This is a genomic window from Bradyrhizobium sp. Bra78, assembly GCF_024519855.1.
Lineage (GTDB): Bacteria > Pseudomonadota > Alphaproteobacteria > Rhizobiales > Xanthobacteraceae > Bradyrhizobium > Bradyrhizobium japonicum_G.
In genome coordinates, this window is record NZ_JALJRE010000001.1 from 1 (window position 1) to 56,421 (window position 56,421).

Genomic DNA, 56,421 nt, shown 5'->3' on the forward strand with positions numbered 1-56,421 from the left:
GCATGATCCGGAAAAGTGCGAAGCGGTTTTCCGAAAAGATCATGCTCAAACAATAAAGCGCGATGACGATTCATCCCAATCTCATCGCGCTTTAGCATCGCTCCAAGACGTCAGCGCAGCGAAGCCGTCCGCATGACGAACGACGTCGTCTCGAGCTTTGCGGTCGCAGTGCCCGTGAAACTGTCGCAGGACATGCCCTGCATCGGATCGTCGACAAACCCCACGGCGATCACGGACTGCGGCTTGACGAAGTAGGCGCGCATTGCGGCGGTGTCGAGCTCGCCCATCAGCGTGACGGACATCGCGCGGCTGGCGCTCGGCGACAGCATCACGATCTTGAGCCAGATGCTCTCGCCCTTGGCCGCGGAGAGCCGGGTCGCGGTCGCGACCATGCCGTCGATGCGCTTGCCGACCACCGTGTTGATCTCGGTCGCGGGCGCAAGGTTGCGCGCCGCGGAGGCGGGGCGACCGGAGCGCGGGATCGGCGCGGAGGCAGCGACGACGTTGACGCGGTCGACCGGCGATGCGGACGCCGGCGCATAGGCCAGCGCCTGATAGGCCGCGTTGGAGACGCTCGCGGTTGCTTGCGGATCGGTGGCGGAAGCAAGCGCCTGACGTGCCTTCAGCGCGGCGATCTGCGCCGGCGTCGCCTGCTGCGGCGTGGCCGGGGTGTCCCAGAAACCGCGGGCATTGATGATGTCGGCGGGGGTCTCGGGCTTGCTGTCGGCAGGTCTGCCGGCTGCCGGCTTGTCAGCCACGGGCGCGGGCTTCGGCCTGGGCGGCGCGACGATCTGCGCATCGGCCGAAGCGAGCTGGATCGTGGCGGCCACTGACGGCTTGGCGCGCGGCGTCGGCACCGGATCGGCGGGCCTGGCTGCGGCGGCGACCACGGTCGGCGCGGCTGGCTTCGCGCTCGCGGCGGGCGCGCCCTCGTCATCCTCGTCGCTGCTCGTGGCGGCCGGAGCCGACTTGCCCCTGAATAATGCGGCAAAGAAATTCGGCTTGCTGCCGGAATCGTCGCCGCTACCGCGGCGCTCGATGTCGGCCTTGGCGAGCTCATAGCCCTTCAGCGGCGTGCCGTCGGCCGGGACATGCACCGTGCGGCCGTCCGGGAAGACGCGGGCGAGCTGGTCATGCGTCATGCGCGGCCAGTGCCGGATGCTGCCGGTGTCCAGATGCACGAAGGGCGAGCCGGAGGTCGGATAGAAGCCGACGCCGCCGCGCTGGAGGCGCAGTCCGGCGAAGCGGATCTGCTCCAGCGGCACGTTCGGAATGTAGAAGTCCATCGCATGCCCCAGCATGTGCTGGCTGAAGCGCGCCACACCGGAGGAGCGGCGGCGGAGCATGGCGTTGGTGGCAGGGGAGCGGTAGGAGGAGATGATCTGGATCGGCTGCTTGGCGTCGACGTCGCGATAGACTTCCCAGAGGATGTCGAAGAGGTGACGGTCCATGACCGTCTCGTCCTGGGTGCGCCAGTCGCGCAGGAAGTGGTTGAGCTGCTTCAGCGCCGTTTCGTCGTAGCGCCCTTCGCGCTTGAAGGTGACGGTGAGGTCTTCGCCGGAATGGGTGTGGTGGAACGAGAGCGTCTTGGTTTCGTTCAGCGCCGCCGCGTCATGAACCGAACCCGCGGCAGCAAACAGCAATACGGAAGCAAGGCCGATCCGGGATCCGGCCTTCACTCCCGCATGGGACAACGACAGCACAGCGAATTGGCGTGCGAGACCAGTCAGCACGTTAGAGCCCACCCAGTCGACCAGCGTTCAAAATGGACTCTCCCGCCAACCCCGTTAGCGCGCGAAAGAGGATGAACGCTTTGTTAAAGCGAGAAGGTTAATTTGAGGTTGACCTTCCCGCCCCCAAACCAAGTCAGAATACGAACCTAACCGGCTGAGTGTGGCAAAAAAACGCCCGCTGCCCGAGGTCGGATGGAGAATGGTTAACGTTAAGCGACCCCATCCAGAGGATGAGGTCGCTGATTTTATTGCAGAATTTCAAAAAACAGACGCCGGGCCGGCCCGGCTCAGCGGGTGAACACCCGCTGTTGCTGCGTACGGCGGCCGACCGGAGCCGGCGGCGGCGGGGTCGTCGGAGCCCCGAACAGCCGCTCGAAGAAGTTCGGGCCGGACGAGCCGAAGCCGCCGCCGTTGTTGGCCACCGCCACGCCGGGCGGCAGCGTCGTCGACGGACGCGAATAGCTGGGCTGGGAGTGCGCCACCACGTTCTCGAGATCCTTGCCGCGGCCGTTCTTCAGGATGTTGATCATGGTCGCGTCGCGGCCATAGACGTCCTTGCGGAATTGCAGCTTGCCGGCGTCATCCACGAACGCGGTCTGATAGGTGATGTTGACCGGGATCGGGGTCGGGAATTTCAGGTCGACCTCGCTCTTGCCGTACATGCTGCGCACGCGCTCCGGCGTGTACTTCTCGTTCGGCATGGTGATGTTGAGCAGGACGGAGGCGTACTGATCCGGATTCTGCACGCGCATGCAGCCATGGCTGAAGGCGCGCTCGTCCCTGGCGAACAGGTTCTTGTCCGGCGTGTCGTGCTGATAGACCAGGAACTTGTTGGGGAAGTTGAAGCGGATGCGGCCGAGCGCGTTGGCTTCGCCCGGCGGCTGCGAGATGTGCACCGAGCCGTCGCGGTTCTGCTCGAGCTTGAGGCCCATGCGCTGCAGCACGGTCGGGTCCTGCTGAAGCGCCGGCAGATATTCGTTGTAGACGATCGAGGGCGGCACGTTCCAGGTCGGATTGACCGTGATGTACTTCATCGTCTCGGTGAGCAGCGGGGTCGCGTGCGTGCCCGGCTTGCCGGTCACGACGCGGGTGGTCCAGACCTGCTGGCCGCGCTGCATGACCTTCAGCGTGTAGTCGGGAATGTTGAGGATGACATAGGCATCGCCCAGCGAGGGCACGCCGAGGTCGCGCGGCAGCCAGCGCCAGCGCTCCATGTTCACCTGCACCACGTCGATCTGCTTGTCGCGCTTCGGGGTGTTGATCGCCTTGACGGTTTTGTCGTCGAGGATGCCGGTCGCCTTCATCTCGGCGCTGGTCTGGAATTTCCGCACGGCTTCGGCGACCGTCGCGTCATACCGGGTGTCGCTCGCGTTCTCGGCGATGCCAAGTTTGGCACGGAGCTGCGGCACTCGCGGATCTTCGACGACGATTTCAGCCTGCTTCTTGCCGCGGGCCGGGGTGTATTTCAGCGCGGGACCATCGGCGATCTCGATCACCGGGCCGTTGCCCTGGCCGCGGAGCTCCGCGAGCTTGGCCTTCAGCTCCTTGTAGAGTTTCTGCGGCGGGTTGTAGCTGTCGAGCGCAGCGGAGGCGTCCGTCGCGGTCGTGATCTTGGCGAGCACCTCGTTCGGGTCGACCGGATGCTCGGGATAGAGGATGTCGCCGCTGACCTGCGACCAGTGCATGCGGCCGCTCTGGGCCTGGCGCGCATAGTCGAACATGCTGGCGGTGAGCTTGAGCTCGGCATCGGCGAGCGCGTCGGGGCTCGTCGCGGCAGCGAAATCCGGCACCGGATAGTCGGCCGGGTTGAGGCCGTCGGAGGCCGCGTCCTTCAGCCGCGCGATCACGCCCTTGGCCGCAGCGGTCAGGCTGCCGGCTTGCGTCCAGACCGGCGCGAAGTCGCGTGCGCCGTAGAACTTCTCGACGGCGGCGCGCTCGTTCTTGCGGTCGAAATGGCGCGAGGTCTTGGCGCCGATGATGTCCTTGAGCTTGTCGGCGACCGGCTGGTCGGCGGCGGGAACATTGCTCGCGGCCTTGACCGGCTCCGAGGCCGGAGCAGCTGCCGTGGCGGGCGCGGCCGGCGTTGTGGTCGCGGTGTCGGCCTTGGCAGGCTCAATCTTGGCAGGCTCGGTCTTCGCTGGTTCAGTCTTCGCCGTCTCGCTCTTCGGCGCCTCGGCAGGCGTTGTGGCGACGTCGGAAGGCTTGGTCTCGACCTTGTCCGGGGCCGGCGCGGCTTCCGCCTTGACGGGCTCCTTCGCAGCTTCCTTGGCCGGTTCCTGAACCGTGGCGGTGGCGTCGAGCTTGATGTCGGAGGGGGTCGGAGGCGGGACGTTTGCGGGCTCGGGGCGCGGGATCGCGGCTTCGATCGCAAGCTCGGCAGCGCTGCTGCGCGCCTGATCCTGGGCCAAGGCTGAGCTGGCCGATACCGTGAGGAAGGTCGCAGCGACCGTCATCAGGACACGGTCGAGGCCTGCACGGTGGTTCAAACAGTCACGCATTGTGTCGCACCCCTCGGGTGAACTGTCCCTCGTGGAACAGCTTCGTTATCGTCTATTGAGCTTCGGCTAAACTGCGCCGGCCTCTCGAAAGTTGCACGCCTGCACGCAACGATTCCTACGGAGACGAATCCTACGCAGACGATATACAGGCCCCGATTTCGCAGCCAGCGCTACCCGGGACAACTCACGACAAACTGACTTCAAGGAAGCCCGTTTGCAACGGATTGTGCGTCTCTGCCACGCGCTTTTCCCTGTGTCTGTCACTTCCAAGTCACGGTTCACGCCGCAGTCGAATTCTGTCGTCATGCGAACGGCTTACAGTCGCCGAGCACCGGCCGAACGAACCTCCGTTCGCATCAGGCTCAGTGCGTCTCCTCACCGCTTTTGCCGCCATGGCCGGGAACCCCGGCCTCGTCGAGTTTGCGGTAGAGGGTGGACCGGCCGATTTTGAGGCGGCGGGCGACCTCGGACATCTGGCCGCGGTAATGCGAGATCGCGAAACGGATGATCTCGTTCTCAATCTCCTCCAGCGGGCGGACGTCGCCGGTCGCGGTCAGCATGGGGAGGGTTCCCGTCAGGGGGAACGGCGCAATCGGTATTTCATTTCCTGACACCACGGAGGGCGCCGCGATCGGCTCGAGCATCAGCGGCGCGGTCGGAATCTCCGTCGCGTGATGCGGCTGCGACGTGAGAAGGGGGAAGTCGGCAAGGCCAAGCTGGTCACCGTCGCTCATGACCACGGCGCGGTAGACCGCGTTTTCGAGCTGGCGGATGTTGCCGGGCCAGTCGAGCTGGGCCAGGTGTGCGACGGCCTCGCCGCTGATGCCGGTGATGGGACGGTTCTCCTCGGCGGCAAAGCGCGCCAGGAAATGCCGGAGCAGATGCGGGATGTCCTCGCGCCGGGAGCGCAGCGAGGGGATCGTCAGCGGCAGCACGTGCAGGCGATAGAACAGGTCTTCCCGGAAATGTCCCTGTTTCACCCGCTCCAGCAGCCTGCGGTTGGTCGCCGAGATGATGCGGACGTCGACCTTGACCGGTTTGCGTCCGCCAACCGCCTCGACCGCGCCTTCCTGGAGCGCGCGGAGCAGCTTGACCTGCGCGGCCAGCGGCAGCTCGCTGACTTCGTCCAGAAACAGCGTGCCGCCATGAGCTTCGACGAACTTGCCGGTGTGGCGTTCGGTGGCGCCGGTGAAGGCACCCTTCTCGTGACCGAACAGGATGGACTCGACGAGGTTGTCGGGGATGGCGCCGCAATTGATCGCGACGAACGGCTTTGCCTTGCGCTCGCCGCTGCCATGGATGGCGCGCGCGAACATCTCCTTGCCGACGCCGGACTCGCCCTCGATCAGCACGGGGATCGACGAGCCTGCCGCCTTCTGCGCGGTCCGCATCACGCCCGCCATCGCCTCGGCGCGGGTGATGATATCGGAGAAGGTCAGCCGGCCCTCGCGGCTGTGACGGATGCGCTGCAATTCGCCCTTGAGCGCGGATGCGTTGAGCGCATTGCGCAGAGAAACCTGAAGCCGCTCCAGGCCGACCGGCTTGACGACGAAGTCGGCCGCGCCCGCGCGCATCGCCGAGATCACGTTGTCGATGCCGCCATGGGCGGTCTGCACGATGACGGGGATGCTGAGGCCCGCTTCGCGGATTTTCGCCAGCACGCCCATGCCGTCGAGCCCGGGCATCACGAGATCGAGGATGACGCCGTCGATGGCCGGTGCGTCAGGGGCGGTGAGGGCGGCGATCGCGGCGTCGCCGGAGTCCACGACGACCGTCTCATAGCCGCATTTCTGCACCATGTTCTCGACCAGCCGGCGGGCTACAGCGTCGTCGTCGGCGATCAAAATACTGGCAGCCATGGTGTTCCCCGCACGCTACTACTATCTGTCTCGAATCGGGGCACTCTGGCCGAAGCCGATTAACGCACTCTTAAACCTTGATGCCCCCGCCCGCCGTCGCGATTGTTGAACACAGGTTTCCCAAACAATGAATTCGCGCTCCAAGTCTGCCGTTAAAAAGCCTGCTCTCAAGAAGCCCGTTCCGAGCAAAGCCGCCGTCCGCAAGCCGAGCACCAAGAAATCCGCTGCCAAGGCAAAGCCCTCCAAACCTTCACGCGCCGAACCTTCACGCGCCAAATCTTCACGCGCCAAGCCTGCGATCAAGACCGGCAAGCTTCCGGAGTGGAACCTCGCCGATCTCTATTCCGGGATCGATGCGCCGGAAGTGGCGCGCGATCTCGAGAAGATGGATGCCGATTGCGTCGCGTTCGAGACCGACTACAAGGGCAAGCTCGCGACAGGCACAGCAAATGAAGATGGCGGAAAATGGCTCGCGGGCGCCGTGCGACGCTATGAGGCGATCGACGATCTGGCCGGCCGTCTCGGCTCCTATGCCGGTCTCGTCCATGCCGGCGACAGCGTGGACCCTGCGATTTCAAAGTTTTACGGTGATGTCTCTGAGCGGCTGACGACCGCGTCCACGCATCTGCTGTTCTTCGCGCTCGAGCTCAATCGTGTCGATGACGATATCTTGAACCGTGCGATGCAGGCCGCCGAGCTCGCGCACTACCGTCCCTGGATCGAGGATCTGCGCAAGGAGAAGCCGTATCAGCTCGACGACAAGCTCGAGCAGCTCTTCCTGGAGAAGTCGCAGACCGGCTATTCCGCCTTCAACCGGCTGTTCGACCAGACCATCTCGGGCTTGCGCTTCAAGGTCGGGGCCAGGGAGCTCGCGATCGAGCCGACGCTCAATTTGTTGCAGGACCGCGACGGCGCCAAGCGCAAGAGCGCTGCGGAAGCGCTGGCCAAAACCTTCAAGGCCAATGAGCGCACCTTTGCGCTGATCACCAACACGCTCGCCAAGGACAAGGACATCTCCGACAATTGGCGCGGCTTCAAGGACGTCGCGGATTCTCGCCATCTCAACAATCGCGTCGAGCGCGAAGTGGTGGATGCGCTGGTCGCTTCGGTGCGTGCGGCCTATCCAAAGCTGTCGCATCGCTATTACGGGCTGAAGGCGAAGTGGTTCGGCAAGAAACGGCTGGCCTATTGGGACCGCAACGCGCCACTGCCGTTTGCGGCGACCGACATCATCGGCTGGCCCGACGCGCGAAGCATGGTGCTCACGGCCTATCGCGGCTTCTCGCCGAAAATGGCCGATATCGCCGAGCGCTTCTTCACCGACCGCTGGATCGATGCGCCGGTGCGGCCCGGCAAGGCGCCGGGCGCCTTCTCGCATCCGACCACGCCGTCGGCCCACCCCTATGTGCTGATGAATTACCAGGGCAAGCCGCGCGACGTGATGACGCTTGCGCACGAACTCGGCCATGGCGTGCACCAGGTTCTGGCCGCCAGGAACGGCGCGCTGATGGCGCCGACGCCGCTGACGCTGGCCGAGACCGCAAGCGTGTTCGGGGAGATGCTGACTTTCCGCCGGTTGCTGGCGCAGACCAAGAGCGCAAAGCAGCGCCAGGCGCTGCTCGCCGGCAAGGTCGAGGACATGATCAACACCGTGGTGCGGCAGATCGCGTTCTATTCCTTCGAGCGCGCGGTCCACACCGAGCGCAAGAACGGCGAGCTCACGGCAACGCGGCTTGGCGAGATCTGGCTCTCGGTGCAGGGCGAGAGCCTCGGGCCGGCGATCGAGATCAAGGCGGGCTACGAGAACTACTGGATGTACATCCCGCACTTCATCCATTCGCCGTTCTACGTCTACGCCTATGCCTTCGGCGATTGTCTCGTGAACTCGCTGTACGCCGTCTACGAGAACGCGGCCGAGGGTTTTGCCGAACGCTATCTCGACATGCTCGCCGCCGGCGGCACCAAGCACTATTCCGAGCTGCTGCGGCCGTTCGGCCTCGATGCCAAGGATCCGAAATTCTGGGACGGGGGGCTGTCGGTCATCGCAGGTATGATCGATGAGCTGGAGGCGATGGGCTGAGGGCGGGGGGCTGGGCTCAGTCCTGGCGCCAGCGGAAGGCTAGTAAAACATTTGTTGAACTTCCGTCCGACCGATGTTATACAGATGTATAACGTGCGAGCGGGCGGGAAGTCATGAAGATCGAGATCAGGAAAATCGGCAATTCGGATGGTCTGTTGCTGCCGCGCGAGTTGATGCAGCGGCTCGATCTCAAGCGTGGACAGCAACTCCACATCGTGGAATTGTCCGGCGGTGGTTTCCAGTTGCTGCCGTATGATCCCGATTTCGAGCGGACGATGGAAATCGCCGACGAGATCATGGACAAATATCGCGACACTCTCGCGGCGCTCGCGAAGTAAGGGCTCGTTTAAATGAGCGAGCCCGAGGAGCCGCTCTGGATCACCTACGAGCAGGCTGTGGCAATTCATGGTCGACAACTCCGGCGCTTTGGCGGTGCGCCGGGATTGCGCGACGAAGGAATGTTGCGTTCAGCGTTGGAGCGGCCGATCAAATGGCGCTATGAGCAGGCCCCGCTGGAAGAGCTTGCTGCGGCATATGCATTCGGTCTTGCGAAAAACCACGCATTCGTCGACGGTAACAAGCGCATCGCCTTCATGGCGTTGATGGTCTTCCTCCACAAGAACGGTGTTGCCTTCAGTCCCGATCCTGCGGAGGCGACCACCATCATCCTCTCGCTCGCCGCTGGCGAAGTCAGCGAGCAGAGCCTCACTCGCTGGATCCGCGACAATCTGGATTCCAAATGACCTGATTTGCGTGAAACCGCGCCTGGCCGCCGTTGCCCTGCCCGGCGGTTTGCGCTATTGCCAGCCGGGAATTCGACTTTCGACGGGGGACAATCCATGGCTGACCATAGCGAAGTGGCCTACACCACGGCCGACGGCAACGACTACGTTGCCCATGAGCAGACCTATGAGGGCTTCATCAAGCTGGTGAAGTACGGCACGGTTTCCGTCGCGCTCATCGTGATCCTGATGGCGATCTTCCTGACCTGATCCATCGCCTACCGCACCGCCAGCGTCGTCGGTGCCCAGAAAATTTGCAATCAAGCCGGATTGAAAACCGGTATCCAACGTTGCGGGAGTGACGCTAAGTTGCGTGCGCGCTTTTCCGCGTCGCCGGAGGGCCTATGAAGATCGCCGTTGCCAAGGAAATCGATCCGTCGGAGCCGCGCGTCGCCGCTTCGCCTGATACGGTGAAGAAGTTCAAGGCGCTGGGCGCCGAGATCGCCGTCGAGCCGGGCGCCGGTCTCAAGTCGGGCCTGCCGGATTCCGAATTCACCGCGGTCGGCGCCACCGTCAGCGCCGACGCGCTGAAGGACGCCGACATCATCATCAAGGTGAAGCGCCCCGAAGCCTCCGAGCTTTCGCAGTACAAGCGCGGCGCGCTCGTCATCGCCATCATGGACCCCTATGGCAACGAGGCCGCGCTGAAGACGATCGCCGATGCCGGCGTCTCCGCCTTCGCGATGGAATTGATGCCGCGCATCACGCGCGCGCAGGTGATGGACGTGCTGTCCTCGCAGGCGAACCTTGCCGGCTACCGCGCCGTGATCGAGGGCGCCGAGGCCTTCGGCCGCGCCTTCCCGATGATGATGACCGCGGCCGGCACGGTGCCCGCGGCAAAAGTGTTCGTGATGGGCGTCGGCGTCGCCGGCCTGCAGGCGATCGCGACCGCGCGCCGTCTCGGCGCCATCGTCACCGCGACCGACGTGCGGCCCGCGACCAAGGAGCAGGTGGAATCGCTCGGTGCGAAATTCCTCGCCGTCGAGGACGAGGAATTCAAGAATGCGCAGACCGCCGGCGGCTACGCCAAGGAGATGTCGAAGGAATACCAGGCCAAGCAGGCCGCGCTCACCGCCGAGCACATCAAGAAGCAGGACATCGTGATCACGACGGCGCTGATCCCGGGCCGGCCCGCGCCGAAGCTCGTCAGCGCCGAGATGGTCAAGTCGATGAAGCCGGGTTCGGTGCTGGTCGATCTCGCCGTCGAGCGCGGCGGCAATGTCGAGGGCGCCAGGCCCGGCGAGGTCGTCGACCTCGATGGCATCAAGATCGTCGGCTACACCAACGTCGCCGGCCGCGTCGCTGCCTCGGCCTCCAGCCTCTACGCGCGCAATCTGTTCTCCTTCATCGAGACCATGGTCGACAAGAAGGAGCAGAAGCTCGCCGTGAACTGGGACGACGAACTGGTCAAGGCCACCGCGCTGACCAGGGACGGCGCCGTGATCCACCCGAACTTCCAGCCGAAAGCTTAAGGAGAGCCGCCATGGAGCACATTGCACAGGTCGTCGACCCCTTCGTCTTCCGGCTGTCGATTTTCGTTCTCGCCGTCTTCGTCGGCTATTTCGTGGTGTGGTCGGTCACGCCCGCGCTGCATACGCCGCTGATGAGCGTGACTAACGCGATCTCCTCGGTGATCGTGGTCGGTGCGCTGCTCGCCGGCGGGGTTGCGAATGTTTCGAGCGGCTCGGGCTGGGCCCGAGCCTTCGGCTTCGTGGCGCTGATCTTTGCCTGCATCAATATCTTCGGCGGCTTCCTTGTCACCCAGCGCATGCTGGGGATGTACAAGAAGAAGGCCAAGTAAGCGTCACCTCGGGGTGAACTGGCGAATGGGGACCTGAGATGAGCGCCAATCTGTCTGCAGTCTTGTATCTCGTGGCGGGTGTGCTGTTCATCCTGTCGCTGCGAGGTTTGTCGAGCCCGGCCACGTCGCGCCAGGGCAATTTGTTCGGCATGATCGGCATGGCGATCGCGGTCGCCACCACCCTTGCCAACCATCCGCCGGCGGATGGCCTTGCCTGGCTTCTCGTCATCGTCGGCATCGCGATCGGCGGTGGCATTGGTGCGGTCGTTGCGCGCCGCGTGCCGATGACCTCGATGCCGGAACTGGTCGCCGCCTTCCACTCGCTGGTCGGCATGGCCGCGGTGCTGGTCGCCGCCGGCGCGTTCTACGCGCCCGAGGCCTTCGATATCGGCAGCCCCGGCAACATCCATCCGCAGAGCCTGGTCGAGATGTCGCTCGGCGTCGCCATCGGCGCGCTGACCTTCACCGGCTCGGTGATCGCGTTCCTGAAGCTGTCCGCGCGCATGAGCGGGGCGCCGATCATCCTGCCGTTCCGCCATGTCATCAACATCGCGCTTGCCGTGGCCCTGGTGGTCTTCATCGTCGGCCTCGTGCTGACCGGCAGCGCAGTGGACTTCTGGCTGATCGTCATCATCGCGCTGGCGCTCGGCGTGCTCATGATCATCCCGATCGGCGGCGCCGACATGCCGGTCGTGATCTCGATGCTGAACTCCTACTCCGGCTGGGCCGCGGCCGGCATCGGCTTCACCCTCGGCAATTCCGCGCTGATCATCACCGGCGCGCTGGTGGGCTCGTCCGGTGCGATCCTGTCCTACATCATGTGCCACGCGATGAACCGGTCCTTCATCTCGGTCATCCTCGGCGGCTTCGGCGGCGAGACCGCCGCAGCGGGCGGGGCTACGGGCGAGCAGAAGCCCGCCAAGCTCGGCTCGGCGGACGACGCGGCCTTCATCATGAAGAACGCGCAGAAGGTCATCATCGTGCCCGGCTACGGCATGGCGGTGGCGCAAGCCCAGCATGCGCTGCGCGAAATGGGCGACATCCTGAAGAAGGAAGGCGTCGAGGTGAAGTACGCCATTCACCCGGTCGCCGGCCGCATGCCCGGCCATATGAACGTGCTGCTGGCCGAAGCCAATGTGCCCTACGACGAGGTGTTCGAGCTCGAGGACATCAACTCCGAATTCGCGCAGGCCGACATCGCCTTCGTGATCGGCGCCAACGACGTCACCAATCCGGCGGCCGAGGAGGACAAGACCTCGCCGATCTACGGCATGCCCGTGCTCCAGGTCTGGAAGGCCGGCACCGTGATGTTCATCAAGCGCTCGCTGGCCTCGGGTTACGCCGGCATCGACAATCCGCTGTTCTATCGCGACAACACCATGATGCTGCTCGGCGACGCCAAGAAGGTCACCGAGAACATCGTCAAGGCGATGTAGCGCCAGCGCGTCGCATGGCACGCCGCTCACGAGGCGGCGTGCGGCTGGGGTGACGTTCCAGCGAGACTCCAGCCCGATGTCATGTGGCCCGATGTCATGAAATGGCTGCGGAGCGGTGCCAAGTCCTGAACCGGGGACCGGGCCGCATCGTCATGACCATGGTCAAGTGGATCACCATCCTGCTCGTGACCGGCTATTGCGCCGGTCTTCTCGTGCTGTATGTCAGGCAGCGCGGGATGCTGTTTCCGATCCCGCCCGTCGCACCGCGCGCTACGCGGCGGAACGAATCGTCGCCTGGGGCTTTTCGCTCGGGACGGGCGTGGCAGTCGCGATCGCCTCGGAGCATCTCGCTGGAAAACTCATCCTGGAAGCTCCCTATACGTCGACGGTCGACGTTGCAGCTTTGACGTTCTGGTTCGTTCCGGTCCGCCTGCTGATGCGCGATCCATTCCACTCCGACGACCGCATCGCGCGCGTCACTGTGCCGCTATTGGTCATGCATGGCACCAATGACCTTGCCATTTCGATCGTGTTCGGAGAGCGTCGGTTCGCGCTCGCGCATGAACCGAAGCAGTTCGTTCGCTTTGCGGGCGGCGGACACGACAATCTCGATGCTTTCGGTGCGATCGAAAAGGCGAGGCGCTTCATTGCTTCCTAGACGGCCTGTTGTTTGGCGCGGGACCGGTTTGATCACCGCGATCCTTGTCGTGCTGCTGCCGCAGCACGCATGGGCGGCGACCGGGCTCGACGGCGCGGCGATGCGTTGGCCCTACGCGCTGCCGTTTGCCGGCCTGCTGCTGTCGATCGCGCTCGGGCCGCTTTTGTTTGCAAAATTCTGGCACCATCATTACGGCAAGATCGCCGCGGCCTGGTCGCTGCTGGCACTGGCCTTGCTCGTCATCCTTGCCGGGAGCATGGCGACGCTGGCCGCGCTCGTTCACGCCATGCTCGCCGAATATCTCGGCTTCATCGTGTTGTTGTTCTCGCTCTATGTCGTGGCAGGGGGCATCCTCGTCACGGGCGACATCAAGGCGACGCCGGCGGCGAATGCCGGCATCCTCGCGCTCGGCACGCTGATGGCGAGCATCGTCGGCACCACGGGGGCGGCCATGATCCTGATCCGCCCCTTGATCCGCGCCAACCGGCCACGGCGCCACAACGCCCACGTCGTCATCTTCTTCATCATCCTGGTCGCCAATGTCGGCGGCGCGCTGAGCCCGCTCGGCGATCCTCCGCTGTTCGTCGGCTTTCTGCACGGCATCGACTTCTTCTGGACCACGCGGACCATCTGGCTGCAGACGGCGATCGTCGCCGGACTGCTGCTGGCGATCTTCGTCGCCGTCGACGTCTGGCACTTCCGCAGCGAGCCGCCGCCGGGCGATACAGGTCCCACCAAGCCGGTCCGAATCCGCGGCCTCGTCAACCTGGTGCTGATCGCAGCCATCGTGGCGAGCCTCTTGGCCTCGGCGATGTGGAAGCCCGGCGTCGCCTTCGACGTTCTCGGAACCACGATGGAGCTGGAAGACATCGCCCGCAACGCGGCGCTGCTGGCCATTGCGGCCCTGTCGGTGTGGCTGACGCCGGAGGAGCACCGGCAGGCCAACGGCTTCACCTGGGAGCCGATCCGCGAAGTCGCGAAACTGTTCGCCGGCATCTTTGTCGCGATCATCCCGGTCATTGCGATGCTCGATGCCGGCCATCACGGCGCGTTTGCCTGGCTGTTGTCGGCCGTGACCGCGCCGGACGGCACGCCGCGCGAGGTTGCCTATTTCTGGTTCACCGGCCTGATGTCGGCGTTCCTCGACAATGCGCCGACCTATCTGTTGTTCTTCGAACTCGCCGGAGGCGACCCGCAAGTGCTGATGCATCAGCTTTCGGGCACGCTCGCCTCCATCTCCATGGGCGCGGTCTATATGGGCGCGCTCACCTATATCGGTAATGCGCCGAACTTCATGGTGAGCAGCATCGCCAGCGAGAACGGCATCGAGATGCCGAGCTTTTTCGGCTATCTCCTGCGCGCCGGTGCCGTGCTGATCCCGCTGTTCCTGCTGCTGACGCTGCTGCCGGTCGCGCCGATCCTGCACTGGCATTGAATCTGCCGCCCGATTTGCTACTGCTCGGCTGAGGTGTGATGAACTTTCATCGCACCTCAGCCTTTTTCGATCGAGCATGATCTTTTCGGAGAACCGCGGCACACGTTTCCGGGTCATGCTGGACATAATTGGAGCCGATGGATGAGCGCGCATGATCCGATGCCCCGGTCGGCCTGGGTCTTTCCGGCACTGGCCGTGCTGCTGTTCGCGGCCGTCAGCGCCACGGGCTACGTGTTCACGCTGTCGTTCGGCGGGCTCGTCTTCGCCCTCGTGCTCCTGGTCATCCTGTTCGGCACGGTTTTCGCCGCGGTTCATCATGCCGAAGTGATCGCCGAACGGGTCGGCGAGCCCTATGGCACCCTGGTGCTGACGCTCTCGGTGACCATCATCGAGGTGGCGCTGATCACCACGATCATGCTGGGCGACAAGCCTGCCCCGGCACTGGCGCGCGACACCGTGTTCGCCGTGGTCATGATCGTTTGCAATGGCCTCGTCGGGCTGTGCATCTTCATCGGCGGCCTGCGCTATCGCGAGCAGGGTTTTCAGCTCTCGGGGGCCAACGTCTATCTCAGCGTGCTGTTCGCGCTCGCGACCATCACCCTGATCATGCCGAACTACACGACCACCACGCCGGGCCCGGTCTATTCGGCGGTTCAGCTCGGCTTCGTCGACGTGGTCACGCTCGCGCTGTATGGGGTGTTTCTCTACACCCAGACCGTGCTGCACAAGGATTACTTCGTCCACGAACGGGCGGATGGTGGGAGCGGCGAGGCGCATCCGTCGGGCCGGACCCTGGTGCTCAGCGTCGTGCTGCTGCTGATTGCGCTGCTGGCGGTCGTGCTGCTGGCCAAGAAATTCTCCCTGGTGGTCGACGCCGTCGCGGCCAGGATCGGCGCGCCGCCTGCCTTTGCCGGACTTCTGGTCGCGCTCCTGATCCTGATGCCGGAAGGCGTCGCAGCGGTCTCGGCGGCCCGCAAGAACGACCTCCAGAAGAGCATCAATCTCGCGCTCGGCTCGTCGCTGGCGACGATCGGGCTGACCATCCCGGCCGTCGGCGTCGCCACCTACGCGCTCGACAAGGAGCTCGAGCTCGGCCTCAGCGACCAGGGCAGTGTGCTTTTGCTCCTGACTTTCTTCCTGAGCATGCTGACCTTCGGTACAGGCAGGACCAATGTCCTGTTCGGGCTGGTCCATATGGTGGTATTTGCCGTCTACGTGTTCATGGTTTTCGTGCCCTAAAGCGCGGTCGCGCTTTAGGCTATTGTCTGGGCATGATCTTTCCGGAAAACCTTCTTTCCGGATCCTGCCGTAAGGAGAGTTCCAATGCTTGCCGCCAAGTCAGAGGTTCAGGTCGACAACGAGCAGGTTCGGGTGACCGAGTGGCGGCTTGCTCCGAACAGCGCCACCGGGCATCACACCCACGGCATGGACTACGTCATTGTTCCCGTGGTGGCGGGGGAGATGACCATCGTGGCGCCCAATGGCGAGCGGTCCAGGGCTCAGCTCGCGGCTGGAAAATCCTACTTTCGCAAGGCCGGCGTCCAGCACGACGTGCTTAACGAAACCGCAACCGAGATCGTGTTCCTTGAGATCGAGCTGAAGCCGTAAGTCCGGCGTTACCCTTTGCCATCGATCCGTCGCAGTTGATCCCTTACAATGCCCCAAAGTTCCCGCATCAGATCGCGCGGGGAGTGGCCGGAATGCTGAAATACATCGCTAAAATCTCGATGGATATCTTCCCTTCGGTGCTCGCGACGATCATCGGGGCGTACATCGTCAATCATTACATCAACGCCAAGCCGGCGGCGGATGCGCCCGCGGCCGTGATGGCGCCCGCCGAGGCCGGCAAGAACGGCAAGCCCGCCGCTGTGGCCAACCTCCCGGCACCCGGCGTGAAGGCGAAAGGCATCTCCGAGAAGAGCGTGACGGACAAGCCGGCGGCCGAGAAGGCTGCCGACCAGTCGGGTGCTGAGCATAAGTCGGCTGACAAGACGACCGAGAAGGCTATTGCGGACGTGGCACCGACCGAGGCTGCCCCGCGCGGCAAGCCGTCCGCGCGCGAGAAGGCGCTCGCCAAGTCAACCCCGTCCGTCACTGCGCCTGCTCCCGCCGCCCCGGTGGTCGAGGCCAATTCGGCGGCTGCCGCTCCGGCCGCGACGCCCGACGCCAACGATCTCGTGCGTGCGGCGATCGAGCGCCTGCGCAAGTCGCCTGAGGGCAAAGCCGCCGAGGCCAAATCAACCGAGACGAAGTCGTCCGAGAAGGCCCCTGAGTTTGCGGTCCGGGACGCGGCCCGCACCCCGGAGGCGCCGCGTGTCGTGGCGACGGAGCCGTCCATGGTGCGCCCGTTGCCACCGCCGATCACGGTCTCGACCCCCGCACCTGAGGCCTATGGCAATAACGACTCGTCGCAGGCACCCCCCCCTTACACGGCCTCGGTAGGCGGCGAGAACCCGAATCGGCTGACGCCGCCGGCTGACATTCCCGTCCCGATGATCGCCCCGCCGCTGGATCTGCGCGCCGATGCCGGCGCGTCCATGCCGAGGCCGAAGACCAATGTCGCCGACGACATGCTGTCGGGCGTCAAGTCCATGTTCCATTCCGTTCTGCCGAAGAGCGTCACCCCGGATTAAGACGGCGCCGCTGCGCCAAGTCGTCAGCCGCCGACGCGGGCGAGGCCGCTGCGCGCGGTGTCGTCGCGCGGTCGGAGCGAGACTGCCTTGGTGTAGGACGCGGCCGCCTTGGTCCTGTCGCCCAGCCGTTCATAGGCCTGTCCGCGCGTGGTCCAGACCTGGGCATTGAGCGGATCGGCCTCGGAGGCCTCATCGAGATCGGCCGCGGCCTCCTTGACCTTGCCGAGGGCGAGGTAGCTGGTGGCGCGCCCGAGCAGCGGCTCCACCTTCTGCGGGTTGAGCCCGCTCGCCGCGCTGAAATCGGCGATCGCGAAGTCGTGCTGGTTGCTGCCCTGATAGATCAGGGCGCGACCATAGAGCGCCTGCGCATTGTAGGGATCGAGCCCGACCGCGCGATTGAACTCATCGAGCGCCGCCGCCGTCTCGCCGGACTTTGCCAGGGCCTGGGCCTTTGCCGTAAGGGCCTGGGCTTCGCTGACGTTGCCGGGGCTGACGGCGCTCTCGGCGGTGGCGGCCGCCTTGGGCGCCTCCTGTGGCTTGTCCTTCTCCGGCATCAGCGATCCCAGGTCGAAGGAGCAGCCGCACAGCACCATCCCCAACAAAGCCAGCACGAGCGGCGGCTGCCAGATCTGGCGTAACCGCGCCAAGCGGTGCTCGGGGAAAGGGGAGGCCATCTACGGTTCGCTCGCGCTCGTGCCGCATCGGTAGTGCCCTGTCCCAGAAAGGCACCCCTCACAAAACAATAACGCGGGCCTGGGGCCCGCGTCATCGAAAACTGAAGTCTTGCTAAACCCGGTAAATCAGCGCGGTCCGCGCGGACCTGCACCTGCACCCGGGCCGCTACGACCACCGCGATCACCGCCGGGACCGGCGCCGAACACCGGCTTCGGCTTCATCGGCAGCAGGCCTTCGCGCTGGAGCTTCTTGCGGGCCAGCTTGCGTGCGCGACGCACGGCTTCGGCCTTTTCACGGGCCTTCTTCTCGGAGGGCTTTTCGTAGTGACCGCGGAGCTTCATCTCGCGGAAAATACCCTCACGCTGCATCTTCTTCTTCAGCGCCTTGAGGGCTTGATCGACATTGTTATCGCGAACGAGAACCTGCACGCGGCATCCTCTTCAGTGGATCAGATTTGAATTCTGGTAAGTCAAAGGGGATGGCGAAACGCACAAGCCCTTAACCTTGAGGGCGCGGATGTATCAGACAAAACGTGGGATGTCCACCGGCCAAGCGGGCTTTCGGGCCAAGTTCAGCCATTAAATGAGGCAAAAATAGCTCCGCGCGGCCCCGATTTGGGAGATTCGACGCCAAGGGTGGGGCCGTTTCCGGAGCTTCGTTCCGGAATCTTTGAAAGCAGGGGACGACCATGGATATGAAAAAATACGCGGCCGAGGCTATCGGCACCTTCTGGCTCACATTCGCAGGTTGCGGGAGCGCGGTGATCGCAGCCGGCTTTCCGCAGGTCGGCATCGGTCTGGTCGGTGTCTCCCTCGCATTCGGGCTGAGCGTGGTCACCATGGCCTATGCGATCGGGCACATCTCCGGCTGCCATCTCAACCCGGCTGTCACCGTCGGTCTTGCGGCCGGCGGGCGTTTTCCGGCCGGACAGATCCTGCCTTATGTGATCGCGCAGGTGGCCGGCGCGATCGTGGCCGCGTGGCTCCTCTACATCATCGCAAGTGGAGCTCCCGGCTTCGACGTCACCAAGGGCTTTGCGTCCAACGGTTACGATGCCCATTCGCCCGGCCAGTACAGCATGATCGTGTGTTTCCTCACCGAGGTCGTGATGACCATGATGTTCCTGTTCATCATCATGGGCGCCACCCACGGCCGGGCGCCCGTGGGCTTCGCGCCGCTGGCGATCGGGCTCGCACTGGTGATGATCCATCTCGTCAGCATCCCCGTCACCAACACCTCGGTGAACCCGGCACGCAGTACCGGTCCCGCACTGTTCGTCGGCGGCTGGGCGACAGCGCAGCTCTGGCTGTTCTGGGTCGCGCCCCTGATCGGCGGCGCGCTGGGCGGGGCGATCTATCGCTGGCTCAGCGAGGAGCCCGCCGGCATCGTCGCGGGCGCAAAGACGGCGTGATTGCAAAGCGGGATCGCTGCATCTGCTGCGGTCCCGTTACTTGCCTTTCGTCGGCCTGACCTCGGTGACGTGGCCCATCTTGCGGCCGGGGCGCGGTGCACCCTTGCCGTAGATGTGCACCGTGGCGCCGGGCACGGACAGCCACTTGTCGTAGTCGTTGATCTCGTCGCCGATCAGATTGGTCATGGTGACCATTTCGCCATGGCGCACGGGCTTGCCGAGCGACCAGCCGGCGATGGCGCGGATGTGCTGCTCGAATTGCGAGACGGACGCGCCGTCAAGCGTCCAGTGTCCGGAATTGTGCACGCGCGGGGCGATCTCGTTGACCAGCACCTTCGGGCCGGTGCCATTGGCGAGCACGAACATCTCCACCGCGAGCACGCCGACATAGTCGAGCGCGCTGGCAATCTTGCCGGCGATGCTGCGCGCTTCTTCCGCAAGGGCGTCCGGTATGAGCGCGGGCGCGCGCGATATCTTCAGGATGTGGTCGCGGTGCTCGTTCTCGGTGACGTCGAAGCATTCGACCTGACCCGTGGCCGAGCGCGCGGCGATCACGGAGATCTCGCGCTCGAACGGCACGAAGGCTTCCAGGATAGCCTGCTTGGTCCCGAGGCTGGTCCAGACCTTGGCGATGTCGTCGCCCTCGCGGATGATGGCCTGGCCCTTGCCATCGTAGCCGAAGCGGCGGGTCTTCAGCACGGCCGGGAGGCCGATCCGGACGATCGCCTCGCGCAACGACGCGACGGACGTGACGTCGGCATAGTCTGCGGTGCCGATGCCGAGCCGCGTCACGAAGTCCTTCTCCGCGAGCCGGTCCTGCGTGGTCTCCAGGACCTTGCGGTTGGGCAGCACCGGGCGGCGCGCGTCCAGCACCATCGCCGCCGCGGACGGCACGTTCTCGAATTCGTAGGTGATGACGTCGACGTCGTTCGCAAACAGCTCGAGTGCCTCGACATCGGCATATTCGGCGCAGGTCGCGTTCAGGACGACGTCGAAGGCCGGCGAGTCCGGATCGGGCGAGAACACCTGGCAGCGCAGGCCGAGCCGCGCCGCCGCCATGGCCAGCATCCGCCCCAATTGTCCGCCGCCGAGGATTCCGATGGTGTCGCCGGGTTTCAGCTTCACCTGCTTCGAGTCGGTCACGCCTTGTCCTCCGGGCGCTCGGCAACCGCATCGGTCTGCGCCTTGCGCCAGGCGACCAAGCGATCGGACAAAGCCGGGTCGGACAATGCCAGCACCGAGGCCGCCAGCAGCGCCGCATTGATCGCACCGGCCTTGCCGATGGCGAGGGTGCCGACCGGGATGCCCGCGGGCATCTGGACGATCGAATAGAGCGAATCGATGCCCTTGAGCGTCCTGGATTCGACGGGAACGCCGAACACGGGCAGTTCCGTCAGGGCCGCCGCCATGCCGGGCAGATGCGCAGCGCCGCCGGCGCCGGCGATGACGACCTTGTAACCGGCCACCTTGGCGCCCTTGGCGAACGTAAACAGCCGGTCGGGGGTACGGTGGGCGGAAACGATGCGGGTGTCGGCGGCAACGCCGAGCGCGGCAAGCGTGTCGGCGGCATGCCGCATCGTCTCCCAGTCCGACTGGCTTCCCATGATGATGGCGATCGGCGCGGTCATGACGTCAATTGTGCCCAAAAAATAGAAGGATAGGCCAGATTAACGGTTCCGGCCGGCGGCTCGCAAGGCGATGGCAAGGAGAAGGGAATGCACTATCCTGTCTTGGTGAATCCCCGCAAGCCTTCATTGAGCAGGAAGCCCATGAAGAAACCAAAAAGGGCGAACGCTGCGAAGGCCAAAAAGGGCCCGAAGACCGGCGTCAGCCGCTCCAAAGCCGCCCCCAAGCGCCTTGCCAAGAGTCCTGCCAAGAGTGCTGCCAAGAGTCTTGCGAAGCCTCTTGCCAAGCGTCCGGCCAAGGCGGCGCGGCGCGAAGCGTCGGCCGACAACGGCGCCAAGGTCGTCCGCGGCCTGCGGAGCAAACTCAAGCGGGCCCTGCAGCGGGTCGCGGAACTCGAGGCGGCCGCCGACACCGATTTCCTGCTCGAGATTCCGAACCGTCGCGGCTTCGAACGCGAGCTCGCGCGCGCCATCGCCTACATGAAACGGTATCGCGCCAGCGGCGCGCTGATCGTGCTCGACGTCGATCGTCTGAAGCCGATCAACGATTCCTTCGGTCATGCCGCAGGCGACGAGGTGCTGAAGACGATTGCCACTGCGCTGAAGCGGCAGGTCCGCGCCTCGGACGTGGTCGGCCGGCTCGGCGGCGACGAGTTCGCGCTGCTGCTCTGGAACCTCAGCGAGACCGACGCCAAGGCGAAGGCCGCGGCCTTCGAGCAGGCAATCGACGAATTGTCCTTCGTCTTTCGCGGTCAGCATGTGAGCGCGGGCGCCTCCGCCGGCGTCGCGCTGCTGGGGGCGCAGTCAGACGCGAGCCGCGCCCTGGAGGAGGCGGATGCCGCCATGTATGTGCGCAAGGCGCACCGGCGGCACGAGCCGCGGATCAGGCTGGTCAGCAGCTGATCTTACAGCGTGGCCAGATATTCACTGCGTAGCCAGGCCTTCACAGCGTGGCCAGGTCTTCACAGCGTGGCCAGGTCTTCCGGCACGTTGCCGAATTTGCGCAGCAACGTGGCGTCACCGAATTCGCCGGTCATCGGATCGCCGCTGCGGCTGAACGCGACGGCACCGATGTGGCCGGGACCGCGCGACAAGATCTCGGCGCGCCGCAACGCGGCCGTCGAGCTCTGGCATTCCTCGGCGGCGCCCGCCACCGGCGATCCGTCGGTATCGATCAGGAAGGGCATTGCAACGTAGTAGGTCACGTCCGACATGGCGTTGCTCCGAGCTTGGATCAGGCGGCGCTGCTGTTGCTCCGCATCTTGCTGCGCGAGGTCTCCGGAATGCAGCCGGCGGAAATCGCCGCCTGCAATTCCTCGAGTTCGGCCTCGAGATATTCATTGGCCATGATCAGCGCCTTGATGGTGCTGCGAAGATTGCCGTCGCACATCGCGATCGCCTGATCGCAGGCTTGTTCATAATGGCCGTTGTCGAGAAGGGCGGTTGCCGGCATCTGCTTTTCCTTGGGCGGTTTCCTGGGGGCGTAGGGCTCCCGGATGTTCTTATTTTGTTCTTTTGGAGTCAAGCGGATTCACATGCGGCGAGCCGCCGCAAAAATTGTCCCTGTGGATCAGGCGATGATGTCGGGCGTGATCTGGTCTTCGATGAACGCGATACGGTCGCGCAACAACAGCTTGCGCTTCTTCAGTCGCTGCAACCGCAACAGGTCGGGGGCAGGCGATTGATGCAGTGCATCGATCGCCGCATCGAGATCTCGGTGTTCCTGCTGCAACCGGGCGAGTTCGGCTTCGAGCTCGCGCTCGTCTTCATTGGTCATGTCTGCGGTGGCCGAAAAACCGAAAGGCGTGAGATTAAGGCTGTGGATGCCCTGTGGAAATTATCGTCCTTGCGCGAGGTGATCGCAAGCGATCTGCGAGCGTTGCTCGCCGATCTCCCGCAAGATATTTCTGCGGTTCGCTACGGCACCGCGCAAGCACATTGATATCATGGATTTTTCCCGTGTGGTTCCATTACTCACGGTTCGTTACATATGAATTTTCAAAAATGACGCTGCGACGACGGATACCCATCGACAGAACGAAACGGTGATGTAGACTTCCTTGTCCGGATCGAATCCTGAGGTTCACCCCTACCGAGGAGGTTTCGAATGACAATTCAGGCACATCTCGTTGAATTGGAACGGAAGCACAAACTTCTGGAAAACGAATTGCACGAAGCTCTCGTGCACCTTTCAACAGACGACCTGCAAATTGTTGAGTTGAAGCGCCGGAAGTTGTTGGTCAAGGATCAGATCGAGCGTCTGAGGCACGGCGACACGCTCCACTAGTACCCCCGCAACAGCGTAGAGTTTGATCGCACCCTTTCAGGCAGGGGTGAGTGTTGTTGCGCTCATCCCTGCGGGAAGGTTCGAACCGTGCAAGGATCTTTGCGCGGCGCCGAGAGTCGTTTCCGATGGAATCGGAACGGGGCTCCAGCTTCGGTTTGAACGTGTGTTCCCTCCGCGCACCGGTATCCAATTCGCTCGAAAGCGCTCTATGAATTCGCGAGCTCGGCGACGTGGTCCGCGATCGCGAGCGATGATGTCAGTCCCGGGGACTCGATGCCGAACAGATTGATCAGGCCTTCGACGCCGTGATCGCGCGGGCCCTGCATCAGGAAATCCTGCGTGGCCACCGCCGGCGGCACGATTTTCGGGCGGATGCCCGAATAGCTCGGCATCAGCGCGCCGTCTGGCAGCGTCGGCCAGTATTTGCGGATCGCCGGGTAGAAGCGCTCGGCGCGCGACGGGTCGACCTCGTAATCGATCGTCTCGATCCACTCGACGTCGGGGCCGAAGCGTGCCTGCCCCGCCATGTCCAGCGTCAGATGCACCCCTAGCCCGCCGGGCTCGGGCACCGGATAGATCAGGTGCGAGAACGGCGCCCTGGCGTTGCAGCTGAAGTAGTTTCCCTTGGCGAAATAGGTCGGCGGAATCCGGTCCAGCGGCATTCCGTCGATGTTGCGCGCCACCGTCGTTGCCGAGAGCCCCGCGGCGTTGACGAGGAGGCTGCATTGCAGCGTCATCGGCGCTTCGCCGCCCGCCTCGATCTCGATGGCGCCGGCGGTCGCCTTGGCGCGGATCAACGGGGTGTGAAACGCGAAGGCGGCGCCCGCTTCCTCGGCTTCACCGCGCAGCGAGAGCATGTAGGCGTGGCTGTCGATGATGCCGGTCGACGGCGACAGCAGCGCGGCGTCGCAGGCGAGCGCCGGCTCCAGCGCGCGTGCCGCCTCGCCCGCGAGCAGCTGCATGTCGAGCACGCCATTGGCCTCGGCATGCGCCCTGATCGATTGCAGCTTCTCGGTCTCTTTCGGGTTGGTCGCGACGATCAGCTTGCCGCAATTCCGGTGCGGGATGCCGCGCTCGGAACAGTAACGGTAGAGTGCGTGCTTGCCGCTGACGCACATGCGCGCCATCCAGCTCCCGGCGCGGTAGTAGATGCCGGCATGGATCACCTCGCTGTTGCGTGAGGAGGTGATGGTGCCGATGGCCTCGGCTTCCTCGAGCACGATCACCTCGCGCCCGGCCTGCGCCAGCTTTCGAGCCACCGCGAGCCCGACCACGCCGGCTCCGATGACGATGCAGTCGACCCTATCCATGGTTGTGCGGGACGTTTGCCGGAAGCGGCGGTGGCATCGGGCCTGGAAACGCCGGTGCGGGGGCGTTTTCCGTTAAGCAAGCATTTATCATGTCAGGGCAATTGCCGTATTTGACGTCACATTTTTCCGTTGCGCTTACAGGCGTTTACCCGATCCAAACCCGCGAGGCCAGACAATCCGACGTTGAAATCGCGGGTGGCTGATGGTTGAGAAGAACTGGCACGTGGGCAGCGCGCTTCCGATTGCGGTGCAGGCCGTCGTGTGCCTGGCCGCTGCGGTCGCGCCCGCGCGCGCCTCTGCCCTCTTGGGCAGCTTCGCCCCTCCGAGCTATCTCGACAAGCTAGACCCCAACGTGATCTGGGAAGCCCTGATCGCGGGCGTCGTCGTCTGTTCCTTCCTCGCCGCGGTCGCGCTCTGGATCCATTCCTCGCTGCGCCGGACCAGGCGTTTGCAGTTGCGGCGCAATGCCTTCGTCTCCTCCGCCATGAACAATCTCAACCAGGGCGTGGTGATGACGGATGCGCAGCGGCGCATCATCTTCTGCAACGACCGCTATCTCGAGATTTACGGTCTGGCGCGGTCCGATCTCTGGACCGGCATGAACGGCTACGAGCTCCTCGAGCTGCGACGCAAGCGGGGGGTAATCGGCGGCGCCTCCGACGACGAGTTCTACGAGAAGGCGGCGAGCACCAACGGCCTGATTACCGAACTGCCGGACGGGCGCGCCATCCTGGTCAAATATTTCGTGCTGCCCAACGGCGGCTCGGTGGCGACGCATCTGGACGTCAGCGAGCAACGCAGACTGTCGCGACAGCTCGCCTCCACCAAGCAGTTCCTGGAAACGGTGCTGGACAACGTGCCGGCCTGTGTTGCCGCGAAGAACATCGAGGACGGGCGCTACATCTTCGCCAACAGCGCCTATGAGCGGTTCTGGGGTTTCTCGCGCGACCAGGTCGTGGGCAAGAACGCGCGCGAGCTGTTCGCGCCGAATTCGGCGGCCAGCATCGAGGCGACCGATCGCGCGGCGCTGATCGCGCCCGCCGGGCAGTACCGCAACGAGTTCGAGGTCGAGCGCGGCGCGACCCAGCGCATGGTGGCCTCGATCCGGATCGTGGTCCGCAACGAGAGCAACAAGCCTGAATTCCTGCTGGTGGTGTTCGAGGACATCACCGACCGCCGCTCGCTGTCGCAGGAGCTGGAGAGCACGAAGAAGTTCCTCGAGCTCGTGGTCGACAACATCCCGGTGGCGCTGATCGTCGAACAGGTCAAGGACGGCCGCTATCTGCTCGCCAACCGCAGCGCGGAGACGATCCTCAACCGCAGGCGCGAGGAAGCCACGGGCCTGACCGCGTCCGACATCTTCAATCCCAAGGAAGCCAAGCTGATCATCGCGCGCGACGAAGCCGCGATCAAGAAGCGCGGGATGATCACCGAGGAGCATCCGATCTCCACCAAGGACGGTCTGCGACTGTTCCTCACCCGCCGCGCCACCGTGCTGAACGACGCCGGCGAGCCGCAATATCTGATCAAGACCCACGAGGACGTCACCGATCGCCGGCAGACCGAGTCGCGCATGGCGCACATGGCCTACCACGACGGCCTCACCGATTTGCCGAACCGTGCGGCTTTCCTGCAGGCGCTGACCCAGATGATCGAGGCCTGCGAGGGCACCGGCGAGGAATTCGCGGTTCTGTGCGTCGATCTCGACGGCCTCAAGGAGGTCAACGACGTCTTCGGTCACGCGCTCGGCGACAAGCTTCTGGTCGAGGTTGCCCAGCGGCTCCAGGACTCCGCGCGCGGCGGCGTGGTGGCGCGCCTGTCCGGCGACGAGTTCGGCCTGATCATCGACGGCAAACAGCCCGAAGCAGGTCTCGCACTGGCACAGCAGATCGGTGATGCTGTCGCCGAGGACTTCCAGATCGACGGCCGGGCGGTCCGCGCCGGCGTCACCACCGGCATGTCGATCTTCCCGCACAACGGCGCGGACGGTGCCTCGCTGCTGGCCAATGCCGGCGCGGCGCTGTTCCGTGCCAAGCAGAAATCGCGCGGCACGATCAGCCTGTTCCAGCCGGAGATGGACCAGCAGATCCGCGATCGCCGCGTGCTGCACCAGGACCTCTCGATGGCGATCAAGAACGGCGAGCTCTCGCTCGCCTTCCAGCCGCAGGGAGCCGCGGGCCACAGCGTCGCGGAGAGCGAGATCATCGGCTTCGAGGCGCTGGCGCGCTGGCAGCATCCGGTGCGCGGCCAGGTCTCCCCGGCCGAATTCATCCCGATTGCGGAGGAAAGCGGCCTGATCGTCGAGATGGGCGAGTGGATCCTGCGCGAGGCCTGCCGCGAGGCGTCGTCCTGGCCGAAGCCGCTCCAGGTCGCGGTCAATCTGTCGCCGGCGCAATTCATGCACGGCGACGTGGTCGGGCTGGTCCATTCGATCCTGATCGAGACGGGCCTTGCACCCGGCCGGCTCGAGCTCGAGATCACCGAGGGCGTGCTGATCGAGGACTTCGACCGGGGCCTGGCCCTGCTGCGCCGGCTGAAGGCGCTCGGCGTGCGCATCTCCATGGACGATTTCGGCAGCGGCTATTCCTCGCTGAGCTATCTCCAGGCGTTCCCGTTCGACAAGATCAAGATCGACCGCGCCTTCATCATCAATCTCGGCCGCAACCCCCAATCGGCCGCGATCGTGCGCGCCGTGATCGATCTCGGCCATGGCCTGGACATGTCGATCGTCGCCGAAGGCGTCGAGACGATCGAGCAGCTCGCCTTCCTCGCCAAGGAGGGCTGCGACGGCGTGCAGGGCTACCTGCTCGGCAAGCCCCTGCCGATCGGGAAATATGCTGATCTCGTCGGCCGCGCCGAGGCCATGGAGCTTGCGCTCAAGACCGGTTAGAGCGTTTTCGAGCGAACTGAATACCGGTTCGCGTCAAGAAAACGCGTCAGAACAAAAATCTAGAGCCCGTTCCGATTTCATCGGAACGGAAATGGCTCTAGGGATGAGAGCGTTTCGCTTCGCTCCCTCTCGACGGTTTCATGGCAGATTACGACCTTGCGATCATCGGCGGCGGCTTGAATGGTGTCAGCCTCGCCCGCGATGCGGCCGGCCGCGGCCTGCGCGTCATCCTGTTGGAGCAGGGCGATCTCGGCGGCGCGGCATCGTCGGCGACGCCGCGGCTGATCCACGGGGATCTGTCGGTCCTGGAGCGGCGTGGCTTCCGGCGGGTGCACCGGGCGCTCGCCGAGCGCCGGACCTGGCTCCGGATCGCTCCGCATCTGGTCCGGCCGATGCGCTTCGTGATTCCGGCACATTCCGACGAGCGCCCGCCATGGTTATTGCGCGCCGGCCTGTTCCTCTATGACGGGCTGACGAACCGGAGCGGCCTGCCTGCCGCGACGACCCTCGACATCACGCATCATCCGGTCGGTAACGCGCTGAAACGACCATTCGGCACGGCTTTCGAATATTCGGACTGCGTCGTCGACGATTCCCGCCTGGTGGTGCTCACGGCCCTGGATGCGGCCGAGCGCGGCGCCGCGATCCGGACCGGAGCACGTTGTGTGCGCGCCGATCGAACCGACACCTGGCGGCTCGCGGTGGTCGATCGCGGCCACCGCCGCACGATCACGGCCCGGGCGCTCGCCAACGCCACCGGCGGCTGGACGTCGATGGTCGCGGAGACCGTGCTGCGGCAGCCGCAGCCCGCCATGGCGGCGATGCAGATGAGCCAGATCATCGTCCCGCGGCTGTTCTATTCCGATAACGTCTACGTCTTCCAGAACAGCGATGGACGGCTGATCTTCGCGAGCCCGCTCGAGCGCGACTTCACGCTGATCGGCACGGTCACGCATGATTTCACCGGCGATCCCGCGATCGTCGCGATGCCGGGAGCCGACGTCAGCTATCTCTGCGAAGCGGCCAGCCGCTATTTCCGCGAGCGTGTTGCTCCGACCGACGTGGTCCGGTCGGTCTCAGGCGTCAACCTGACGCTGGCGTCCGCGCGCCGACGCGATGGCACGACGCTGTTCCATGTCCGCCGGCGCAAGGCGCCGCTGATCACGACGTTCGGCGGCGACGTCACCACCTCCCGCCTGCGCGCGGAGCGTGCGCTGACGAAGTTGACCAAGTTCTATCCGATGTCGCCGCCCTGGACCGCTGGATCGGCGCTACCGGGCGGAGATTTTGCCTGGGATCGTTTCGACACCGAGGTCGATCTTGCGCGCGACCGCTGGCGCTTTCTCTCGGAGCCGCAAGCCCAGCGCCTCGTCGGGTCCTACGGCTCGCGGCTATCGGCTGTGCTCGGTGAGGCGAAGTCCCGCGACGAGCTCGGCCCCGCCTTCGGCCCCGACCTGACCGGTGCCGAGGTGCATTATCTAATGAGCCGCGAATGGGCGCGCTTCCCGGAGGACATCCTGTGGCGCCGTTCCAAGCTCGGCCTGACCATGCCGGAGGCTGACCGCGACGCGCTGGCGGCGTTCATGGCGAATGTGATGTGAACGATCTGCCCCGAGCCGGTTGAGCAAAGGCCGATCCGCCGCTAGCGTGCGGCGGAATCGGGGTTGGCAGGGACCATGGCGGAAGAGTTGCCCGGAACGGACGTCGCGGCGGATGGGGCTGGCGCGGATGCGCACCCTGCGGCGGGCCAGCCGCTGCTGCGCATCGAGGGCGTCGCCAAGACCTTCGGGACGTTCCGGGCCGTCGACGGCGTCTCGCTCGACATCAAGGCCGGCGAGTTCTTTGCGCTGCTCGGGCCCAGCGGCTGCGGCAAGACCACGCTGCTCCGCATGCTCGCCGGCTTCGAGGCGCCGGACGAGGGACGCATCCTGCTCGGCGGCAAGGACATTGCGCAGGCGCTGCCGCATGAGCGGCCGATCAACATGATGTTCCAGAACTACGCGCTGTTTCCGCATCTGTCGGTGCGCGATAACATCGCCTTCGGCCTGAAGCGTGCAGGCATGGCGCGCGCGGAGATCGCCAGCCGCGTGGCCGAGATGGTCGCATTGGTGAAGCTCGAAGGACTCGAGAAGCGCAAGCCCGACCAGCTCTCCGGCGGCCAGCGGCAGCGCGTGGCGCTGGCGCGTGCGCTGGCGCGCCGTCCGCGGCTTCTTCTGCTGGATGAGCCGCTCGCAGCGCTGGACAAGAAGCTGCGCGAGAGCACGCAGGACGAGCTGATGGAGCTGCAGCGCCGGCTCGGCATGACCTTCATCATCGTCACCCACGACCAGGAGGAGGCGATGACGATGGCGAGCCGGATCGGCGTGATGAAGGCCGGCAAGCTCGCCCAGGTCGCCAGCCCCCGCGAACTCTACGAGGCGCCGCGCTCGCGCTGGATCGCAGAGTTCGTCGGCGACATCAATCTGTTCGACGGCGAGTCCAAATTGCGCGACGGTCATCGTCTGATCATCGGCACGCGCGATGCGGGTGCGCTGGTGGTGGCCGAGCCGCGCGAACCGGTCGGCGCGGGAAAATTTTCGGTCGCGATCCGCCCCGAGAAGGTCAAGCTGTCGCGCCGCGGCCCTGTGAGCGAGGCCGGTCATGAAATGGCGATCAACCGGCTGGACGGCGTGATCGCGGACATCTGCTATCTCGGCGGCACCACCACCTACAAGGTGAAGCTCGACACCGGCGGCATGATGCAGGCGTCCGTCGCCAACAGCGCGCGCCTCGATGTCGACGCCTACAGCCTGAACCAGCACGTCGTCGCCTGGTTTACGCCCGACGATTGCGTGGTGCTGCCGTCATGAGCTCCCGTCGCATCTTCGCGCGGCCGGCGCGGTTTGCCGCCATTGCGCCCTATGTCTGGATGGTGCTGTTCTTCCTGGTGCCGTTCGGCTTCGTGCTGAAGATCAGCCTGTCGCAGACGGCGATCGCGCAGCCGCCTTACGAGCCGGTGTTCGACCTGACGGCGGGGTGGGGAGCGATCAAGGCCGCCTTTGCCGCGCTGTCGCTCGACAATTTCAGGCTGCTCGCCTCCGACGACATCTACATGTTCGCCTATGAGCGCAGCCTCGCCGTCGCCGTCACCGCGACCGTGCTGTTGCTTCTGATCGGCTATCCCATCGCTTACGGCATGGCGCGGCTGCCCAAGCGCTGGCAGGCGGTGGCGATGGTGCTGGTGATCGTGCCGTTCTGGACCTCGTTCCTGATCCGCATCTATGCCTGGATCAACATCCTCCAGCATGACGGCCTGCTCAACCGGATCCTGCTGGCGCTGCATCTGGTCAGCCAGCCGGTGGTGTGGCTCTCCACCGACAGCGCGATGTATATCGGCATCGTCTATTCCTACCTGCCGTTCATGATCCTGCCGCTCTACGCCACGCTCGCGAAGATGGAGCCGGTGCTGGAAGAGGCTGCCTCCGATCTCGGTGCGCCGCGCTGGCAGGTGTTCTGGCTCGTCACCTTTCCTCTGTCGCTGCCCGGCGTCGGCGCCGGCGTGCTGCTGTGCTTCATCCCGATCGTCGGCGAGTTCGTCATTCCGGATCTCCTGGCGGGCTCCAATTCGCTGATGATCGGCCAGACGCTGTGGCTCGAATTCTTCACCAACAAGGACTGGCCGGTGGCATCCGCCGCGGCGATCGTGCTGCTGGTGGTGCTGCTGCTGCCGCTGCTGCTGTACGAGCGGCTGCAGAAGCGACAGCTGGAACAGGGGCGCTGAGGCGATGCGCAAGGTCTCTCGCCTGTCCCGCTTCAACGTCGCCTCACTCGCGCTGGGTCTGGCCTTCCTCTATCTGCCGATCCTGATCCTCGTCATCTATTCCTTCAACGCCTCGCGGCTGGTGACGGTGTGGGGCGGCTGGTCGCTGCGCTGGTATCACGAGTTCTTCAATGACCGCGCCATGATCGAGGCGGCCTGGATGAGCTTGCGGGTGGCCGTTTCCTCCGCGACCATCGCCACGCTGCTCGGAACGCTCGCGGCCGTGGCGCTGTCGCGCGGAGAGCGCTTTCGCGGCCGCACGCTGTTTTCCGGCATGCTCTACGCGCCGCTGGTGATGCCGGAGGTGATCACCGGATTGTCGCTGCTGCTGCTGTTCGTAGCGCTGAACGCCGAGCGCGGCTTCTGGACGGTGACGATCGCCCATACCACGCTGACGATGTGCTTCGTCGCCGTCGTCGTCCAGTCCCGCCTCGGCTCGCTCGACCGTTCATTGGAAGAGGCCGCGATGGACCTCGGCTGCGACCCGATGCGCGCGTTCGTCGCCGTCACGCTGCCGCTGATCGCGCCCGCGATCGTCGCCGGCTGGATGCTCGCTTTCACGCTGTCGCTCGACGATCTCGTGATCGCGAGCTTCACCACCGGCCCGGGCTCGGCGACGTTGCCGATCCGGATCTATTCGGAGGTGCGGCTGGGGGTGAAGCCCGAGATCAACGCGATCTGCACACTGGTGATCGCCCTGATCGCGGTCGTCATCGTGATCGCTTCGCTCGCCTCGAAGCTGTCGAGCGCGCAGGGCGAGAGCGCGGCGCCGCTGTAGCGGTCCGTGCAGCGTGCCATCCACGCGCTGAGCCTTGTATCGCCGCACCAAGCTGCCGCAGCGCAAGGCTGTCGAGCGGAAATTCGAGCAGGATGTGGATCAGGCTCAGCGCCAGCAGGAAGGTGAAGCCGAACGCGTAGTCGTAGAAGTACAGCGCGGTGGAGGCGGCGCTGGCGGCGGCCATCGCTGCCAGACGGGCCTTCGGCACCGCCGTCCAGCGGATCACGTCGGCTTTGATGAACCAGTTGAGGTAATGGTAGGTGTAGACGAAGGCGAGCAGGCTCGTCAGCCTGGTGTCGAGGACAAGGCCGGGCACGCCGAACAACCTGCTCAGGGCCGGGCCGACATTGCCGAAATAATCCTGTCCGACGCGGGCAAAGCTCGCGATCCGGATTTCGGCGGTCGGCGGCAGCAGCAGGATCGTGGCGAGCGCGACGACGTAGACGGCCACCAGCGCGGCCTGCACGCGGCTACCGGACCGGTAGGCACCGAGCACCATGAAGATCAGCGTGAACAGGCAGACGTGGATCAGGGTCGGAATCAGGATGCCGATGACCGCCAGTGACGACCCGCTCGAATACATGATCGCGGACAGCGCGATCGCCACCATGAACAGCAGCATGCTTTCGATCGCCGAGGCGGTCGCCGCCAGCATGGCGCACACGACCAGCGCGCCCCACATCGCGAAGCCGAACCAGGAGGCATTGTCGATCAGGGCCGCGACCACGGCGAGGATCGCGAGCGCAGCCGCGATGCCGCGGTGGGGCAGGTAGTAGCTGCGGTCGTGCAGCCACGAGATCTCGGTGAAGTAGTGCGCCGGGCCGAGCACCACATAGGCCAGCAGCAACAGCTCGAACGGCACCAGATAGGCCGCCGCGAGCGCCAGCAGCATCAGGCCGAGATGGATCGCGTCGTTGCCCCGCATCATGACGAGCCCTTGATAGGGCTCGAAGTCTAGAGCAGGCGTGGACAACCCGCAATTGTCCACGCTATCGCTCGATCGCCCTGCTTGTGGCGTCCCGTTGCGTCCTGCTGCGTCAGGACTTCACCGCTCCTGCCGTCAGCCCGCCCACCATGTAGCGGCGGAAGGCATAGTAGATCGCGGCCGGCGGCAGCGCGTAGATGAAGCCGGTGGTCATCAACAGCTCCCACGGCGAGTCGTCGGCGGCGAGGAAGTTGCCGAGTGCGACGGGAAGCGTGATATCGCGGTCGTTCGACAGCAGCAGGAACGCGTAGAGATATTCGTTCCAGGCGAGCAGCACCGCATAGGTGCCGATCGCGACCAGCGAGGGCATCATCAGCGGCAGATAGATCAGGCGGAAGATCTGTGGCGTGGTCGCGCCGTCCATCACGGCGGCTTCGTCGAGCTCGACCGGCAGCTTGTCGGAGGCCTGCTTCAAGACCCAGATCGCGTAAGGTGAGGCGATCGTCACCATGGCCAGGATCAGGGACCAGTGATTGTTGAGCAGGCCGTAAATGCCCATGGTCCTGTACATCGGCACGGCGAGGAACGCCGCTGGAATGAAATAGGTGAAGAGCGCGAGGTTCATGACGACGCGTCCGCCCGGCACGCGCAGCCGCGAGATCGCGAATGCGGCCGCAGTCGCGATGAACAGCGTCAGCACGCCGACGGCGGCGGCGATGACCATCGAATTCCAGAACTGCAAGTAGAAGTCGCGAAGGAAATAGTGTTGCTGATGGAACACGATCGAGAAGTTGTGCAGCGTCGGATGGTCCGGCCACAGCTTACCCGAGAACGCGTCCTCCTTTGGGGAGATCGCGAACAGGAACATGTGATAGATCGGGATCATCGTCCACAGGAAGACGGGAATGCCGATCAGCAAGAGCCGCGCTTCGGTCGCGACTTCGCGCAAGGTAGGGAGCTTCATCGCGACAACCGTTTCATCATGAAGTACACGAGCGGCAACACGAACGGCATCGCGCAGACGATGGATGCCATCGCGAGCGAGAGCTGGTCGAGCCGTAGATAGCGGATGCCGAGCGTGGCCAGCACATGCGTGAGGTCGGCCGGACCGCCGCCGGTCAGCAGATAGACGCTGTTGAAGTCGCCGAGCGTCCAGATCATCGAGAGCAGCGTGCAGGTGATGTAAAGAGTCTGCATCGACGGCCAGGTGATGAAGCGGAATTTCTGCCACCAGCTCGCGCCATCCACCTCCGCGGCCTCGAACAGATCGTGCGGTATCGCAAGGCGTCCGGTGATCAGGATCAGCGTCCAGAACGGCAGCGACTTCCAGATGTGGACACCGATCGCCATGGCCAGCGCCACGGTCGGATCGTTCAGCCAGTTCGGGCCGTCGTCGCCGGTGAACTTGAAGATGAGTTGGTTGACCACGCCCCATTCGGGATTGAGCATGAAGCGGACCGACAGAATGGTCGGGATCGACGGCACCGCCCAGGGCAGGATGAACAGCACGGAAAGCCATTTGATCCAGGTGCGCTGCTGAACGAAGAAACCGGACAAGAACAGCGCAATCAGCATCTTGATATTGATGCCGATGACCAAAAAGACCAGCGTGTTGACGGCGGCGCGCGCGAAGACGGGATCGTGATAGAGCGCGACGTAGCTCGCGGGATGGCGCGCCAGCCACAGCCCGTAACCAACGGGGTAAATCACGAAGGCACAGAATACGAGGAGATAAGGGGCGAGCAACACGATGCCCCAGACCTGCGCCGGGGTTAGCCGTGCCGACAAGGGCGGCGCGGCCATTGCATGATCGCCAGAAAGCGTGATCGCCATATCGGATACCTACCGGAAAGCGGCCGGCCGCGGTGTCACCGCGGCCGGCCCGACTCGCAATTTAGATCAACCCGCGACCTGCTTGATGCGGGCAATCATTTCGTCGACGGCCTTGTCCACCGGCACCTTCTCGCTCACCACCCGGTTCATCGCCTTGGCCCAGACGTTCTCGTTGTTCAGGATCGTGAACTTGTAGTTCTTGGTGAAGTCGAACGGCAGCGTTCCGCCAGTGAACTGCGCATAGACCGCTTTGCGATGCTTGTCCGCCTGCCAGAACGGGCTCTGCTGACTCGCCGTGGTTACCGGGAACCAGCGGCCGAGTCCGCCTTCGACATAAGGCCTGAGGTTTTCCTCCTGGAGCAGGAACTTGATGAATTCCTTGCCTTCCGCCTTGTTCTTGGAGGCCGTGAAGATCGCGCCGGTCTTGACGTCGGAGCGATACTTCATCGGCGAGCCGTCCGGCTTGTTGGGAAAGCCAGCAGTGATGATGTCCTGCTCGTAGGCCTTCTTGCCGGCGGCGCGCTGTTCCGGGGTCAGCGCCGGGTTGGTCGAATCCTCGAACCACTTCGCCGCGATCGAGATCGTGAAGTTGTGGGTCATCACGATTGTCTTGTTGTGGAAGGCGACGTTGTTGTCGGGGTCCTTCCATGTCGTGGAGGAGGGCGGCGTGCAGCCCCTGATATAGGTGTCAGTATAATCCTTCATGGCATGGATCAAGCCGTCACGCACCTTGGGATCGTCGACCAGGAGCTTGCCGTTGTCATCGACGAGCTTGACGTTATAGGCGTCCATGAACGTGTAGAAAGACTGGAAGGCGTCGGTGGATTCCACGCCCATCGGCTGGCCGACGGCGTAGATGCGCTGGCCCGTCGCCTTGCGGATTCCCGGCTGCACCTTGTCGCACCAGAACGACCAGTAATCCTCCCATTTGGTCGGAATGTCGCTCTGCTTGAAGCCGGCCTTCTCCAGCATGTCGTTCCAGATGTTGACGTGCATGGTCTGCTGCTTCAGGGGGAAGCCGTAGTAGGCCCTCTTCTTGGCAACGTCGTCATAGAGCAGCGCCGTCTCCAGCGTGTTCGGCGCAAAGGCCGACTTCATCGGCAACAGGATGTCGGACAAGTCCTCGAGCTTGCCCTCGAACGCCCATTTTCCCGCCGCCTGCACGTCGTAGGAATCGGAATAGGCGACATCGGGCACGGTACCGGAATCGAGCGCCGCCACTGTCTTCGGTATCATGTCCTGAACGGCGTATTGCGACAACTCGACCTTGATGCCGCTCTTGGCCTCGAATTTCTTGATTGTCTCCAGCAGGGCGTCATCTTCGGACTTGTAGAAGCCCTTCACCCACCAGACCGTAATGGTCTTCTGCTGAGCAAACGCGGGTGCGGCGGCTGCAAACAGCCCGACCGCGGCGACCGCGAGTGATAGTGCGCCAATAACTTTGGATTTCACGTTTTTCTCCCTCAAGCCGCCGGTGTTTTAGCCGGTCGACAAAACTCTAGCGCATGGCCGTCAGCCGATCTAGCGGCTTCTTGTCAGACCTAGGTCGTGGGTGTCGGGCGAAGGAAGATGCTTAATGCGTGCATCGATGCAATCGCCGCATCAATTCGCGGCAATCAATTCAGCTTGTGCGTGCTGGCTTCGCCCGACCATCCGCAATTCCACATGCCTGCTCGCCGCCAGCGTTGCCCGCTTCGCCGGCGAGCTACCGGCGTTTCCCCTTCCGGTCGGTCAGGACGGCATTCGAACTTGCCTCAGCGGGGCGGTTCCGCGGCTTGCCGTGCCCGCTGGCTCGGGAAGGAGAGCGCCATGCCTCGAGGAGCATCTTGAGAAGTTGGCTGGCATGAGGGGATAGCGTCGCCCCGCGCCTGCGCACGATTCCGATCGTCCTCGACACGTCCGGCTCGATCAACCGAATGGTGTGAATGATCGGATGGCCGGCGGCTGGCGTCGCCAGCCTCGGTAGCACGGCGACGCCCAATCCCGCTTCGACCAAGCCAAGCGAACCGGAGAGGTGAGCGACTTCGTACGTCCAGTTGAGCTGCAAGCCGTGCCGTGCCATCGCATTGTCGATCAACGCGCGATTGCCGCTGTTGCGGCCCACCGTGATGACACGGTGCGGCACAATCTCAGACCAACTCACCTGCTTGCGCGATGCCAACGGATGGTCATGGCGACAGGCCAGGACGAAAGGGTCTTCAACCAGTTTTTCAAATTCAATTTCGGCATGCGAAGCGCCGATGAAATTGATGCCGAAGTCGGCTTCTCCGCGCGCGACCGCTTCCAATCCTTCATTGGCGCCGATATCCAGAATCCGGATGCGAATGCGCGGATACGCTTCGGCGAACCGGCCGATCGCGCGCGGCAGGAAATAGAATACCGCCGTCGGCACGGCAGCCACCGAAACCAGACCCGAACTTCGCCCGCCGATATCCTGGATGGCCAGCACCGAGGTTTCGAACTCATCGATGAGGCGGCGCACCTTCGGCAGGAAGTCGCGGCCCGTCATGGTGAGATTGACGTGGCGCGTGGACCGTTCGAGCAGCGGCGCGCCAAGGCTTTCCTCCAGCTTCTGAATGCGCCGGCTCAGCGCCGGTTGTGACAGGTTCAGCGCCTTCGCGGTGCGGACGAAGCTGCCCATCTCCGCCACGGTGATGAACGCCTTGAGGTCGAGCAGTTCTGCATTCATGGGCAGGCTCCGTTGTACCGATATACGGAATAATACTTCAGATATTTGCATTTCACAAAAGAGTTCGGACGGGGGATGGTCTGGTTCGAGCAAAGATGTCCGGGAACGGAAGGGCTCCATGAACGATCAGATCGCTATTCCCTGTGTGGTGATGCGCGGAGGCACCTCGCGCGGGCCGTTTTTTCTGGCCGGCGATCTTCCGGCCGATCCCAGGCTGCGCGACGCCATCCTGCTGTCTGTCATGGGAGGTGGTCACGATTTCGGGATCGACGGCATCGGTGGTGGCAACGCCGTTACCAATAAGGTCGCGATCGTCGGACCGGCATCGGTGGCTGGCGCCGATGTTGACTACCTGTTCGCCCAGGTGCGGGTTCGTGAAGGGATCGTCGATACCTCGCCGAACTGCGGCAACATGCTGGCGGCGGTAGGGCCGTTCGCAATCGAAGCCGGCCTGGTCGCCGCGGCCGCAGATCGCACCCATGTGCGCATCCATAATGTCAACACCGGCAAGCTGATTGACGCGACGGTCGCCACCCCCGGCGGGCGGGTAACCTATGAGGGCGAAGCGCGGATCGACGGTGTACCGGGAACGGCCGCGCCCATCGAACTGTCGTTCCCCAACGCGGCCGGCGCACGCACCGGTCGCCTGCTGCCGACAGGACGTCCGGTCGACCGCATCGAAGGGATCGACGTGACCTGCATCGACGCAGCCATGCCCGTCATGCTGGTCCGCGCGGCCGATCTGGGATGGACCGGCCGTGAAGCACCCTCGGCCTTCGCCGACGGCGGCTTCCGCGCGCGGCTCGAAAACCTGCGCATTGAGGCCGGTCGCCGGATGGGCTTCCCGGATTCCGCGTCAATGGTGATTCCGAAACCGGTTCTGATTGCGCCCGCGGTCGGGGCGACGTTGAACACCCGCTACTTCATGCCGCACGACTGCCATAGCGCGCTGGCGGTGACCGGCGCTGTCGCGATCGCGACTGCGTGTGTGACGCCCGGAACCATTGCTGCAGAGATGATCGGGCTGCTGGCGCCGCCGGCGACGATCACGCTTGCCCATCCCTCCGGCCAACTCGTGGTTCGGTTGGAGCCCGGCCCGGTTGCCAGGGTGCAGCGGACAGCCCGGCGAATCTTCGAGGGCCACGTCTTCGCCCGCCGATCGCACCTGCCTCATTCGGTGCTGGCGGCCTGAAGCCGGGTCGCTCTCAAAGCCGTCAAAAAAATCAGAGCCATGGGAGAAACGAGAATGCAGAAGCAAGCGCTGGCCGGGCCCGCGAACAGCGAGCCGCGAAAACCGTTCTACCGGATTCTCTACGTCCAGGTGCTAATCGGTCTCATGCTGGGCGTCCTCACCGGCCACCTCTGGCCTGAATTTGGCGCCGCGCTGAAGCCCTTCGGAGACGGCTTCGTCAAGCTGGTCAAGATGATGATCGCGCCGATCGTGTTCTGCACCATCGTCAGCGGCATCAACAGCATCAGCGATTCCCGGGAGATCGGTCGCACGCTGGTGAAATCCATGGCGCTGTTTTACCTGCTGACCGTGCTCGCACTGCTGGCCGGCCTGATCGCCGTATCGCTGATCCAGCCAGGCGTTGGCATGCATGTTTCTGTCAGCACGCTGGATCCCTCGGTGGCCGCGAAATTCACCAAGCAGGCAGGTGCGACCGGATTCGCGGACTTCGTGCTGCACATCATCCCGCATTCCTTCTTTGGAGCGTTTGCCGATGGCGAAGTGCTGCCGGTTCTGCTGGTCTCGATCCTGATCGCCTTCGGCCTGAGCCGTGCCGGTGATGGGGGTGTTGTGGTGACAAAGGCAGTCGACTCGTTCTCACAGGTGCTGTTTGTATCCTTCGGCTTCATCATGAAGCTCGCCCCGCTCGGTGCCTTTGGAGCGATGGCGTTCACCGTGGGCCGCTACGGCGTCCGTTCGATCGGCTCGCTAGGACTGCTGATCCTGACATTCTATGTCGCCTGCTCCGTCTTCGTGGTCGTCGTGCTCGGTACTCTGGCTCGGCTGAACGGCTTCAGCCTGTGGAAGACCATTCGCTACTTCAGGGAAGAACTGCTGATCGTGCTCGGCACGTCATCGTCGGAGCCGGCGCTGCCTGGGGCGCTGCGCAAGCTGGAGCAGCTCGGATGCCGGAAAGGCGTGTCGGGGCTCGTGCTGCCGATGGGCTACTCCTTCAATTTGGACGGCAGCGCCATCTATCTCACGCTGGCTTCCATCTTCATCGCGCAGGCCTGCGACATTCACCTCTCGTGGGGGCAGATTGCGGCGATGCTCGGGCTGATGCTGCTGACGTCCAAAGGCGCGGCCGGCGTCACCGGCAGCGGCTTCGTCGCGCTTGTCGCAACGCTTTCCGTCATGCCGGATCTGCCCGTGACCGGCGTGGCGCTGCTTGTCGGCATCGATCGTTTCATGTCGGAGGCGCGGGCGCTGACCAGCATGATCAGCAACTGCGTCGCAGCCATCACCGTTTCGCTGTGGGAGGACGCTTGTGACCGCGAGGTGTTGGCCCGTGAACTGGGACGCAGCGGCACTTCCAACGCTGCGGCCGGATCGAAGATCGGCGGGGCAGCAGTGGTGCAGGGGGACGAAACCTGGATTTCGACGACGCAATCGGCCGCTTAACTCCACCCTTGGGATGAAATCGGCCGCAGTATTCAGCGCAAGCTATCAAGAATCTGACTAAGTGATGTCTATCAGCCTAGTTGGATTTGGCGCCTTCCTTGGCGTTCTCCGCCGTCGGCGAGTCTGCCGGGGCGGGACGCTTGCCGGTACCGGTGATGCGCTCGATCGCGGAGCGCACGGCGTTGCCCCCCTTGCGGTCCTTGAGCATGTCGAGCAGGGGTGCGGAGGCAGGCGAGCGGCGGATCAGGCTTTCCGGATCTGGGAAGATCAGGGGATCGTCCCAGGGGCCCTGCACCACGAAGGGCAATTCGAAGCCCGAGGCGCTGTTGAGGCTGGCCACGCCCTTCATGTCGTATTCGCGCGTCGGCACCGAGGCGGTGCCGGTCATCGTGATCTTCGCCGCAGGTCCCTCGACGCGGATGTCCTCGGCGGTGGCGACCCCGTCGGAGAATTTCACCGCGATGGTGAGGCTGTCGTAAGGGGTCGAGCCGTTGCGGAAATTGCCGCCGCCGGACAGCGGCCGCCGCTCCAGCCGCTTCAGGAGCTGTTCGGCGTTGAAGCCCGAGATCGCGCCGTCATGCCCGGTCACGGTGGCGCTGCCGTCGAGCGACTGCACGAGGCCGAACGGGCTCGAGCCGGAGGCAACGAGGGAGACGTTGATGTTGCCGCGGCCGGACAGCTTGTTGAGGCCGAACAGCTCGGAGGCGCAGGCCTGGAGGTCGACGTCGGTGAACTGGAATTGCGCCTTGATGTCGGCGACGGTGTCGGAGCGCGCGATGCCGAACGAGCCCTTGGCGATGCCGCCATAGACCTGGGCCTCGCCGACCGAGAGCGCCAGTGTGCCGTTGCGCAAATTGGCGCCGATCGCCGTGCGGCCGAGCTTGGTCGGCCCGACCGTCAGCTTTGCTGCCGACAGGCGCATGTCGAGGTCGGTGGTCGACAGGGCGTTGAGATCGAACAGCTGCCTGTTCCAGTCCCGCGCCCCGCTCGCGAGCAGGCGGAAGGTGGAAATATAAGGTGTGAAGTCGAGTGCGTCGGCGGCGAGCGTCGCCTGCAGCGTCTGCCGGCCGTTATTGGCGTAGGTCATCACGCCCTCGGCGGTGTTGCCGTCGAGCTCGACATTGACGTTGGTGAGCGCGATCGAGGCGCCCACGACATTGGCGCGCGCCTTCAGCGCGAAGCGGCCGAAACCGCCGCTGCCGGGTTGCGGCTGGCCGGTCCAGCGCAGCGCATTGCGCAAGGACGGGCTGTCGATGGTGAGCGTGCCTTCCATCATCGGGCTGGTGCGGTTGGCGACGCTGCCGTCGAAGGCGAGCTTGAGCGGGGCACTGGCGATCCGCGCCTTCAGGCCGGAGCGGTCGCCGGAGAGGGCGGCGACGAAATCGGCGAAGCTGATCGAGCCGTCGACCCGTTCGCCGCGCCAGTCGAACTGTCCGGTCGCGGCGAAGGAGCGCGAGATCGAGGGCCAGGCCAGCGACAGGTCGATGTCCTCGAACTTCTCGGTGCCGTGGGTGGCGGCGTCCTCGTAGTTGAGCACGCCGTCCTGGATCCGGATCTCGGAGAACGACACCTGGTTCTCGGCGCCGGGCTTCATGGTGCGCGCGATGGTCTGGATGAAGGGCGTCCAGTTGCTCTCGCCGTCCGGCTGCAGGCTGACATGGATGCGCGGCCGCAGCAGCGTCAGGTCGGCGATCTCGAACCTTTGCAGCAGCAGCGGCAGCAGCCGCAGGTTCGCGGTGAGCACGTCGACATGGAGGGCGGGATCGCTGGTGCCGCCGCCCTTCAGGCCGACGTCATGGAAGGAGATGTAGCTTGCCGGCAGCAACGAAATGTCGATGGCGCCCGCGACATTGAGCTCGAGCCCGGTGACGTCGCGGATCTGCGTTTCCACCGCCTTGCGCAGCGCGTCGCGGTTGATGAGCCAGGAGGTCGCGATCAGGGCGATCAGCGCGAGGCCGAGCAGCGCCGCGATCGGCGTCCCGAGGCGCTTCATTCCTTGGGCCATGGTCAATGGCGTGTCCTGATCGGGTTGGTCGCTGGAGCCGGAGGGCGGGCCGGGAAACCTGCGCGCCCACGCCCAACCCCCGCAACTTGATGGGTTTTCTTGTCGCTTTCAAGGCCGCGGGCGGTTCTGCCCACGGCGTGGGCAGCTTCTATCACTCGCCTGCCGGGCGGAGAACCCCGTATCATTGACGGCTTCGGACGATTTCGCCTAATAATCGCCGCCAATAAGGCGCGACGCCTGCAAGCCGAAGGTTCACTCGAAGGTTATTTGCATGAACAAGGTCTATCCCGACGCCAAGTCGGCTCTCGCGGGCGTTCTGAAAGACAACATGATGATCATGTCGGGCGGCTTCGGCCTCTGCGGCATCGCCGAGGAATTGTCGGACGCGATCCGCGAGTCCGGCGTCAAGGGCCTGACGGTGGTCTCCAACAATGCCGGCGTGGACGGCATCGGGCTCAGCCGCCTGCTGGAAACCCGGCAGATCAAGAAGATGATCTCGTCCTATGTCGGCGAGAACAAGCTGTTTGCCCAGCAATTCCTCGCCGGCGAGCTGGAACTCGAATTCAACCCGCAGGGCACGCTGGCCGAGCGCATCCGCGCCGGCGGTGCCGGCATTCCGGCCTTCTACACCAAGACCGGCGTCGGCACGCTGATCGCCGAGGGCAAGGAAGTGAAGGAATTCGACGGGCAGAAGTACCTGATGGAGCGCGGCCTGTTCGCCGATCTCGCCATCGTGCACGCCTGGAAGGGCGATACCGCCGGCAACCTGATCTACCGCAAGACCGCGCGCAACTTTAACCCGATGATGGCGACCGCCGCCAAGGTCACGGTCGCCGAGGTCGAGCACCTTGTTCCGGCGGGTGAACTCGATCCCGACCACATTCACACGCCCGGTCTTTTCGTAAAGCGCATCGTCGAGGTCGGCACGGCCAAGAAGCGCATCGAATTCCGCAACACCCGCCCGCGCACGGCAGCTTGAGATCAGGAGAGTAAGATGGCCTGGACCCGTGAACAGATGGCCGCGCGCGCCGCGAAGGAACTGCGTGACGGCTACTACGTCAATCTCGGCATCGGCATCCCGACGCTGGTCTCGAACTACATCCCGGACGGCATGGACGTCAGCCTCCAGAGCGAGAACGGCATGCTCGGCATGGGCCCGTTCCCCTATGAGGGCGAAGAGGACGCCGACCTCATCAACGCCGGCAAGCAGACCGTGAGCGAGCTGCCGTCGACCTCGTATTTCTCGAGCGCGGATTCCTTCGGCATGATCCGCGGCGGCCACATGGATCTGTCGATCCTCGGCGCCATGCAGGTGGCCCAGAACGGCGATCTCGCCAACTGGATGATCCCCGGCAAGATGGTCAAGGGCATGGGCGGCGCGATGGATCTCGTCGCCGGCGTCAAGCGCGTCGTCGTGGTGATGGAGCATTCGGCCAAGGACGGCGCCAAGCTGCTGAAGCAGTGCAATCTGCCGCTGACCGGCGAGCGCGTGGTCGACATGGTCGTGACCGACCTGGCCGTCTTCACCATCGACAAGCACGGTGACGGCGGCATGGCGCTGATCGAGCTGGCCGAGGGCGTCACGCTCGACGAGGTCAAGTCCAAGACCGAAGCCGAATTCCGCGTCGCGCTGAAGAACACCTAAGGTCTTCGCATGACGATACGGTCTGCGCGTCCCGACGACGCCGGTTTCATCGTCTCCGCAATTCTGTCCGCGTAACGCGGACCAACGCGGCGCGGCTGGTTCGACATTGCCCTCGGCTGGCCCGATGCGCAGTGCCGCGACGTCATCGCGCAGATCGCTGTCGCCCGTACCGGGCCCTGGTGGCACATCTCATGAATGTCGCCGCGCGGGCAGGTCGCTCGCAATGATGGACGGGAGCCGCCGACATTGCTCCCCCTTCTCGCACGTCAGGATGGCATCAGGGCCTGAGCTGTTGAGCTAGATCAATCGCATATGGCGCGGTCAGCATAATTTTCCTCAGCAGACTTCCTGAGTGAGCCAGAATTGATGCGCCGCGATCGTGTGTTGCCGGATTTTGGCGAGTTCTCACTCGTCCTGGGCGGCCCGCTCTTTCAGCTTCTGCGTCGGGCACATCTGTCCGACGACGCGATGACGCTGGTGCGCCAGCGCATCGTCGTGTTCTCGTTGTCGGCTTGGCTGCCGCTCTTGATCCTTTCGGCGTTGGACGGCAAGGCGTTCGGTAGCAGCGTGAGCGTGCCATTCTTGCTGGACTTCGAAGTCTATACTCGGTTCCTGGTGGCAATGCCTCTTTTGGTCGTCGCCGAGCTTATCGTGCATCACCGCATGCGATTTCTGGTCGTCGAATTTCTGGAGCGAAATCTGATTCCCGAGCACGCCATTGGGCAATTCAAGGCCGTCATTGCTTCGGAGTTTCGATTGCGAAACTCAGCGCTCGCCGAGGTATTGCTTCTCGGAGTTGTGTACATCGCCGGCGTCATGATCATTTGGCGTCACTATTTCACGCTCGATGCACCGACATGGTATGCGAGCCCCGTCGCCGCTGGCTCTACGCTCTCGTTTGCAGGAATCTGGTACGGCTACGTCAGCTTGCCGATCTTCCAATTCCTGCTGTGCCGCTGGTATTTTCGAATATTCATATGGATGCGCTTTCTCTGGCAGGTCTCGCGCATTCGTTTGAGCTTGGTGCCCACGCATCCCGATCGTGTCGGCGGCTTGGGGTTTCTATCCGAGACGGTCTATGCGTTTGTCCCGCTCCTCGTTGCGCACGGCGCATTGCTGGCGGGATTGCTCGGCAATCGCATCTACCACCTGGGAGCTACGCTGCCTTCTTTCATGCTTGAAATCGTTGTCCTGGTTGTCTTTCTCATATGCTTGATCCTTGGTCCCTTCCTCGTGTTCTCACCGCAGCTCGCTCGGGTGAAGCGCATCGGAAAACGCGAGTATGGCTCGCTCGCAGAACGTTACGTACGGGAGTTCGATGAAAAGTGGCTGCGCGATGGCGCGCCTGCCGAGGAACCCCTGATCGGCAGCGCCGACATCCAGTCGCTCGCCGATCTCGGCAACAGCTACGAGATCGTGCGGACGATGCGCATCATGCCTTTTTCCAAGGAAGCGATCCTCCAGCTCGCGGCCGTAACGGTCGCGCCGTTAGCGCCGCTGGTGCTCACCATGATGTCGTTGGAAGAGATTTTGAAGAAGCTGATCGGGATATTGTTCTAAAGCGCGATGAGACGGAGATGAATCGTCATCGCGCTTCAGGGTATTGTTTGAGCGTGACCTTTTCGAAAGTCTCTTCGCGCTTTTCCGGATCATGCTCCAGCATCCTGGATGTCCGTCGCAACCAGTTGGCCCTTACGACCTCGCCGCCCACGCCTTGCTCCATCGCGCCGACACGCTCGCGACCCACGACGGCTCTTCGCGGACTAGGCGGAAGCCGAGATTGGCGGGTGGCACGCCTTGTGCGCAGCCGCCGGCGCGGGCGTCGCGGATGAAATCGGTGACGTAGGCGCGGTGCGCGCCTTCGGCGACGCGCACGCCGCAGTTCACGGTCGGGCGGCCGGCATTGCCGGCCTCGTCGACGCGCGAGCGCACGAAGCAGGTCGAGGTCCACTCCCAGACATTGCCGGCGAGATCTTCGATGCCGTGCTCGTTCGGGCCGAACTTGCCGAACGGATAGGCCGTGGTGTCGAACGGATCGCTCTCGGATTCGCGCTCATAGCGGCTGATCCAGCGTTTCGAGGGATCGTCCGCGTCGACGGTCACGCCGTCGTCCTTGAACCGGGCTCCCGCCGCAAAGGCCCATTCTGCGTCGCTCGGCAGGCGGTAGTGGTGCCCGGTCTTGCGCGACAGCCAGCCCGCATAGGCCTCGGCATCGTGCCAGTTCACCTGCACCGCGGGCCGATCGGGGGCGATCGCCACGCCGCGATCGAGCACGCGGCAGGCGCCATCATGCACGCACATCTGATAGTCGGATGACGAGACCTGATGTCGCATGATGTGAAGCGGTCGCTCGAAGCGCATCGCGCGCAGCGGCGCTTCCGCCTGCCGCCCGGCACGCGTGAAATCGCCGGCCTCGCGATAGGACAGGCCGCCCGGCGCGACCCTGACGATGACGGGCTCCGCCGCCGTGCCGCGGACCGCCATGTCCGAGACCAGCGGCGCCACCGCGATCGGCCCTGCAAGTCCGGCAGCGCAGGCCAGTACCAGTTTCAGCTTGAATGCGATCAGCATGGTCGTCCCCCGAAAGGAAAAAGGGGCCGGTGATCCACCGGCCCCTTGTCGCGCTTAGTTGGTGTTCGGAGCCGGTATTTCCACAGGCGCCTTCACCTGGGTCATCAGATCGTCGTTCCACTTGCCTTCCACCTTGAAGTGCGCGGTGGCGCCGAGGTCGGCGGCCTCGATCAGATTGTGCGTGACATAGGCGTAGATGCCGGGCTGCATGAACTTGTACATCGCAGCTCCCGCCGAGCCGCCGCGGATGAACCAGGTCTCGAGTCCGACTTCGGGTGCATTGCCGAATTTGCCGGTCTCCCAGACATAGTCGCCATGGCCGCCGATCAGATGCGGGCGGCTGTCGCGATTGGCCTGCGAATGCACGATCAGCACGTTCTCGCCGACATTGGCGGTGAGCGCATTCTTGCCGGTGAGCGCGCCGGCCTTGCCGTTGAACACGACATGGGAGGGGATCAGTTTCTTCATGACCTCTTCGGTGTCGGTGAAGGCTTCGCCCGGCGAGTCGTAGGACTTGAAATTGCCTTTCTCGTCACGCGGTACGTACATGTCCTGCTCGCCGATGTAGTAGACCTTGTCGTATTTCAGCGCGTGACCCTTGCCGTCGTTCAATCCGTCGCGCGGCAGCACCATCACGGCACCGTTCATGCCGGAGACGACGTGCCAGGGGATCATCGGGCCGCCGGGTGCGCAGTGATAGACGAACACGCCGGTCTTGGTCGCCTTCCAGCGCAGCACGACCTGCTCGCCGGGATTGATCAGGGTGAGCGCGCCGCCGCCGAGCGCACCGGTCGCGGAATGGAAGTCGATGTTGTGCGGCATGGTGTTGGTCGCGGGATTGACCAGCGTCGTTTCGACGTAGTCGCCCTCGTGTACCACCATCAGCGGTCCCGGCATCGAGCCGTTGAAGGTCATCGCCTGGAAGGTGGTGCCTTTCTCGTCGATGACGACCTTCTTCTCCTCGATCGTGAGCTTGAACTCCACGATCTTGGGACCTTGCTTGGTCGCCTGCTCGTGCGCGTGGACGAAGGGCGGCGCGACCAGCTCGACTTTCTGACGTGGCAGTTTGAGATCATCGGCGGCCAAAGCGGGGGTCGCCAACATCAGCGCGGTCACGGCGGCGCTGATCAATGCGGCTCTGCGGGTGAACATCGGAAGCATCCTTCATGTGAAAGGGTTTTGATGACGGATGCAGTGTGCGCCTGTTGCGGCAAGGGTGTTTGCGCTGCGACAAGCTTTGGCCGGATTCGCCTCCGGTAAAGTCCCAAAGACATTTGCCGAAGATCTCATCGGCAATGCGACGGACGCCTCGCGCGACGTCGGCCGCGCCGGCAGCAAATCGTTCGCATGTTCAGATGCGCACGATCGTGAATGCATGGCCGTCGATTAGTAAAGCTGGATCGCAATCCAGACCAGGCCCCAGACCGCGAGTGACAATGCGGTAAGGACCGCAGCCGTAATCGTCAGGATCCGGACGATATGACCAGCGCCGGCGGCGGGCGTTGCGGGCACGGGCTGGTAATCGTCGAAACGCGGAATGCGGCCGCGAACGCCGGTGAGCCAGAGAACGAGATCGAGCACGAACGGCGCCAAGGCTTGTCTCCAAAGAATGGCTTATATCCAGGTAGTGGCTTGTGGCCAGGGAACGTGATTGGACGCCACCATGGCTCCGATCCGACGCTCCGACTTTGAGCGAGCGCAAGGTGCCCGGTCCGAAAACGGGTAATCCAGTGCCATCGGCATTTGCCGCGCCACTGCGCGGCATGAATTTACGAATGGGCAGGACATGAGGACTGATCTCGCAGCAAGCTACGGCGAGGAACGTCTGCCGCGCTACACGAGCTATCCGACCGCACCGCACTTTTCGACCGCGGTCGGTCCGCAGACTTATGCAGAGTGGCTCGCCAGACTCCCGGCGGGAGCCAGCGCATCGCTTTATCTGCACGTGCCGTTCTGCCGCGAAATGTGCTGGTATTGCGGCTGCCACACCCAGATCGTCCGCCGCGACGAGTTCATTGCGGCCTATCAGCGGACGTTGCGCAGCGAGATCGCGCAGGTCGCAGAGACCATTGGTCGCCGCATCAGGGTCGAGCACATCCATTTCGGCGGCGGCACGCCGACGATCACGGCGCCGGAGGCCTTTGCCGAACTGATGGCGGCGATGCGCCAGGCTTTCTTCGTGCTGCCTTCGGCCGAGATCGCGGTCGAGGTCGATCCCCGTACATTGACCGCCGGCATGGTCGAGGCCATGCGGCTCTCCGGCGTCAATCGCGCGAGCCTTGGCGTGCAGAGCTTCGATCCGGTCGTGCAACGTGCGATCAACCGCGTGCAGAGCTTCGAGCAGACGGCCTGCGTCGTCGACATGCTCAGGAGCGCCGGGATCGAGGGACTCAATTTCGACCTGATCTACGGGCTGCCCCATCAATCCGTCGCCTCGTGCCTGGATACCGTCCGGCGCAGCCTGGCGCTCGCGCCCGATCGCTTCTCGGTGTTCGGCTACGCGCACGTGCCTGATTTCAAGAAGCACCAGCGCCTGATCAACGAGGCCGTGCTGCCCGACGGCCTTGCCCGCCACGACCAGGCCTGCGCGATCGCCAACGCGTTGAAGGAGGCCGGCTACATCCAGATCGGTCTCGATCATTTCGCGCGGCCCGGCGACGCCATGGCCGTGGCGTTCGAGGAACGGACGCTGCGGCGCAATTTCCAGGGCTATACCACCGACAGGGGCGAGGTTCTGCTTGGTTTCGGCGCGAGCGCGATCGGACATCTGCCGCAGGGCTATGTCCAGAACGAGGTGCAGATCGGCGCCTATGCGCAGAGCATTGCCGCCGGCCGCCTCGCCACCGCCAAGGGTTATGGGCTCACCGACGACGACCGGCTGCGTGCCGACATCATCGAACGCATCATGTGCGAGTTCAGCGCCGATCTCGGCGACATCTGTGCGCGCCATGGTGCAGAGGCAGGGGCGATGCTGAAATCGGCGTCCCGGCTGAAGCCGCTGATTTCTGACGGTGTCGTGAGGCTGGACGGCGACCGCATCGCAGTCGCAAAGGATTCGCGCTTCCTGGTCCGCAGCGTCGCGGCCGCGTTCGACGCGCACCTGGATCCGGGAAAGCAGTTGCATAGCAGGGCGGTGTAGTTCTCGCGCCAGCTTGCGCCTCGACAAAGAAACTCCGGCCCGCTCCGCTATCGTCGGTCCAGAACGGAGTTGTCCATGCCTTTTGATTCCGACGATCTGGTCGATGACATCATGCGCACGGCGCCGCACACGATCCGCGTGTTTCTCGCCTTCAGGATGGCTTGTGTCGGCTGTCCAATCGCAACGTTCCACACGGTGGATGACGCCTGCCGCGAGCATGGCATCGACCGCGACAAATTCCTCGCTGCGCTGTGTGACTGCGTGCCGGCGTGAAGCGGCTTGGAATTCGCGCGGGTCGCGCGCGGATTCCCGGGTGAGGGATAGCTTCGCCGCAAGCGGAGCGCCTCTTACCCCGAGCTTCAGGGAGACGTCCCGGCGCTGCTCTCAGGCCGCGCCGCTGTCGGGGTTTCGCTCCGCCAGAACTACGATCCCATGCGGATCGCGCAGGATGATGCGCTGACGGCCGCTCTCGACCAGGCCCTGCTGTTCCCAGCCGCTCAGGATGCGGCTGACGGTGTGCAGCGTGGTGCCGGTCATCTGTGCGATGTCCTGGCGGCTGATCGGGAAGTCGATCTCGATGCCATGGTCGAGTTTTTTGCCGGACTGCTTGGCGAGCCGCAGCAGCGCATGCGCGACGCGCTGCTCGACCTGCTGGGTCGACATTTCCAGGATTCGGGTGTGGCTCTCCTGGAGCCGCGCGCCGACGGTCTGAAGCGTGTTGGCGGCGAGCGAGGGAAACCGCTCGACCAGCCGCGGCCAGGCGGAAGTCGGCCAGATCAGCACCACGCTGTCATCGACCGCGATCGCAGTGGCCGGATAGCGCGCAGCTCCGATCGCCATCGCGAGACCGAACGTTTCGCCCGGCGCGACATAGCGGACCACGATCTGCTCGCCGGTCGGCGTGGTCTTGGCCGCGCGGACATGGCCGTGCAGCAGCAGGAAGAAGGATTGCGCGTCCGCGCCCTGCTCGAAAACGGCGCTGTTCCTGGAATAGCGCGCCGAGCGGGCCTCGCGCAGGATCTCCTCGAGGTCCTCCGGCTTGACGCCCCCGAACAGCGGCAAATGCGCAACCAGCGATGCGTCGACCTTGGCCATTCTGCCTCCTTGGCACTCGGGAGTGTGATGGCACCTGCAATCGCCTGGCAGTTTGCGATAGCGCAAAACGGGCCGGGCGGGCGGCAGTATTTTTCCGTGCAACGATCCTAATTCACAGGAGTAGTCCCATGGCTGGCGCCCGATCCCGCACCTTCGAGGGCTGGCCGCTGTTTGCGAACAGCTTTCGGCCCTTTTTCCTGCTCGGCACGATCCAGGCCGGGCTGTCGATCCTGGTCTGGCTGCCGATGTTCTATGGCGAACTGTCGGTGACATCCGCCCTCGCGCCGCGCGACTGGCATGTCCACGAGATGCTCTACGGCTTCCTGCCGGCGGTGATCACCGGGTTTCTGTTCACGGCGATCCCGAACTGGACCGGGCGGCTGCCGATCCAGGGCACCTCGCTGGGCGCGTTGCTGGCGGTCTGGCTCGCCGGCCGCGCTGCGGTGACCTTGTCCGCCGATGTCGGCTGGGCGTTTGCGCTTGTCGTCGATGCCGCCTTCCTGACGCTGGTTGTCGCGGCCGCAACGCGCGAGATCGTCGCCGGCGGCAACTGGCGCAATTTGCCCGTGGTGGTGCTGGTGCTCGTGCTGCTGACCGGAAATGTCGCCTTTCATCTCGAAGCCCACTTCGAGGGCGCCGCCGATGTCAGCATCCGCGTCGGCATCGGCGTGGTCGTGCTGCTGATCTCGCTGATCGGCGGCCGCATCATCCCGAGCTTCACCCGCAACTGGCTGGTCAAGTTCAATCCCGGCCGCCTGCCGGTGCCGTTCGGACGTCTTGACGGCGCAGTGATCGGGTGCAGCGCGCTCGCGCTCATCGCATGGATCGTGGCGCCGCTGAATGCCGTCACCGGTATCGTGATGGCGTTCGTCGGTGTGTTGCATCTGGTGCGGCTTGCGCGCTGGGCTGGCGACCGCACCACCCGCGAGCGGCTGCTCCTGATCCTGCATGTCGGCTATGTCTTCGTGCCGATCGGTTTCCTGCTGCACGCCTCGGCTGCCTTCGGCGCGTTGCCGCCGAGCGCGGGGATTCATGCCTGGATGGCGGGCGCGGCTGGGACCATGACGCTCGCGGTGATGACGCGCGCGAGCCTCGGCCATACCGGGCAGGCGCTGACGGCATCGCCGGCGACCCAGGGCATCTACCTTGCGATCGTTGTGGCGGCGCTGGCGCGTGTCGCTGCGGTGGTGTTGCCGGCGCACAGCGATGCGCTGCTGCACATTGCCGCCTGCGGCTGGATCGTCGCGTTCCTCGGCTTTGCCATCGCGTTCGGCCCGCTGCTCGCCGGCAGTCGCCGGCGCGCGCTCGCGGTCATCGGCGTGCCCGCTCCGGCACGCTGATCCTAAGCCGCGCTCGCCGAGGGCACCTTGTCCGGCTTCGGCAGCGGCCGCACGCCACGCCGCCATTCGGTGATGGTGCAACCGAAATGGCCGCGAAACCAGCGGGCCATCGCGCTCTGTGCGGAGAAGCCAAGCTGTCCGGCGACATCCGCCAGCGGCCGGTCGGGGTCTTCGATCAGCTGGATCACCAGATCGGCTCGCTGCGCGTCGAGGATCGCGGAGAAACTGGTGCCGGCTTCGGCAAGGTGTCGGTGGATGGTGCGGCGGGTGCAGGCGAGGTGCTCGGCAACACGTTCGACCGTGCAGTCACCGCTCGCGAGCAGGATGCGCACGACCTCGTCGACCTTCTCCTCCCAGCTTGCCGGCCGGGTTTCGATCGCCTCGATGCGTTTGCGCAGATAGCTAGCGATCAGCGGATGCGCGCTCGGGATCCGGCGCTCCATGTCGTGTGCCGACAGCAGGATCGAATCGTCCTCCGCGTTGAAGATCACACGGCAGCCGTAGAACTCGCGGTAGCGCTTGCGGTCGTGCGGCGGGGGATAATGCAGATGCACTTCCTGAGGCCGCCAATCGCTGCCGAACAGCGACTGGATGATGCGGTGGACGCTGCCGAGCGCCATGTCGATCGACTGGCGTGGTGCGGTCGGCTGCCGGCCGCGCAGATGCAGCGTGACGGTCACGGTCTGCTTGTCCCTGATGACGTCGAGCTTCATGCCCTCGTGATGGACATGGATGAAGCGCGAGAACGCCTCGATGGCTTCGCCGACGGTCGCCTGTTCGCGCACGATCAAACCGACCGCGCCGAAATTGGTCAGTCCGCCGCGCTCGGCAAGCCGCAAGCCGAAATCTTCGGCCCCGGACGCCTCTGCCGACAATTCAAGCAGGCGTCGGAGACCTGTGACAGCGATAGGCGTATCGGGCTTGTCGAGGCAGGCCAGCGGCAGCCTGACCTTGCGCATCATCTGCTTCGGGTCGAGTCCGACCGACCGGGCGACCTCCGGGTAATAGCTCAAACCTGCGCTGCGAATGAGGTCGGCCATGCGAACCGTTCCGGTCAGCCATTCCCGCAGATGTCCCGAAATGTAAAGTTTCTGTCCCGATCCGTCAAATCCGGGAACAGGGCGGAACATACATATCGGAAACCGAAGCACTGGCGGGAATGCCCGTGCTCACGACGGCACGAAAGGGCGATGGGGCCCGCGGCCGTCTCGGGCCATTTGACCAACACATTATTGGATCGGGATTATGCCGGGGAACATGGTTTCCAAGGGTGAGGTATTCGTCATCGACACCGACGCCGCCTCCCGCGAACAACTTTCAAACGCGCTCCAACAGAGCGCCTATGACGTGATCTGCTTTGCCGACGGTGCGTCTCTGCTCTCGGAAGCCAAGGCGCGGATGCCGGCCTGCGTTCTCCTGGAACTGCCGCCCGATCGCTCCGGCCTCGACGTGCTCAAGCGCCTGCGCGAGGAAAACTGCATGGCGCCGGTGCTGGTGACGTCGGCGAACGGCAGCATCGCCATGGCGGTCGACGCCATCAAGCGCGGCGCGGCCGACTTCATCGAGAAGCCGTTCCGCACCCATGACATCGTCGGCCGGATCGACGCCGCCATCGACGAGTTCGCGCAGCCCGGCTCGAACCGGCAGCGCTGGCTGCCCGGCTGCGAGCCCCTGACCTCGCGTGAAGGCGACGTGCTCGAACATCTCGCGGCCGGCCTGACCAACAAGGAGATCGCCCGGCGCATGCATCTCAGCGCACGGACGGTCGAGGGCTACCGCGCCGGCATCCTGAAGAAGGCCGGCGCCAGGAACGTAACCGATCTGCTCCGCCGCATCTTCGGCCAGGGTTCGCCCACACAGGCCTGAAGGGTTGGCCGCGGAACGACGATGCGTTCCGGGGCCATGGTGCCGCCGCAGCGGCGCCCCACGGAAACCCCAATCGAACCAGTTCCTTCCCTGCCGCGTCTCACCACGATGGCGAGGCATCTTTTCGCGCGTCCGGCTGGCGGCGCAGCGATACCGGCAGGGAGGAATTTCATGCGCACCATCGCGAAATATCTGGCGACGACGAGCCTGGTCCTGGTGACCAATGCGGTCGCGTTGCCGTCATGGGCCGCCGATGTGGACGCCACATCGGCCATCGACACCGTCACCGTCTATCCCGACGGCGCCACCGTCACCCGCATCATCGCGCTGGACCTCGCCTCCGGTGACTCAACGCTGGTCGCCAAGGATTTTCCGCTCTCGCTCGATCCGTCCTCCCTTCGTGTCGAGGGCGAGGCGGGCGCCAAGCTGACCATCGGCACGATCGATGCGCGGCCGCCCCGTGCCGCGCCGCCGGTCAACCTCTCCGAACTCGACAAGCGCATCGAAACGCTCAAGGACGAGCGCGCCGATTTGCAGGGAGCAATCGATGCGGCGGTCGCGCGGCGCAAATTCGCCCAGCGCTTTGCCGAAGTGTCCCCTGTTGGCCTCGGCGAGAAAGGCGAGGCCCGTCCGATCACCGAATGGCGGGCGGCGTTCGGCGCAGTCGGTGAGGAGATCGCGACCGCCGACACTGCGATCCGTGACGCCACGCGAAAGCAGCGCGAGATCGATCGCCAGATCGCGCAGTTGGACGCCGAGCGCTCCGCCAAGCCGCCAAGCAAGCTCGAGGTGCGGATCGACGTCGCCTCGACAGCAGCGACCAAGGCAACGCTGCGGGTAACCTACGCGGTGCGCAATGCCCGCTGGATGCCGCTCTACGACGCCCGGCTCGACACCGGCGCCAAGGACCGCAAGCCGCAGCTCGAGCTGGTTCGGCGCGCCGAGGTGACGCAGTCGACCGGCGAGGACTGGTCGAACGTCACGCTCGGCGTTTCCACGGTCCGCATCGGCCGCGGCGGCAGCGCGCCGGAGCTGAACTCGCTGGTTGCGCAGTATCCGCAGGTGCCGAAGCCGCGGGCGCTGGGGTCGGTCTCTGATACCGCAATGCCTGCGGCGGCGCCAATGCTGCAGCGAAAGGTGGAATCTTTCGCGGCCAAGGCGGCCGACGATATCCGCGAGCGCGCCGACGAGCAGCAGGCGGTTGCCGAGATCGGCGGCTTCCAGGCGACATTCAAAGTTCCCGGACGTGTCAGCCTCGGCGCCGCCGAGGGCGCCAAGAGCCTGCGCATCGCTTCGACGAACGTGCCGGCCGATCTCATGGTGCGTGCGGCACCGGTGATGGACCCCACCGCCTTCCTCGAAGCCAGCTTCAAGCAGACCGACGACACGACGCTGTTGCCGGGCAAGGTCGCAATCTATCGCGACGGAATCTTCGTCGGCCGCGGCAAGCTCTCGGCCTCGGCCAAGGACGACATCGTGCGGCTCGGCTTCGGCGCCGACGACAAGGTCAAGATCGAGCGCGCGGTCCTCAAGCGCAACGAGGGTTCGGCCGGCCTCCTGGTCACGACGTCGAAGACCGACGAGCGTTCGTTCAAGACGACGATCCGCAACGGTCACGACTTCCCGATCAAGGTCGCAATCGAGGATCAGTTGCCGGTGAGCGAGAACGAGGACATCGTCGTCGAGATGCTGCCCGCGACCACCCCGCCGACCACGAGCAACATCCGCGACCGGCGCGGCGTGCTGGAATGGTCGTTCGACGCCAAGCCCGGCGAGGCCCGCGACATCAATTTCGCCTGGCGCATCCGCTGGCCGAAGGACAAGAGCATGGTGATCGTGCCGGCGGGTTAATGACGGCACGCCCACCTCCCCCCGCAAGGACGGGGAGAGGTGGGCGATAGCAATCGATTACTTCGCCTTCAGGAAGTCCGCGACTTCGAGCAGCATGAACTCGTTGTCGTCGGCCTTGTTGGGATCGCGGCTGGACGAGAACGGCAGATTGTTGTCGTTGCCGACGATGATATGGGTCTCGTCGACGCGATCGACGTTCTCGATGGTGAAGAACGGGAAGGTGTAGACGCCGTCATTGAGGGCTTTGCGCGCCTTCTTGTCGGGGTCCTGGATCTTGATCAGGTCGATATAGCCGACCTCGCGCACGGGTTTGCCGACATTGGCGTCCGAGAGCTCGATCTTGTAGACGCGCTTGAACTTGGCGACGTCGGGGAAGCAGTTCTCGCCGCGGGTGCCTTGCGGGCAGGCCTTGTCGGCCGTGCCTTCGCCATTGTCGCGCTCGATGACGAGGCCTGAGGCCTGATCGATCATGTTGAAGTCGCCGATGGCGTTGCCGTTCTGCTCGAACACGTACTGCCAGTAGCGGCCGGTGAATTTTTCGGAGGCGACGTCGAATTCGAGGATGCGGGAGGCTTCCTTGCCGTCGACCTTTTCCCAGTCCTTCTTGTCGGCGTCCCACAGCGGGCCTTCGAGCAGGCCGTAGAGGAACTTGCCGTCCTTGTACGAGGCAAAGCCCTCATAGCCCTTGGAGCGTCGGAGGTTGACGTTGGTGTAGGTCGCGCCCGGTGCGCCGGGCGTTGCCACCGCCCAGTTGTCGGGTGAGCGCACCGGCTTGCCGTCGGCCACGGTCTCGAACAGCCCGAGGATCTTGCCGGTCTTGTCGGCCTTCAGGATGTAGGGGCCGAACTCGTCGCCGATCCAGAAGGTGTCGCCGATGATCTGGAAACCTTCGGTGTCGAAGTCCGAGCCGGTGAGGTAGCGCGTCTGCGTGTCCTCGTGCACGATGCGGAACGGCACGCGTCTGTCGGGATCGTGCAGGAACACGGTTTCCAGTCGCTCGATCTTGTCGCTCGCCCAATCCATCTTGTAGCGGTTGAGGTACAGCATCGAATCCGGCGAGTTGGCGCGCGCGCCCATGCCGTTGTCCGTGATCACCCAGAAGCTGCCGTCGGGCATATGCTTGATGCCGGAATGGCCCTG

General features: G+C 64.4%; 52 protein-coding genes and 1 pseudogene (1 of these 53 only partly in view). 30 read left to right on the forward strand and 23 right to left on the reverse strand.

Features of this window, described 5'->3' with window-relative positions:
* Window positions 1-110 precede the first annotated feature (110 nt).
* From OC450_RS00005 to OC450_RS00015, 3 genes are all read right to left on the reverse strand, one after another.
* Window positions 111-1,733, reverse strand: coding sequence for a DUF882 domain-containing protein (locus OC450_RS00005; RefSeq protein ID WP_262046944.1), 1,623 nt, complete (start codon window positions 1,731-1,733; stop codon window positions 111-113).
* A gap of 287 nt (window positions 1,734-2,020) precedes the next feature.
* Complete coding sequence (locus OC450_RS00010) at window positions 2,021-4,231, reverse strand: L,D-transpeptidase family protein (RefSeq protein ID WP_262046945.1); 2,211 nt, start codon at window positions 4,229-4,231, stop codon at window positions 2,021-2,023.
* Between the two features lie 362 nt (window positions 4,232-4,593).
* Window positions 4,594-6,090, reverse strand: coding sequence for a sigma-54-dependent transcriptional regulator (locus OC450_RS00015; RefSeq protein WP_262046946.1), 1,497 nt, complete (start codon window positions 6,088-6,090; stop codon window positions 4,594-4,596).
* A gap of 127 nt (window positions 6,091-6,217) precedes the next feature.
* Between OC450_RS00015 and OC450_RS00020 the strand changes: the two genes are divergently transcribed.
* The 12 genes and pseudogenes from OC450_RS00020 (at window position 6,218) to OC450_RS00075 (ending at window position 16,915) form a co-directional block, all read left to right on the forward strand.
* Window positions 6,218-8,170 carry a M3 family oligoendopeptidase gene (locus OC450_RS00020; protein ID WP_262046947.1) on the forward strand — a complete coding sequence of 651 codons (1,953 nt, stop codon included), beginning with the start codon at window positions 6,218-6,220 and terminating at the stop codon, window positions 8,168-8,170.
* Between the two features lie 113 nt (window positions 8,171-8,283).
* Window positions 8,284-8,508, forward strand: a complete 225-nt coding sequence (locus OC450_RS00025) for an AbrB family transcriptional regulator (RefSeq protein WP_211382233.1) — start codon at window positions 8,284-8,286, stop codon at window positions 8,506-8,508.
* A gap of 12 nt (window positions 8,509-8,520) precedes the next feature.
* Window positions 8,521-8,913 carry a type II toxin-antitoxin system death-on-curing family toxin gene (locus OC450_RS00030; RefSeq protein WP_211382234.1) on the forward strand — a complete coding sequence of 131 codons (393 nt, stop codon included), beginning with the start codon at window positions 8,521-8,523 and terminating at the stop codon, window positions 8,911-8,913.
* 96 nt (window positions 8,914-9,009) lie between these two features.
* Complete coding sequence (locus OC450_RS00035) at window positions 9,010-9,162, forward strand: aa3-type cytochrome c oxidase subunit IV (RefSeq protein ID WP_008546229.1); 153 nt, start codon at window positions 9,010-9,012, stop codon at window positions 9,160-9,162.
* A 134-nt stretch (window positions 9,163-9,296) separates the two neighbouring features.
* Window positions 9,297-10,424: a Re/Si-specific NAD(P)(+) transhydrogenase subunit alpha gene (locus tag OC450_RS00040; protein ID WP_256805695.1), complete on the forward strand. Its 1,128-nt coding sequence runs from the start codon at window positions 9,297-9,299 to the stop codon at window positions 10,422-10,424.
* An 11-nt stretch (window positions 10,425-10,435) separates the two neighbouring features.
* Window positions 10,436-10,753 carry a proton-translocating transhydrogenase family protein gene (locus OC450_RS00045; protein ID WP_211382236.1) on the forward strand — a complete coding sequence of 106 codons (318 nt, stop codon included), beginning with the start codon at window positions 10,436-10,438 and terminating at the stop codon, window positions 10,751-10,753.
* Window positions 10,754-10,791: 38 nt separating this feature from the next.
* Window positions 10,792-12,189, forward strand: coding sequence for an NAD(P)(+) transhydrogenase (Re/Si-specific) subunit beta (locus OC450_RS00050; protein WP_211382237.1), 1,398 nt, complete (start codon window positions 10,792-10,794; stop codon window positions 12,187-12,189).
* A gap of 253 nt (window positions 12,190-12,442) precedes the next feature.
* Window positions 12,443-12,847 (forward strand): annotated as a pseudogene (locus OC450_RS00055) (alpha/beta hydrolase); the annotation flags it as partial.
* Entirely contained in the window at window positions 12,801-14,282 is a 1,482-nt protein-coding gene (locus OC450_RS00060; protein WP_211382238.1) for a sodium:proton antiporter, read from the forward strand. The pseudogene OC450_RS00055 and the gene OC450_RS00060, both read left to right, overlap by 47 nt.
* Before the next feature lie 141 nt (window positions 14,283-14,423).
* Window positions 14,424-15,521 carry a calcium:proton antiporter gene (locus OC450_RS00065; protein ID WP_211382239.1) on the forward strand — a complete coding sequence of 366 codons (1,098 nt, stop codon included), beginning with the start codon at window positions 14,424-14,426 and terminating at the stop codon, window positions 15,519-15,521.
* An 84-nt stretch (window positions 15,522-15,605) separates the two neighbouring features.
* Entirely contained in the window at window positions 15,606-15,890 is a 285-nt protein-coding gene (locus tag OC450_RS00070; protein ID WP_211382240.1) for a cupin domain-containing protein, read from the forward strand.
* A gap of 92 nt (window positions 15,891-15,982) precedes the next feature.
* Window positions 15,983-16,915, forward strand: coding sequence for a hypothetical protein (locus OC450_RS00075; RefSeq protein ID WP_262047223.1), 933 nt, complete (start codon window positions 15,983-15,985; stop codon window positions 16,913-16,915).
* A gap of 23 nt (window positions 16,916-16,938) precedes the next feature.
* Here OC450_RS00075 and OC450_RS00080 read toward each other — a convergent pair whose 3' ends face one another.
* Window positions 16,939-17,589: a tetratricopeptide repeat protein gene (locus OC450_RS00080; RefSeq protein WP_211382242.1), complete on the reverse strand. Its 651-nt coding sequence runs from the start codon at window positions 17,587-17,589 to the stop codon at window positions 16,939-16,941.
* A 126-nt stretch (window positions 17,590-17,715) separates the two neighbouring features.
* On the reverse strand, window positions 17,716-18,018 hold the full coding sequence (gene rpsU, locus OC450_RS00085) for a 30S ribosomal protein S21 (protein WP_071909764.1): 303 nt from the start codon (window positions 18,016-18,018) through the stop codon (window positions 17,716-17,718).
* 260 nt (window positions 18,019-18,278) lie between these two features.
* Here rpsU and aqpZ point away from each other — a divergent pair, with 260 nt between their 5' ends.
* Complete coding sequence (aqpZ, locus tag OC450_RS00090; protein ID WP_211382243.1) at window positions 18,279-19,001, forward strand: aquaporin Z; 723 nt, start codon at window positions 18,279-18,281, stop codon at window positions 18,999-19,001.
* A 36-nt stretch (window positions 19,002-19,037) separates the two neighbouring features.
* Here the strand turns inward: aqpZ and OC450_RS00095 are convergent, their stop codons facing one another.
* Both OC450_RS00095 and purE read right to left on the reverse strand, forming a co-directional pair.
* Window positions 19,038-20,144 (reverse strand): 5-(carboxyamino)imidazole ribonucleotide synthase, encoded by a 1,107-nt coding sequence (locus tag OC450_RS00095; protein WP_211382244.1) that lies wholly within the window; start codon window positions 20,142-20,144, stop codon window positions 19,038-19,040.
* Window positions 20,141-20,629: a 5-(carboxyamino)imidazole ribonucleotide mutase gene (gene purE / locus OC450_RS00100; protein WP_211382245.1), complete on the reverse strand. Its 489-nt coding sequence runs from the start codon at window positions 20,627-20,629 to the stop codon at window positions 20,141-20,143. Before purE ends, OC450_RS00095 begins: the two co-directional genes overlap by 4 nt.
* 141 nt (window positions 20,630-20,770) lie before the next feature.
* Here purE and OC450_RS00105 point away from each other — a divergent pair, with 141 nt between their 5' ends.
* A complete protein-coding gene (locus OC450_RS00105) occupies window positions 20,771-21,529 on the forward strand; it encodes a GGDEF domain-containing protein (protein WP_211382246.1) in 759 nt (252 codons plus the stop codon).
* A 59-nt stretch (window positions 21,530-21,588) separates the two neighbouring features.
* Here the strand turns inward: OC450_RS00105 and OC450_RS00110 are convergent, their stop codons facing one another.
* The 3 genes from OC450_RS00110 to OC450_RS00120 form a co-directional block, all read right to left on the reverse strand.
* On the reverse strand, window positions 21,589-21,840 hold the full coding sequence (locus tag OC450_RS00110) for a hypothetical protein (protein ID WP_211382247.1): 252 nt from the start codon (window positions 21,838-21,840) through the stop codon (window positions 21,589-21,591).
* Window positions 21,841-21,860: 20 nt separating this feature from the next.
* Window positions 21,861-22,079 carry a hypothetical protein gene (locus OC450_RS00115; protein WP_211382248.1) on the reverse strand — a complete coding sequence of 73 codons (219 nt, stop codon included), beginning with the start codon at window positions 22,077-22,079 and terminating at the stop codon, window positions 21,861-21,863.
* 117 nt (window positions 22,080-22,196) lie between these two features.
* Window positions 22,197-22,403, reverse strand: coding sequence for a YdcH family protein (locus OC450_RS00120; protein WP_027553252.1), 207 nt, complete (start codon window positions 22,401-22,403; stop codon window positions 22,197-22,199).
* Between the two features lie 330 nt (window positions 22,404-22,733).
* On the opposite strand from OC450_RS00120, the gene OC450_RS00125 reads away from it, so the two are divergent.
* A complete protein-coding gene (locus tag OC450_RS00125; RefSeq protein WP_211382250.1) occupies window positions 22,734-22,913 on the forward strand; it encodes a YdcH family protein in 180 nt (59 codons plus the stop codon).
* A 206-nt stretch (window positions 22,914-23,119) separates the two neighbouring features.
* Here OC450_RS00125 and OC450_RS00130 read toward each other — a convergent pair whose 3' ends face one another.
* A complete protein-coding gene (locus OC450_RS00130) occupies window positions 23,120-24,223 on the reverse strand; it encodes an NAD(P)/FAD-dependent oxidoreductase (RefSeq protein ID WP_211382251.1) in 1,104 nt (367 codons plus the stop codon).
* 202 nt (window positions 24,224-24,425) lie between these two features.
* Between OC450_RS00130 and OC450_RS00135 the strand changes: the two genes are divergently transcribed.
* The 5 genes from OC450_RS00135 (at window position 24,426) to OC450_RS00155 (ending at window position 31,690) form a co-directional block, all read left to right on the forward strand.
* Complete coding sequence (locus tag OC450_RS00135; protein ID WP_211382252.1) at window positions 24,426-27,113, forward strand: EAL domain-containing protein; 2,688 nt, start codon at window positions 24,426-24,428, stop codon at window positions 27,111-27,113.
* Window positions 27,114-27,253: 140 nt separating this feature from the next.
* Window positions 27,254-28,714 carry a glycerol-3-phosphate dehydrogenase gene (locus OC450_RS00140; RefSeq protein WP_211382253.1) on the forward strand — a complete coding sequence of 487 codons (1,461 nt, stop codon included), beginning with the start codon at window positions 27,254-27,256 and terminating at the stop codon, window positions 28,712-28,714.
* A gap of 75 nt (window positions 28,715-28,789) precedes the next feature.
* A complete protein-coding gene (locus tag OC450_RS00145) occupies window positions 28,790-29,962 on the forward strand; it encodes an ABC transporter ATP-binding protein (RefSeq protein WP_262046948.1) in 1,173 nt (390 codons plus the stop codon).
* Complete coding sequence (locus OC450_RS00150) at window positions 29,959-30,873, forward strand: ABC transporter permease (protein ID WP_262046949.1); 915 nt, start codon at window positions 29,959-29,961, stop codon at window positions 30,871-30,873. Before OC450_RS00145 ends, OC450_RS00150 begins: the two co-directional genes overlap by 4 nt.
* Before the next feature lie 4 nt (window positions 30,874-30,877).
* Complete coding sequence (locus tag OC450_RS00155) at window positions 30,878-31,690, forward strand: ABC transporter permease (protein ID WP_256805706.1); 813 nt, start codon at window positions 30,878-30,880, stop codon at window positions 31,688-31,690.
* Here OC450_RS00155 and OC450_RS00160 read toward each other — a convergent pair.
* The 5 genes from OC450_RS00160 to OC450_RS00180 form a co-directional block, all read right to left on the reverse strand.
* On the reverse strand, window positions 31,623-32,663 hold the full coding sequence (locus tag OC450_RS00160; RefSeq protein ID WP_262046950.1) for a hypothetical protein: 1,041 nt from the start codon (window positions 32,661-32,663) through the stop codon (window positions 31,623-31,625). The genes OC450_RS00155 and OC450_RS00160 overlap by 68 nt on opposite strands.
* A gap of 64 nt (window positions 32,664-32,727) precedes the next feature.
* On the reverse strand, window positions 32,728-33,579 hold the full coding sequence (locus OC450_RS00165; protein WP_211382258.1) for a carbohydrate ABC transporter permease: 852 nt from the start codon (window positions 33,577-33,579) through the stop codon (window positions 32,728-32,730).
* A complete protein-coding gene (locus OC450_RS00170) occupies window positions 33,576-34,448 on the reverse strand; it encodes a carbohydrate ABC transporter permease (RefSeq protein WP_211382259.1) in 873 nt (290 codons plus the stop codon). The genes OC450_RS00165 and OC450_RS00170 overlap by 4 nt, the downstream gene beginning before the upstream one ends.
* A gap of 66 nt (window positions 34,449-34,514) precedes the next feature.
* Window positions 34,515-35,900: an ABC transporter substrate-binding protein gene (locus tag OC450_RS00175; protein ID WP_211382260.1), complete on the reverse strand. Its 1,386-nt coding sequence runs from the start codon at window positions 35,898-35,900 to the stop codon at window positions 34,515-34,517.
* A 253-nt stretch (window positions 35,901-36,153) separates the two neighbouring features.
* Complete coding sequence (locus OC450_RS00180; RefSeq protein ID WP_262046951.1) at window positions 36,154-37,137, reverse strand: LysR family transcriptional regulator; 984 nt, start codon at window positions 37,135-37,137, stop codon at window positions 36,154-36,156.
* A gap of 118 nt (window positions 37,138-37,255) precedes the next feature.
* On the opposite strand from OC450_RS00180, the gene OC450_RS00185 reads away from it, so the two are divergent.
* Together OC450_RS00185 and dctA are read left to right on the forward strand one after the other, a co-directional pair.
* Window positions 37,256-38,329: a 4-oxalomesaconate tautomerase gene (locus OC450_RS00185; RefSeq protein ID WP_262046952.1), complete on the forward strand. Its 1,074-nt coding sequence runs from the start codon at window positions 37,256-37,258 to the stop codon at window positions 38,327-38,329.
* A 54-nt stretch (window positions 38,330-38,383) separates the two neighbouring features.
* Window positions 38,384-39,769 carry a C4-dicarboxylate transporter DctA gene (gene dctA / locus OC450_RS00190; RefSeq protein ID WP_262046953.1) on the forward strand — a complete coding sequence of 462 codons (1,386 nt, stop codon included), beginning with the start codon at window positions 38,384-38,386 and terminating at the stop codon, window positions 39,767-39,769.
* 76 nt (window positions 39,770-39,845) lie between these two features.
* Here the strand turns inward: dctA and OC450_RS00195 are convergent, their stop codons facing one another.
* Complete coding sequence (locus tag OC450_RS00195; protein ID WP_262047224.1) at window positions 39,846-41,774, reverse strand: AsmA family protein; 1,929 nt, start codon at window positions 41,772-41,774, stop codon at window positions 39,846-39,848.
* Window positions 41,775-42,045: 271 nt separating this feature from the next.
* Between OC450_RS00195 and OC450_RS00200 the strand changes: the two genes are divergently transcribed.
* From OC450_RS00200 to OC450_RS00210, 3 genes are all read left to right on the forward strand, one after another.
* A complete protein-coding gene (locus tag OC450_RS00200) occupies window positions 42,046-42,753 on the forward strand; it encodes a CoA transferase subunit A (protein WP_211382264.1) in 708 nt (235 codons plus the stop codon).
* A 15-nt stretch (window positions 42,754-42,768) separates the two neighbouring features.
* Entirely contained in the window at window positions 42,769-43,419 is a 651-nt protein-coding gene (locus OC450_RS00205; protein WP_256805711.1) for a CoA transferase subunit B, read from the forward strand.
* Window positions 43,420-43,785: 366 nt separating this feature from the next.
* Window positions 43,786-44,979: a hypothetical protein gene (locus OC450_RS00210; protein ID WP_262046954.1), complete on the forward strand. Its 1,194-nt coding sequence runs from the start codon at window positions 43,786-43,788 to the stop codon at window positions 44,977-44,979.
* A gap of 132 nt (window positions 44,980-45,111) precedes the next feature.
* Here the strand turns inward: OC450_RS00210 and OC450_RS00215 are convergent, their stop codons facing one another.
* From OC450_RS00215 to OC450_RS00225, 3 genes are all read right to left on the reverse strand, one after another.
* Window positions 45,112-45,990, reverse strand: coding sequence for a formylglycine-generating enzyme family protein (locus tag OC450_RS00215; protein ID WP_262046955.1), 879 nt, complete (start codon window positions 45,988-45,990; stop codon window positions 45,112-45,114).
* 54 nt (window positions 45,991-46,044) lie between these two features.
* Window positions 46,045-47,142: a copper-containing nitrite reductase gene (gene nirK / locus OC450_RS00220; protein WP_211382268.1), complete on the reverse strand. Its 1,098-nt coding sequence runs from the start codon at window positions 47,140-47,142 to the stop codon at window positions 46,045-46,047.
* Window positions 47,143-47,376: 234 nt separating this feature from the next.
* Window positions 47,377-47,583, reverse strand: coding sequence for a hypothetical protein (locus OC450_RS00225; protein WP_211382269.1), 207 nt, complete (start codon window positions 47,581-47,583; stop codon window positions 47,377-47,379).
* Between the two features lie 193 nt (window positions 47,584-47,776).
* On the opposite strand from OC450_RS00225, the gene hemN reads away from it, so the two are divergent.
* The gene (hemN, locus tag OC450_RS00230; protein WP_262046956.1) at window positions 47,777-49,129 is read left to right on the forward strand and encodes an oxygen-independent coproporphyrinogen III oxidase; all 1,353 of its coding nucleotides are present in this window, start codon (window positions 47,777-47,779) and stop codon (window positions 49,127-49,129) included.
* Window positions 49,130-49,204: 75 nt separating this feature from the next.
* Complete coding sequence (locus OC450_RS00235) at window positions 49,205-49,402, forward strand: DUF1858 domain-containing protein (protein WP_211382271.1); 198 nt, start codon at window positions 49,205-49,207, stop codon at window positions 49,400-49,402.
* A 111-nt stretch (window positions 49,403-49,513) separates the two neighbouring features.
* Here OC450_RS00235 and OC450_RS00240 read toward each other — a convergent pair whose 3' ends face one another.
* A complete protein-coding gene (locus tag OC450_RS00240) occupies window positions 49,514-50,224 on the reverse strand; it encodes a Crp/Fnr family transcriptional regulator (protein WP_262046957.1) in 711 nt (236 codons plus the stop codon).
* Between the two features lie 128 nt (window positions 50,225-50,352).
* Between OC450_RS00240 and OC450_RS00245 the strand changes: the two genes are divergently transcribed.
* Window positions 50,353-51,564, forward strand: coding sequence for an NnrS family protein (locus OC450_RS00245; RefSeq protein ID WP_262046958.1), 1,212 nt, complete (start codon window positions 50,353-50,355; stop codon window positions 51,562-51,564).
* Window positions 51,565-51,566: 2 nt separating this feature from the next.
* Here OC450_RS00245 and OC450_RS00250 read toward each other — a convergent pair whose 3' ends face one another.
* A complete protein-coding gene (locus OC450_RS00250; RefSeq protein ID WP_211382274.1) occupies window positions 51,567-52,604 on the reverse strand; it encodes an AraC family transcriptional regulator in 1,038 nt (345 codons plus the stop codon).
* 205 nt (window positions 52,605-52,809) lie between these two features.
* Between OC450_RS00250 and OC450_RS00255 the strand changes: the two genes are divergently transcribed.
* A complete protein-coding gene (locus OC450_RS00255; RefSeq protein WP_262046959.1) occupies window positions 52,810-53,430 on the forward strand; it encodes a response regulator transcription factor in 621 nt (206 codons plus the stop codon).
* Window positions 53,431-53,601: 171 nt separating this feature from the next.
* On the forward strand, window positions 53,602-55,281 hold the full coding sequence (locus tag OC450_RS00260; protein WP_262046960.1) for a mucoidy inhibitor MuiA family protein: 1,680 nt from the start codon (window positions 53,602-53,604) through the stop codon (window positions 55,279-55,281).
* 57 nt (window positions 55,282-55,338) lie between these two features.
* Here OC450_RS00260 and OC450_RS00265 read toward each other — a convergent pair whose 3' ends face one another.
* Window positions 55,339-56,421, reverse strand: partial view of an esterase-like activity of phytase family protein gene (locus OC450_RS00265; RefSeq protein ID WP_262046961.1) — the 3' portion only. 273 nt of this gene lie beyond the right edge of the window; only the last 1,083 of its 1,356 coding nucleotides appear in the window; the start codon falls outside the window, past its right edge; the stop codon is at window positions 55,339-55,341.

Coding starts and splice junctions, on each gene's coding strand:
- OC450_RS00010 (WP_262046945.1), bottom strand. CDS start 4,231: ATGCGTGACTGTTTGAACCACCGTGCAGGCCTCGACCGTGTCCTGATG.
- OC450_RS00015 (WP_262046946.1), bottom strand. CDS start 6,090: ATGGCTGCCAGTATTTTGATCGCCGACGACGACGCTGTAGCCCGCCGG.
- OC450_RS00020 (WP_262046947.1), top strand. CDS start 6,218: ATGAATTCGCGCTCCAAGTCTGCCGTTAAAAAGCCTGCTCTCAAGAAG.
- OC450_RS00025 (WP_211382233.1), top strand. CDS start 8,284: ATGAAGATCGAGATCAGGAAAATCGGCAATTCGGATGGTCTGTTGCTG.
- OC450_RS00030 (WP_211382234.1), top strand. CDS start 8,521: ATGAGCGAGCCCGAGGAGCCGCTCTGGATCACCTACGAGCAGGCTGTG.
- OC450_RS00035 (WP_008546229.1), top strand. CDS start 9,010: ATGGCTGACCATAGCGAAGTGGCCTACACCACGGCCGACGGCAACGAC.
- OC450_RS00040 (WP_256805695.1), top strand. CDS start 9,297: ATGAAGATCGCCGTTGCCAAGGAAATCGATCCGTCGGAGCCGCGCGTC.
- OC450_RS00045 (WP_211382236.1), top strand. CDS start 10,436: ATGGAGCACATTGCACAGGTCGTCGACCCCTTCGTCTTCCGGCTGTCG.
- OC450_RS00050 (WP_211382237.1), top strand. CDS start 10,792: ATGAGCGCCAATCTGTCTGCAGTCTTGTATCTCGTGGCGGGTGTGCTG.
- OC450_RS00060 (WP_211382238.1), top strand. CDS start 12,801: ATGCTTTCGGTGCGATCGAAAAGGCGAGGCGCTTCATTGCTTCCTAGA.
- OC450_RS00065 (WP_211382239.1), top strand. CDS start 14,424: ATGAGCGCGCATGATCCGATGCCCCGGTCGGCCTGGGTCTTTCCGGCA.
- OC450_RS00070 (WP_211382240.1), top strand. CDS start 15,606: ATGCTTGCCGCCAAGTCAGAGGTTCAGGTCGACAACGAGCAGGTTCGG.
- OC450_RS00075 (WP_262047223.1), top strand. CDS start 15,983: ATGCTGAAATACATCGCTAAAATCTCGATGGATATCTTCCCTTCGGTG.
- OC450_RS00080 (WP_211382242.1), bottom strand. CDS start 17,589: ATGGCCTCCCCTTTCCCCGAGCACCGCTTGGCGCGGTTACGCCAGATC.
- aqpZ (WP_211382243.1), top strand. CDS start 18,279: ATGGATATGAAAAAATACGCGGCCGAGGCTATCGGCACCTTCTGGCTC.
- purE (WP_211382245.1), bottom strand. CDS start 20,629: ATGACCGCGCCGATCGCCATCATCATGGGAAGCCAGTCGGACTGGGAG.
- OC450_RS00105 (WP_211382246.1), top strand. CDS start 20,771: ATGAAGAAACCAAAAAGGGCGAACGCTGCGAAGGCCAAAAAGGGCCCG.
- OC450_RS00110 (WP_211382247.1), bottom strand. CDS start 21,840: ATGTCGGACGTGACCTACTACGTTGCAATGCCCTTCCTGATCGATACC.
- OC450_RS00115 (WP_211382248.1), bottom strand. CDS start 22,079: ATGCCGGCAACCGCCCTTCTCGACAACGGCCATTATGAACAAGCCTGC.
- OC450_RS00120 (WP_027553252.1), bottom strand. CDS start 22,403: ATGACCAATGAAGACGAGCGCGAGCTCGAAGCCGAACTCGCCCGGTTG.
- OC450_RS00125 (WP_211382250.1), top strand. CDS start 22,734: ATGACAATTCAGGCACATCTCGTTGAATTGGAACGGAAGCACAAACTT.
- OC450_RS00130 (WP_211382251.1), bottom strand. CDS start 24,223: ATGGATAGGGTCGACTGCATCGTCATCGGAGCCGGCGTGGTCGGGCTC.
- OC450_RS00135 (WP_211382252.1), top strand. CDS start 24,426: ATGGTTGAGAAGAACTGGCACGTGGGCAGCGCGCTTCCGATTGCGGTG.
- OC450_RS00140 (WP_211382253.1), top strand. CDS start 27,254: ATGGCAGATTACGACCTTGCGATCATCGGCGGCGGCTTGAATGGTGTC.
- OC450_RS00145 (WP_262046948.1), top strand. CDS start 28,790: ATGGCGGAAGAGTTGCCCGGAACGGACGTCGCGGCGGATGGGGCTGGC.
- OC450_RS00150 (WP_262046949.1), top strand. CDS start 29,959: ATGAGCTCCCGTCGCATCTTCGCGCGGCCGGCGCGGTTTGCCGCCATT.
- OC450_RS00155 (WP_256805706.1), top strand. CDS start 30,878: ATGCGCAAGGTCTCTCGCCTGTCCCGCTTCAACGTCGCCTCACTCGCG.
- OC450_RS00165 (WP_211382258.1), bottom strand. CDS start 33,579: ATGAAGCTCCCTACCTTGCGCGAAGTCGCGACCGAAGCGCGGCTCTTG.
- OC450_RS00170 (WP_211382259.1), bottom strand. CDS start 34,448: ATGGCGATCACGCTTTCTGGCGATCATGCAATGGCCGCGCCGCCCTTG.
- OC450_RS00180 (WP_262046951.1), bottom strand. CDS start 37,137: ATGAATGCAGAACTGCTCGACCTCAAGGCGTTCATCACCGTGGCGGAG.
- OC450_RS00185 (WP_262046952.1), top strand. CDS start 37,256: ATGAACGATCAGATCGCTATTCCCTGTGTGGTGATGCGCGGAGGCACC.
- dctA (WP_262046953.1), top strand. CDS start 38,384: ATGCAGAAGCAAGCGCTGGCCGGGCCCGCGAACAGCGAGCCGCGAAAA.
- OC450_RS00195 (WP_262047224.1), bottom strand. CDS start 41,774: ATGGCCCAAGGAATGAAGCGCCTCGGGACGCCGATCGCGGCGCTGCTC.
- OC450_RS00200 (WP_211382264.1), top strand. CDS start 42,046: ATGAACAAGGTCTATCCCGACGCCAAGTCGGCTCTCGCGGGCGTTCTG.
- OC450_RS00205 (WP_256805711.1), top strand. CDS start 42,769: ATGGCCTGGACCCGTGAACAGATGGCCGCGCGCGCCGCGAAGGAACTG.
- OC450_RS00210 (WP_262046954.1), top strand. CDS start 43,786: ATGCGCCGCGATCGTGTGTTGCCGGATTTTGGCGAGTTCTCACTCGTC.
- OC450_RS00215 (WP_262046955.1), bottom strand. CDS start 45,990: ATGCTGATCGCATTCAAGCTGAAACTGGTACTGGCCTGCGCTGCCGGA.
- nirK (WP_211382268.1), bottom strand. CDS start 47,142: ATGTTCACCCGCAGAGCCGCATTGATCAGCGCCGCCGTGACCGCGCTG.
- hemN (WP_262046956.1), top strand. CDS start 47,777: ATGAGGACTGATCTCGCAGCAAGCTACGGCGAGGAACGTCTGCCGCGC.
- OC450_RS00235 (WP_211382271.1), top strand. CDS start 49,205: ATGCCTTTTGATTCCGACGATCTGGTCGATGACATCATGCGCACGGCG.
- OC450_RS00240 (WP_262046957.1), bottom strand. CDS start 50,224: ATGGCCAAGGTCGACGCATCGCTGGTTGCGCATTTGCCGCTGTTCGGG.
- OC450_RS00245 (WP_262046958.1), top strand. CDS start 50,353: ATGGCTGGCGCCCGATCCCGCACCTTCGAGGGCTGGCCGCTGTTTGCG.
- OC450_RS00250 (WP_211382274.1), bottom strand. CDS start 52,604: ATGGCCGACCTCATTCGCAGCGCAGGTTTGAGCTATTACCCGGAGGTC.
- OC450_RS00255 (WP_262046959.1), top strand. CDS start 52,810: ATGCCGGGGAACATGGTTTCCAAGGGTGAGGTATTCGTCATCGACACC.
- OC450_RS00260 (WP_262046960.1), top strand. CDS start 53,602: ATGCGCACCATCGCGAAATATCTGGCGACGACGAGCCTGGTCCTGGTG.